This is a genomic window from Methylosoma difficile, from assembly GCF_054657615.1.
In genome coordinates, this window is the sequence record NZ_BAAHYJ010000004.1 from 112,324 (window position 1) to 169,994 (window position 57,671).

Sequence of the window (57,671 nt, forward strand, 5' to 3'; positions counted from 1 at the left end):
GAGATCACCATGTATCAATTCGTTTTTCTACTGGCAATGGCGGCTACGCCCATCTTGGCAAACGCAGCGGACTGCCCTGAGTTGCTGAATTTCAGCATGACACGCCTGCGCTCGACAGAAACCATTAATTTCTGCCAAGCCTATAAAAATAAAGTGGTTTTAGCGGTCAACACCGCCAGCAATTGCGGTTATACACCGCAGTTTGAAGGCTTGGAGAAGTTGTATCAAAAATACAAAGATGCCGGCTTGGTGGTCTTAGGTTTTCCATCTGCCGACTTTAAGCAAGAATTTGCCGATGCCGAAAAGACCGCCACCGTTTGTTTTGTCAATTACGGCGTGACTTTCCCGATGTTCACCACCGGTCCGGTCACCGGCGCTGATGCCAACGCTTTTTTTAAGCAGTTAAGCAAACTGGGCGGCTCTGAACCCAAGTGGAATTTCCATAAGTACTTAATCAACCGCAAAGGCGATAAAGTCAGCGCCTATGGCAGCGCGACGACGCCGGCGCAGTTGGAAGAGGTGATTACGAAGCTGTTGGCGGAATAGCAAAACTGCTAGGCGGCTGCCCGTTTTGGTAGTTTTGCCAAGCCTGTTGATAGGCCGACTCAAGATGGCGGCAAAACAAATCGGTTTTAAACAGCGGGTAAGTGTGTCGGTTTTGCGCCAGTTTTGCGCGGATGTCAGCCAGCAAAAGGGGCGTGGTCGCCAGTTTAATAGCTGTTGCCTGGTAATCGGCAAGATTGTCGGTGACCAGCTCCGGCAATCCTAACGCCCGCAACAGGCTGCCCGCCATGCGTGCCGCAAACGCCTGCCCCGAACAAGTCAGCACGGGTACGCCCATCCACAAGGCATCGCTGACCGTTGTGCCGCCATTAAACGGCAAGGTGTCCAAAAACAAATCCGCTAGCGGATAATTCGCCAAATAATGTTGATAAGGCACTTTTTGGGTAAAGATTAAACGCGCTTCTTCCACACCCTGCCGTTGCGCTTCGCGCACCAAGTTATCCCTCACTTGCGGATTACCCGCAAACAACCACAACACGCTATGGGGTACGGCTTTTAATATAGCCATCCAAACCCGAAAAAATGTCGGCGTGAATTTATAGCTGTTATTAAAACTGCATAAGACCAAAGCCTGTTCCGGTAATCCTAACGCTGCGCGGGTGGGGATTTGTGGGGGAATAAAGCGTTTGCGGTCATTCACCTGAAAACAATCGGGCAGGTAAATGATTTTTTCTTGGTAATACTGTTGGAAATCGTGGGGAATAATATAAGTATCCGCCAAAATATAATCGATATACTCCGCCGACATTGAACCCGGATAACCTAAATAATTAATTTGAATGGGCGCAGGCCGATAACTAAAAATAGCAGTCCGGTTATTGGCGGTAAACCCCATTAAATCTACAGCAATATCAATTTCCAAATCGACCATCAATTGCGCGACTTCACTATCGCTTTTGTCAGCCACTTCGATAAATTGGCTGAATGCATTTTTAACCCGTTGCCCCAAATCGGTTTTCGAAGCAGGCCGTAAGGCAATGGCAATCACTTCAAAGCGATTCTTGTCGTGCAGTTCAAACAATTCCACCATTAAAATCGACAAGGCGTGTTCGCGAAAATCGGCGGACACATAGGCAATGCGGATTTTATTTGATGGTCGCGGCGATGCTTTCCGCACCAAGGGAATTTGAGCGGGATAATATTTTTGGGAAAACGTTAACGCGCATTGTTGTTGCGCTTGCGCAGAGTCGGTCACTGCCAGAAAAGACAAAGGCTTATATCCATCAACCCCTTGCATGACCGCGTTGACCATTTGCTGCTGGGTGATGGGGTAGTCGGTCCAATCGCAACAATATTGCCGTGAATAAAACAAATTGCCCAGCGCGTCACTTAAATTTGGCTTTATTTCCAGCGCCTTTTGATAACAATCGATAGCGCCCAACAGATTTTTTTGCAGCCTTAAGACATGCCCTAAATTGCAGTAGGCATCGGCAGAATGGGGGTTTAAGGCAATGGCTTTTTGATAATTGAAAATGGCTTCGGGAAACTGGTTCAGTTTATTCAAAGCCGAAGCCAAGCCATTATAAGCATCGGCATAATCGGGCTGAAGGGAGATCGCCTTTTGATAATGGGCGACAGCCGCTTCCAATTGGTTGCTGTCTTTTAAAGCGGTAGCCAAATTACAATAAGCCACGGCATACTGGGGATTAAAAGTAATGGCTTTTTGATAATGGGCAATAGCAACCAGTAAATTATTTTGTTCTTTATAAACCACACCCAAATTATTATAAGCATCGGCAAAATCAGGTTTTAAGGCGATGGCTTTTTGGTAATGTCCGATAGCTGCGGCAGTATTGCGCTCGGCATTATAAATATTGGCAAGATTATTATGGCTGGCAAAGTTGCCGTTAATGGCTATCGATTGGGTGATTAAACGGATGGCTTCGGCATTATCACCGGTTTGATGCAGAATTAAACCCAAATAATGTAAGGCATCAAAATGCTTGGGTTGGGCTTGCAGCACTTGTTCATAAAGTGGCTTGGCCTGTAGCAGGCTGCCCATTTTATGGTGCTGCAACGCTTGCTGAAAAAGCGGATGCACATCAACGGCGGAAACAGGTTTACCGGTTTGTTTTTGACAGCAAACTTTGTGTTTTTTACCGCTGCCGCAAGGACAAGGATCGTTGCGACCAATTTTATGGGCTGCCATGGCCTGTCTTAACGGGTCGCTTTATAGAACCTGAGCCAAATCGGCTAGACTGGCAAAACTGCTGGCTTGTGGGTGGTCGGCAGTTTCCAGCAAGCCGTCACGGTTCAAGCCGATGGTTTTTAGCCCTGCCAATTTTGCCGCATCCAGTTCTTCTTTAATATCTGACAAAAACAGCAATTGTTCGGCAGGCAAGCCAATGGTGCTGGCGATGGCTTGGTAAGAAGCCGGTTCGCGTTTGCCGCCTATGTGGGTGTCGAAATACCCCGACAGCAAGGGTGTCAAATCGCCGTATTCGGTATGGGCGAACAGCAATTTTTGTGCTTGCACCGAACCCGAAGAATAAATATACAAAGCCAAGCCTTCTGCAACCCAAGCCCTTAACACCAAGGGTACATCAGCATAAAGATGACCGGTAAACGCACCTTGCTGATAGCCGTATTCCCAAACCAAACCTTGCAAAGATTTTAACGGGGTGATTTTTTGGTCGCTGTCTATCCAAGCGGTCAATTGTTCGAGGATTTGCGCCTGCGTCAGCTCCGTTCCCACCACTTGGCAAACATCGTCCAACAAGGCTTTGACCGCCGGATCATCGGCATGGTTTTGTACATAATCGGCTAGATGGGCGCGGGCATAGGGAAACAATACATCCTTAACAAACGACAGCGACGTGGTGGTGCCTTCAATATCGGTGATGACGGCTTTTATCATACGCGCTCAGCCACCGTCTGGTCGTAGGTTGGGAAATGTTGGGCAATATCGTTGCCGGTAAAATCCGCCACCCAGCCGTCAGGAGTGGTGAACAAACGAATGGCAACAAAATGTGGATGGCTACCCATATCAAACCAATGCGTGGTGTTTGCCGGCACGCTGATTAAATCGCCCTTTTCGCACAAAACAGCATAGACTTTGCCGTCAACATGCAGGTAAAACAAACCGCTGCCTTCGACGAAAAAACGCACTTCAAAATCGCTATGCGTGTGTTCGGAAAGAAATTTCTGCCGTAACTCGGCTTTGTTGGGATGATCCGGATTTAAGCTGATCACATCAACCGATTGGAAACCGTATTGCTGCATCAAGCGATCAATTGGCTCGGCGTAGGCTGCCAAAACAGCGGCTTCGTCGGCATCGGCAGCCAGCGGGCTGTTGGCGGTCCAGCGTTCGAACTGCACACCAATGCGATCCAACCAGCGCACAATGGCGTTAACATCGGTGACGCGCTCACCTTGTTCGGGATGCTGGTCGGGGTAAATCGTTAGCAAACTCATGGTTTGACTCCTTGTAAACGTAATTCGTAAGCGAACAAATGGTCGAGGGCTTCCAAGTAGCGCAAGGTTTCCGCCACCGACGCTGCCCAAGTGTACAAACCATGTCCGGCGATGATGTAAGCCAAAATCGGTGGATGTGAATCCATATAGGCTTCAACCTGTTGGGCAAGGCGCGGGATGTCTTGGTCATTGGCGAAAATCGGCACAGTCATGGAGGTTTCGTGCGTGCTGATGCCATGAAAAGCTTTCAGCAATTCGTAGCCAGCCAGAACAATTTCCTTTTCAAACAGTTTGGAGACCAAAATGGCATTGGGTGAATGCGGATGCAGCACCGCCTGTGCATTCGGGAAACGCCGGTAAATTGACGTATGCAGATGGGTTTCGGCAGACGGTTTTTTACCGTCCAAAGACTGGGCATCGGCATCAATCAGCATGATGTCGTCAAGCTGCAAATGGCCTTTGTGTTTGCCGGAAACGGTAATGGCAATCGTGCCATCGGGTAGGCGCGCGGAAAAATTGCCGCTGGTGGCGGGAACCCAGCCTTGGCGGTCGATAAAGCGCCCGGCATCAATCAATTGTTGGGCGAGGTTTTGGAAATTGTCGTTGTCGGTCATGTCACGGAATGGGCTGCTGCTGGGCGCGTAATAGTAACTGAAGTTTGGCTTGCCGCTAAGTTTTTAACGGGATAGCGGTAAACTATTCCGCAAACACATCCGCCAGATCAATCTGCAAATCGGGGAACAAAAACGGCGTTGCCAATCCGTCTTGCGCGTACATGCCGTGCAGTTGGTATTTTTGGCGGTCTTCGTTTAAGACAAATTGGTAAATGGAAGCTTCGTAGGGGTAGACCAGCCAATACTCCAGTACGCCATTTTCTTCGTATAAAGCAAACTTAGTGTGGGCATCGTGCTTGGAGTTGTTGGGCGAGACGATTTCTATCACCCAATCTGGCGCACCGCTACAACCTTGGATAGTGAGCTTGTCAGGATCGCAAATGACGCATAAGTCAGGCTGCACCACAGTGATGATGTCACGGTTGGCAAGTTGGGATTTGCGATGGTTGTAGAGGCTGACATCAAAGGGGGCGTTGAAGACCTCGCAGCGTTTACCATCCAAGTAATGATCTACGCAGCGTAATAATTTACGCGAAATCCGCTGATGCTTTAAATTCGGCGCAGGTGCCATCAAGCGAATCTTACCGCGTATCAGTTCGACGGTTTCTTCCAGTTGCCACGTCAAATAATCGGCGTAACTGTAGGTGGCGTCCAAATCTAATTGCGAAAGTTGGGTGATGGCGGTCATGGCGGCTTACTCGAAGTTTTTGGGGATTAACGTGTGCCAATCAGTTGCTTGTTGGTAACAATGAGCAATGTTTAACAATTTGGCTTCTTGAAAATAATTGCCGATAATTTGCAAGCCCGCTGGCAAGCCATTGATGAATCCCGCCGGCACCGACATGGCAGGCAAACCTGCCAAATTGATGGCGATGGTGTAAATGTCTGCCAAATACATTTCTATCGGGTCAGCCATTTTTTCACCGATTCCGAAAGCGGTGCTGGGTGTCACCGGACTCATAATGACATCCACTTCCGACAAGGCTTTTTTGAAATCTTCACTGATTAAGCGGCGGACTTTTTGCGCTTTCAAATAATAAGCATCGTAATAACCAGCTGACAGCGCGTAAGTTCCCATTAAAATCCGGCGTTTGACTTCTTTGCCAAAGGCTTCGCCACGAGAACGGACATACAAATCGGTCAAGTCGGCGGGATTTTCGCAGCGATAGCCAAAACGCACGCCATCAAAACGCGATAAGTTTGCCGAACATTCGGCAGGTGCAATCACGTAGTAAGCCGGAATCGCCAAGTTAAGGTTCGGCATGGAGATTTCTTTAACGCTAGCGCCCAGCTTTTGGTATTCAGCAATCGCCGTTTCCAATACGGCAGCCATATCGGCATTTAAGCCTTCGGCGAAAAACTCTTTCGGTAGACCAATGGTCAATCCCGCCAGCGGTTGGTTGATGTCCGCCAGATAATCCGGCACAGGCTGGTTGGCACTGGTGGAATCTTTCGGATCGAAGCCTGCCATAGCCTGCAATAAAATGGCGGCATCTTCGGCGCTGCGGGTCATCGGGCCGCCTTGATCCAAACTGGAAGCATAGGCGATCATGCCGAAACGCGAGACACGTCCGTAAGTAGGCTTCAAGCCGGTAATGCCGCATAAGGCTGCCGGTTGGCGGATAGAACCGCCGGTATCGGTGCCGGTCGCGCAGACCGCCAATTGCGCCGCGACGGCTGCTGCCGAACCACCCGAAGAACCACCCGGCACTTTGCCGGTATCCCAAGGATTTTTCACTGCGCCGTAAAAACTGGTTTCGTTGGATGATCCCATCGCAAACTCATCCATGTTGAGTTTGCCAAGCATGACCGCGCCGGCTTGGTTGAGCTTTTCCACCACGGTGGCGTTATAAGGCGCAATAAAGTTGTCGAGCATTTTCGAGCCACAACTGGTTTTAACGCCTAGCGTACAAAAAATATCTTTGTGCGCCATTGGAATGCCGGTCAACAATTCGGCATCGCCTTGCGCCAAACGGGCATCGGCGGCTTGCGCAGCCTGTAAGGCCTGCTCTTCGGTGACAGTGATGTAAGCGTTCAGGTCTTGATGTTGCTTAATGCGCGTCAAAAAGGCCTGCGTCAGTTCAACGCTGGAAAATTCGCGGTTGCGCAGGCCTTGGGCCAATTGGCTTATGGTTTTGTTATGCATACTTAGAGAATTCCTTTACTCGATGACTTTAGGGACAAGATACAGCCCGTCTGCAACTTGCGGGGCAATGGTTTGGAAATGGTCGCGTTGGTTATTTTCACTCACCACGTCGGCACGTAGCCGTTGGCTTTGGTCTAACGGATGCGCCATCGGTTGTACGCCGTCGGTGTCCACTTCGCCCATTTGCGCCATTAACGCCAACAGGCCGGAGAGGTCTTCCGCATAGGCAAGCACATCGCCTTCATCAATACCCAAACGCGCCAAGTGCGCGATTTTATTTACATCTTCTGCCGTCAACGACATTTTTTACTCCCTGAAAAATAAAGCAATTTGATTATAATACTTTATATCTTGCCCAAATACCCGCTTGATTGATAAAGTAGCAGCATTTTACTCGCCATAGGCACAGGTACTAATGTTCAAACGAATTCGCGGCCTTTTTTCCAATGATCTGTCGATAGATTTAGGGACCGCCAATACCTTGATATACATTCCAGGACAAGGCATTGTCCTTAACGAACCCTCCGTGGTCGCCATTAAAGAAGACAAAGTGCGCGGTCAAAAAACCATCGCGGCGGTCGGTATGGACGCCAAACGTATGTTAGGCCGCACACCAGGCAACATCACCGCCATCCGTCCATTAAAAGACGGCGTGATTGCCGACTTTGCTGTCACCGAACGCATGTTGCGTTTCTTTATTGAAAAAGTCCACAAAAGCAAATTGTTGCGCCCAAGCCCACGCATTTTAATTTGCGTACCGTGCGGCTCTACGCAAGTGGAGCGCCGCGCCATCCGCGAATCGGCAGCGATGGCGGGTGCGCGCGAAGTGTACCTGATTGAGGAACCGATGTCCGCTGCGATTGGCGCTGGTTTGCCAGTGGATGAAGCGTGCGGTTCGATGGTCTTGGACATTGGCGGTGGCACCTCAGAAGTGGCGGTTATCTCCATCAACGGCATTGTTTATTCCAATTCCGTACGCATTGGCGGCGACCGTTTTGATGAAGCCATCATCAATTATGTACGCCGCAACTACGGCACTTTAATTGGTGAAGCCACTGCCGAGCGCATCAAACTGGAAATTGGCACCGCTTACCCGGGCAGCCAAGTCAAAGAAATCGAGGTCAAAGGCCGTAACCTTGCCGAAGGCGTGCCACGCAGCTTTGCCCTGAACAGCAATGAAATTCTTGAAGCCTTGCAAGAACCTTTGTCGGGCATTGTTGGCGCAGTCAAAGTGGCCTTGGAACAAACCCCACCCGAATTAGGTTCGGATGTCGCCAATCGCGGCATTTATCTGACTGGCGGCGGCGCGTTGCTTAAAGACATTGACCGCCTGATTGCCGAAGAAACCGGCTTGCCGGTGCATATCGCCGACGACCCGCTCACCTGTGTGGCACGCGGCGGCGGTATGGTGTTGGAGTTATTGGATAAGAAGGGTGTTTCGACGTTTTCGTTGGAATAACAGAGCAAGGATTTCGAATTTATCTTGTGAAGCTTTCTATGATTTAGGCTTAGGAGATTAAGAAAGTGAATAAAATTGATGAACTTAGAAATGCCCACGCACAAGGCTTTTTGTCAGACGAAGATTTTGCAAACAGGCTGTCGTTTTTAACATCTGCGGATAACAGAAACCAGCAGCCAGAAAACACCTCAAGTCTCTCTTCTGAAGCCACTGATCTTGCCAAACGCTTGATGAAATCAGATATGGCTACCGATATGGCGGCAGGCGCGGTTGGTGGGGCGGTTATCGCTTCAGTTATCCCAATTCTAGGCACGGGTACTGGCGCTATCGTTGGAGCTGCGGTGGGTGCTTTTAAAAACTTTACAAAATCACGTTAGTTAAGTGCTGAATAGGCTTGTTCTCTATACTTTATACAGCACGAACGTAACCACTTTTATGCTTATCGAAAAAGTCAATTCAGTAACTAGACTCCCGCACATTAAGAGTTAAGCCGCCGCTTTCAAGCGGAATACTGAACTTTTCAGAACGCCCCGCCCCTTCTACCGGCAATATTTCAGGCATAAGGAGCCACACCATCAAACTGCTATTCGCCACCGGCCCTTCCCTTAACACCCGTTTGCTTGTTGCGGTTATCGCTTCGATTGCCTTATTGGTCATCGAACACCGCAGCCAGCAGCTGAGCGTGTTCCGTTCGGCCTTATCGTTTGTTGTCGACCCGCTAAAATATTTAGTCAGCCTACCCGTCTCCCTGATTGACAACGCCAGTAATACACTCAGTACCTATGCATCGTTACAAGACGAAAACCAACGCCTACGTGAAAGCCAGCTTATCCACCAAACCCGTTTGCTGAAGCTGGAAGCATTGGAAAAAGAAAATATCCGCCTGCGTGCCTTGCTGGACAATTCATTCAAACTGGGCGAACAAGTCTTGGTGGCGGAAATTTTGTCCGTGAAAACCGCACCTTATGAACACATCGTCACCGTCAACAAAGGCACACGCTTTGGTGTACATCCACACCAACCGGTGCTGGATGCCAATGGTGTGGTTGGACAAGTGTTCCGCTCGCAACCGCTGACTTCTGACATCATGCTGATTACCGACCTTAACCATGCCATTCCGGTTGAGGTGAACCGCAACGGCTTATTGACTATCGCCGTCGGCAGCGGTCAGCTTAACAAGCTGATTTTGCCGTATTTGCCCAATAATGCCGATATTCATCCTGGCGACCTGTTGATTACCTCCGGCCTTGGCGGCACGTTTCCGCAAGGCTATCCGGTGGCGGTGGTCGACCAGTTCACCTCGCAACCCAACAAGCCGTTTGCCACCATTACCGCCACACCTAAAGCCCAGCTGGACCGCAACCGTGAGCTGATGATTGTGTGGGGCAACGCCGCCTCCATCCCGCTGATTGGCAAACCCGCAAATCCGCAGCCCGAACCCGAAAACCATGACCAACCCTGATTTTTACGGCGCAGGCCGCATCGTTACCACGCTCTTGCTCGCCATGTGCCTAAGAATTGCACCGTGGCCTGAGCCGCTTATCGTCTTCAACCCCGATTGGGTGCTGCTGGTGCTGATTTACTGGGCGTTGGCCTTGCCCGAACGGGTCGGCATTTTCCACGCCTGGTTTTTCGGCCTGCTCACCGATGTGCTGACGGGCAGATTGCTAGGCCAATACGCCCTCGCCTATTCGCTGGTGATTTACATTTGCCTAAAATTGCATAAACGGTTGCGGCAATTCCCTTTGCTGCAGCAAGAACTGTATATTTTCTTTTGCTTGCTGCTCTCGCAACTCTTATTGTTCTTAATCAAAAATCTGCAAAACCCCGCACAACTCCATGCCAGCTTTTGGATACCGGTGTTCACCGGTACGCTGTTTTGGCCTGTGGTCTATTTCAGCCTGCGCTTTGTCAGGCTGGTGCGCGGCATCCGTTGACGTCCCGATTGCACTGCCATGTCCAATAGCTTTTACGTCAAAGACAACAGCGTTGAAACCCGCCTGTTCTTCAACCGCATCGTCGCCGCGTTTATTGTCATCATATTGCTGACCTCAGGCCTGATTGTACGGCTTATTTATTTACAAATTGTCGGACACGAACACTACGCCTCCCTCGCCAAAGACAACAGCATCAAAATCATGCCGATTGTGCCCAGCCGAGGCATGATCTACGACCGCAACGGCAAAATCTTGGCGGAAAACCGCTCGTCTTACAGCTTGGAAATCATTCCCGAACAAACCCCCAATATCGACGACACTTTGAAGCGCCTGCAAGTGTTGTTGGATATTCCCGACGAAAAAATCGACGCTTACCAAAAGCAGCGTAAACGCCAAAAGCCGTTTACCAGTACGCCGTTGCTGATTGGCCTGAACGACCAGGAATTGGCGAAATTTGCCGTGGTCAGGCCGTATTTTCCGGGGGTTGACATCCGCACCCGCTTGGTCAGGTATTACCCCTATGGCGAACTGACATCGCATGTGGTCGGCTATGTGGGGCGTATCAACGAAACCGAGCTGAAAGAACTGCCGGTTGCTGAATACCGGGGTTCCAGCCATATCGGCAAACTGGGTATTGAAAGCGCCTATGAAGTGGAGCTGCATGGCAAAACCGGCTATGCGGAAATAGAAACGAACGTGCAGGCACGGCCTTTAAACACGCTGAGCGAGAACAACGCCTATGCCGGGTCCGATTTGTACCTGACTTTGGACATCGACCTGCAAAAAACCGCTTACGAAGCACTGGGCAACTACAACGGCGCGGTGGTGGCTTTGGACATCAAAACTGGCGGTGTCTTGGCCTTTGCCAGCCGCCCAGGTTTTGACCCCAACCCGTTTGTAGTCGGCATCGACAACGCGTCTTACCAAGCCCTGCAAGGTTCAGAAAACCAACCGCTCTACAACCGCGCCTTAAGGGGTCTGTATCCGCCCGGCTCGACCATGAAGCCGTTTATCGCCTTAGCTGGTTTGGAATACGACACCATCAACGCCCAGCAGAAACTGTTCTGCCCGGGTTATTACCAATTGCCCGGCGTTAGCCATAAATACCGCGACTGGAAACGCGGCGGGCACGGCTCCGTCAACTTAAACCAAGCGATCACCGAATCGTGCGACGTGTATTTTTATCGGTTGGCGTCCATGCTGGGCATCGACAATTTACATGCCTTCTTGCAAAAATTCGGCTTTGGCGAAAAATCTGGCATTGATTTATTAGGCGAAAAGCCCGGCATTTTGCCGTCAAGGGAATGGAAGCTGGCGCAAAAAAACCGTGTTTGGTATCCGGGCGACACGCTTATCACCGGCATTGGTCAGGGCTATCATCAAGTCACGCCCCTACAACTGGCACGAGCCACCGCCACGCTGGCCAACCGTGGCAATATCGTCACGCCGTTTTTGGTTGACCGGCTTGTCACCGCCAAAGAAACCCGTCCTGGCCCTGAAGCCCATAAAGGCTCAATCCCGTTAAAATCCGCCAACATCAATAGCGTTATTGAAGGTATGGTCAACGTCGTACACAGCCAGCACGGCACAGCCAAGGGCATCAACAAAAACATCGCTTATCAAATTGCCGGCAAAACCGGTACAGCCCAGGTGATGGGCATCAAACAAAACGCCCGCTACAACGAAAATGAAATTGACTTTAAATACCGTGACCACGCGTTGTTTATCGCCTTTGCACCGGTGGACAACCCTAAAATCGCGGTGGCGGTGATTGCCGAAAACGGTGGGCATGGCGGCTCGGTAGCCGCGCCTATTGCGGGTGCGGTCATTAAGCAATACCTTAAAGAACAGCCTTGATTGTTTTCCCTACCTGTCGGAAAACAACAGCCCATTTTCCCTACGCATAACGCTATGTCAAAACAACCTCAATCTTTTAAGCCCGCCACGCTGATAAATAATCAAATATTGGCGTATCTGCACGCCCAAGTTGCCGACCACGAGCGGCTTAAATTAAGGGTTTGTTCGCTATTGCCCGATACGCTTGGCAAACAAATTTTGCATTGTGCCATCCGCAATAAGAAGTTGTTAATCTTTACCAATTCAAGCTTATGGGCTTCGCAACTGCGTTTTTACCGCACTAATCTGATGGCGAACGCCGGTGACAACCACGCTATCGAGGATGTGCAAATCAAAGTGTTGGTGAAGCAGACGGGGGTGTCGGTCAGCGCATTACCCAAGCCGGCAGTGCCGTCGCTTGAAACGCTGGCGGTTATCCAACAACAAAGCGTTTATGTGTCGGATAACGAATTGCAGCAGGCTTTGCAAAGGCTCAGCACGACACTTAAAAAATTGTCGGCAGAGCCTTAAAGCGTTTAGTTGGTAGGGCGTGGTGATTGTGCTGAACGCATAAAGGAAATGGGCGCTTCTTCTTCTTCGTCAAAAGTGACCATTTCCCAAGCGTCGGCATCATCCAATAAGGTGCGCAGTAGTTTGTTGTTTAACGCATGGCCTGATTTATAACCCGTAAAACCGCCAATCAGGCTATGGCCTAACAAGTACAAATCGCCAATCGCGTCGAGGATTTTGTGCTTTACAAACTCATCGGCGTAGCGCAAACCGTCTTCATTGATAATTTTGGTATCGTCAACAACAATGGCGTTATCCAAGCTGCCGCCTAATGCCAAGTTGTTTTTTCTTAGCATTTCAATGTCTTTCATAAAACCGAAAGTTCTGGCACGGCTGACTTCTTTCACGAACGTGGTTGAAGAGAAATCCATGGTCGCAGTTTTGACATGGTCTTCAAAAGCAGGATGTTCAAAGTCGATGGTGAAAGTGACTTTAAAACCGTCGAACGGCTCAAAAGCGGCCCATTTGTCGCCATCTTCAACGCGGATGCTGCGTTTGATGCGGATGTATTGTTTGGGGCTGTCTTGCTCTTCGACACCCGCCGATTGCAGTAAAAACACAAAAGGCCCGGCACTGCCGTCCATAATGGGCACTTCGGCGGCGCTGACATCAATAATGGCGTTGTCGATGCCCAAGCCGGCAAACGCTGACAACAAATGTTCGATAGTAGAAACTTTTACGCTGCCGGATACCAAGGTGGTGGATAGGTTGGTTTCACCGACATTACGGGGGGTCGCTTGAATGGTGACAGGTTCGTCCAGGTCTACTCGACGGAAACGGATGCCCGTATTGGCTTCAGCGGGGCGTAAGGTTAAATACACTTTATCGCCAGTGTGCAAGCCGACACCTGTGGCTCTAATGGTGTTTTTTAAAGTTCGCTGTTTAATCATGTTGTCAGTAACCCAAAGAGGAGCAAATATGAAGCAAAGTTGGCAATATTATCACAATGATTGGCAAATTAAGAGCTTGAATGCGAGTTTACGGGAGGATGGAAGAAGAATGGCTGATTGAAGCCCAAGCATTTTGGGCTTCAATAGGCTTGGCAATATCACATTTAGGCCAAGGCATTAAGGGGATCGGTATAAGGCAGGCCAAACGCTTCGGCAACAGCACGATAAGTCACCCCGCCTTGATGGGTGTTTAAGCCCAGTTGCAAAGCAGGGTTGGCCTTGACCGCCGCCAACCCCTGCTCCGCCAATTGCAAAATATAAAGGGCCGTTTGGTTGTTCAGCGCAAAAGTGCTGGTCCGTGGCACGGCACCCGGCATGTTGGCGACGCAATAATGGACAACGCCATCAATTTCATAAGTAGGGTTGCTGTGCGTGGTCGGGCGCGTCGTTTCCACACAACCGCCCTGATCGACCGCCACATCGACAATCACTGCGCCTTTGCGCATGTTGGGCAGCATCTCACGGCTAATTAACCACGGCGCGCGGCCGCCTGGGATCAACACAGCACCAATCACCAAATCGGCTTGGTACACCGTTTCTTCAAGGCTATATTCATTACTGATGCGGGTTTGCAATTGCCCACGGTAGAGGTCGTCCAAATATTTTAGGCGTTCATGGCTGATGTCCAGCACCGTTACCTGCGCGCCCATACCAACCGCCACACGGGCGGCATTCAAACCGACCACGCCCGCACCTAACACCGCCACTTGTGCCGGTGCAACACCCGGTACACCGCCCATCAAAACGCCGCGACCACCATGCGATTTTTGCAAGTAGACCGCTCCTACCTGAGTCGCCATCCGACCAGCCACTTCGCTCATCGGTGTCAGTAAGGGCAAACGCCCGTCAATTTGGACAGTTTCATAAGCGATGCTAGTGCAACCGCTTGCCAATAAAGCCTCGGTTAAGGGCTGATTGGATGCCAAATGCAGATAGGTGAACAACAACAAATCTTTCCGCAAAAAACCGTATTCCGAAGCAATCGGCTCCTTAACTTTAACCACCAATTCTGCGGCCCAAGCATCAGCGGCATCGGCGACCATTTCTGCGCCGGCGGCTAGATATTCGCCATCAGACAAGGCACTGCCCTCGCCTGCGCCGCGTTGCACCAACACCCGATGCCCACGTTTCGTTAAAGCTTTCACGGTTGCGGGCGTCATCCCAACCCGATTTTCGTTATCCTTAATTTCTTTAGGTAATCCGATCAGCATAAAAGCCCCTCAGTTTTGAAAATAAAGATGGTTTTAGAAAGGCCAGTTTACTGGCTGTTTGGCTAAGGATGAAAATTTTGTTGGGGCAAATAGGAGGAATGGATTAACAACATCGGGGCAACGATCCCGACAAGATAACCTCTGTTAAACGACGCGGTCATCCGGCTCGCTACCCGCAAAATAAGCGGCGATATTGTGCAGCACCCGATTGCCCATCGCCGTGCGGGTCTCTTCGCTAGCACTGCCTAAGTGCGGCAACAAAGTAACGTTGCTAAGGTTTAAAAAACCGGGGTTCAAATGCGGCTCACCTTCGTACACATCCAAACCTGCGCCAGCAATCCAACCTTCTTGCAAGGCTTTAATCAAGGCATTGCTGTCCACCACATCGCCACGGGCCGTGTTGATTAAATGTGCCGTTGGACGCATCAGCTTTAGGCGCTGTTCGTTGATTAAATGCTTGGTTGCGGCACCGCCTGGGCAATGTAAAGAGACAAAATGCGCTTCGGTGAGCAGCTCGTCAACACTTTCGCAGCGAACGGCCTGCAACTCGTCAACAATGGCTTGATCGGGCGCGGATGGCACGTAGAAAATGATTTTCATGCCGAAGCCATGATGCGCTTTACGGGCCATCGCTTGGGCAATGCGACCAAAACCAATCAGACCCAAGGTTTTGCCGGTGACTTTTTGCCCCAGCAATTGCGTCGGCCCCCAGCCTTGCCATTGGTTTTGTAAAATCATGCGCTCACCTTCAGCAGCGCGGCGGGCGGACATCAACAACAGCAACATGCCGATGTCGGCGGTGCAATCGGTCAGCACATGCGGGGTGTTGGTAACCAGCACACCTTGTTCTTTAGCGGCATTGATATCGATATTGTTGTAACCCACACCAAAATTGCCAATGATTTTAACGCGGCGGTTTTCGACGTTGATAATATCGGCAGTGATCGGATCGGTTACGGTCGGCAATAAAGCATCGGCGGATTGCATGGCAAGCTTGAGTTCGTCGGCACTCATGGGCGTGTCAGACGCATTCAGCTGCACGTCGTACAAGGCTTTCAGCTGGGTTTCCACTTCGACAGGCCAGCGGCGGGTGACAATAACTTTGGGTTTGCTCATAGAGAACTCCGTACAAGAGAGGGGATGTGTGGAGTATAGCGTAACTCGGCGATGCCGGTTAATAGAGCTGGGCTAAGAATTTAGCCCAGCAACAAGACAGGATTTGCCAGTAGCAATTACTTGACAGTTGAACGGTAATATTCAATGGCTGCCGCGACGCCGCTGCCTGGGACAATATCAAAACCGCTGTCCAATAAGGCCATTTCCACGCCTGCGATAGCGCCCAACATAGAAACGTCGTTCATATCGCCAACGTGACCAATACGGAACACTTTGCCTGCCACTTCTGACAAACCAGCGCCTAAAGAAATGTTGTATTTGCTAAATGCAGTGCTGATAACAGTACGTGCATCTTTGTCTTCAGAGACAACCACGGCAGTCACAGTGTCCGAGGCAAAACCCGGTTGGGCGCATTCTTTCATGCCCCAAGCAGCAACTGCCCGACGCGTACCTTCCGCCAAACGGTGGTGACGTGCGTAAACGTTTTCCAAGCCTTCTTCCAACAACATATCCAAGGCTTTACGCAAACCGTACAGCAATGGCAAGTTGGGGGTGTAAGGTGTATAGCCGTTAGCGTTGTTGGTCATTTGGTCTTTCAAATCCAAGAAACAACGCGGATAAGTTGAAGTTTCCACGGCTGCCAAAGCTTTTTGGCTGAAGGCAACAAACGCGCCGCCTGCTGGCAACATAAAGCCTTTTTGTGAACCGCTGATTGCACCGTCTACACCCCATTCGTCCATGCGGAACTCCAAGCTGGCAATCGAGCTAACGCCGTCAACAAACAAGAATGCAGGGTGGCTGGCGGCATCCATCGCTTTGCGTACGCCCGCGATGTCGCTGGTAACGCCTGTGGCAGTTTCGTTGTGGGTTGCCAAAACCGCTTTAATGGTGTGGTCGCTGTCTTCTTTCAGACGCGCTTCCAATTGGTCTAAAGGAATGCCCATGCCCCAAGGCACTTGATGAATTTCAACTTCAAAACCTAAGCGTTTCGCCATTTCCGCCCACAAGTGGCTGAATTGGCCAAAACGGTAAATCAACACTTTATCGCCAGGGTTTAAGGTGTTGGTCAGGGCAATTTCCCAGCCTGCTGTACCAGTGGCGGGATAAATAAAGGCTTGTCCGGTTTCGGTGCGGAAGATTTTTTTCAGGTCTTCCAGCAAAGGTGTCAGCAATTTTGGGAATACCGGCGAACGGTGGTCTTCCATCGCCACATGCATTGCGTTCAAAATTTCATTAGGCACGTTAGTTGGGCCTGGGATATAGAGATGGTTACGACCAGCCATGGATTGCCTCTTAAAAAAAATTAGCGTTGGTTAAGGTTGGATAGCGTATTTGTTCGCTAAAACAAATGCCAAAAAACCGAGAATAATGACATAGCAACCACTATTCAGCAACATTTGATTAGAAATATTACAAAAAAATGCACGTTAAAAATTGACATTGTTAAGCCTGAAAGTAGAATGGGCGATTTATTTGTTTCCAGCCCAGGCTAAGGTTAACCGTTAAGCACTGCGCTCCCGATATTTAAGTCATTTGTTAGGTAGGTAATATGAGTCACACCTTATACACAGCGTCTGTACAACGCGTCCAACGTTGTGAATTAGCCGTTCCAGGTTCCAATCCCGGGATGTTTGAAAAGGCCATGAAAAGCGGCGCCGATTTCATCTTTTTGGACTTGGAAGATGCCGTGGCTCCCGATGACAAATTGCAGGCCCGCAAAAACATCATCGAAGCCATCAACGACTTGGATTGGAAAGGCCACGGTGTGACCGTTTCCGTCCGCATCAACGGCTTGGACACCCAATACATGGTGCGTGATGTCGTTGACTTGGTCGAACAAGCGGGCAGCAAAATCGACACCCTATTAATCCCCAAAGTCGGTGTTTATGGCGACGTCTATATGGTTGAAGCCATGCTCAACCAATTGGAAATGCAAGAAGGCCTGAAAAACAAAATCGGCATTGAAGCCCTAATTGAAACCGCTTTAGGCATGGCAAACGTTGAAGACATCGCCCGCCAAGGCGCTCACGGCCGTTTGGAAGCCCTGCATTTTGGCGTTGCCGACTATGCCGCCAGCAACCGCGCCCGTACCACCAATATCGGTGGCCTTAACCCAGACTATCCAGGCGACCAATGGCATGCCGCCATCAGCCGCATGACTGTTGCCTGCCGCGCCTACGGCTTACGTCCAATCGACGGTCCGTTCGGCGACTTTAAAGACCCTGAAGGCTATAAAATGGCTGCCAGACGCGCTGCTGCCTTAGGTTGTGAAGGCAAATGGGCCATCCACCCTTCCCAAGTTGAGCTTGCCAACGACGTATTCACGCCGCCAGCTGCCGAAGTGGACAAAGCCAAACGTATCTTGGTTGCCCTACAAGAAGCTGCCGCTCAAGGTAAAGGTGCAGCCGCACTGGACGGACGTTTGATTGATGCCGCTTCTGAAAGGATGGCAAACAACATCGTCAAGGCTGCTGAAGCAATTGCCGCAAAAAACCAATAACAACCACTGCAACCTATGCAGAGCGTAGCGTTAGCTACAGAACAATAACAACAGAAATCAAAGAGGATATGCTGTGGATATTCATGAGTATCAAGCAAAAGAATTATTAAGCGGTTACGGTGTAAAAACCGCTGAAGGCGGCTTGGCTTACAGCCCAGAAGATGCAGTCCAACGCGCCCGTGAAATCGGCGGACATATTTGGGCGGTTAAAGCACAAATCCATTCCGGCGCACGCGGCAAAGCGGGCGGCATTAAAATCTGCAAAACCCACGACGAAGTAGAAGCCGCAGCAGGGCAATTGTTAGGCAAACGCCTGGTGACCCATCAAACCGGCCCAGCGGGTAAAGTCTGCTCAAGACTGTATGTAGAGGCTGGCACCGACATCGCCAAAGAATTGTATTTCTGCTTTTTGGTTGACCGTAGCTCCGAACGCATCGTCATGGTCGGCTCGGCACAAGGCGGCATGGACATCGAAGAACTGGCGGTTACCCAACCTGATGCCATCAAAAAAATCTACATTGAACCCGCTGTTGGCCTGCAAGACTTCCAAGCCCGCGAAATGGCCTTCGCCTTAGGTTTAGATGCCGAAATTTTAAGCCACGCCGTCAAAACCATTAAAGGTTGCTACCGCGCCTTGCGTGACCTTGACGTCAGCATGTTGGAAATCAACCCTTTAGTGGTCACCAAAGGCGGCGAATTGATCGCCCTAGATGCCAAAATGGGCATTGACGACAACGCCCTGTTCCGTCAACCCAAAGTTGCCGAACTGCGCGACAAAACCCAAGAAGACCCCCGCGAAACCGCTGCCGCTGACCGTGGACTGAGCTATGTCGGCCTCGACGGCGACATCGGCTGTATGATTAACGGTGCCGGTTTGGCGATGGCGACCATGGACATGATTAAACTGGCTGGCGGCGAACCTGCCAATTTCTTGGACGTTGGCGGCGGCGCATCGGCAGAACGTACCGAAAAAGCCTTCCGTTTGGTGTTGGCTGACCAAAACGTCAAAGCCATGCTGGTCAACATTTTTGCCGGTATCAACCGTTGTGATTGGATTGCCGAAGGCGTGGTGCAAGCGGTCAGAAAAATCGACATGAAAGTGCCGCTCATCGTGCGCTTATCCGGTACTAACGTTGCCGAAGGCAAACGCATCATCGCCGACAGCGGCCTACCCATCATCACTGCCGACACCTTGGCAGAAGCCGCCGAGAAAGCGGTGCAAGCGCGTAATGCCGTCGTTGCCGCCGCGGCTCAGGAGAAATAACATGGCTATTTTTATTAACGAAAACACCCGCATCATCGTTCAAGGCATCACCGGCAAAATTGGCAGTTTCCACGCCGAAGACATGCTCAAATACGGCAGCAAAGTCGTTGGCGGTGTTACTCCAGGTAAAGGTGGACAACAACATTTAGGCTTGCCGGTTTTCAACACCGTTAAAGAAGCCGTCGAAGCCACGGGCGCGGAAGCCAGCATCGTCTTTGTACCCCCCGCATTTGCTGCCGACTCCATCATGGAAGCCGCTGATGCCGGTATTAAATACTGTGTCTCCATCACTGACGGTATCCCTACCCAAGACATGATGACCGTCAAAAACTTCCTGCGCCGTTTCCCCATTGAAAGCCGCATGGTGTTAACCGGCCCCAACTGCGCCGGTACTATCAGCCCAGGCCGCTCCATGTTGGGCATTATGCCAGGCCACATCTACATGCAAGGCAACGTCGGCATCGTCGGTCGTTCTGGCACCTTAGGTTACGAAGCGGCAGACCAGCTGAAACGTTTGGGTATCGGCGTATCAACTTCTGTCGGTATTGGTGGCGACCCGATTAACGGCAGCTCGCACCGCGATGTTTTGGAAAAGTTTGAGCAAGACCCCGACACCAAAGTGGTGCTGATGATTGGTGAAATCGGCGGCCCACAAGAAGTGGAAGCGGGCTTGTACGCCAAAGAACACATGAGCAAACCCGTCATTGCTTATATTGCCGGTTTGACTGCGCCAGAAGGCCGCCGCATGGGTCATGCCGGTGCCATCATTTCTTCAGCTGGCGAAAGCGCAGCAGAAAAAGTGGCATTGCTGAAAGACTTGGGCGTCACCATCTGCCCAACGCCTGCGGCAATGGGCGAAACCGTTGCAGCAGTTTTAGCCAAACTGTAATTGCTGGCCTACGGAGTCCAAAAACAAGTTTTTTGGACTCCAAACAGCGGCAAACAACACGCTGCTAATCGCCATCACCCCGCAAAAAAATCCAACTATTCCTCAGATGCTGGCGCAAATTCAGCGACGAATATTTCTGAAACGCCCGCAGTTGCAGTGCATTTCTGACAATACGCTGGAACAAACTCCCCGCCCCAAACAGCAAATCGATAAACGCCCGCATTTCTTGATAACGCGTTTCGGAATACGGAAACCAATTCGGTTCGTCATCCAAACCGGTTCGGCTGGTCACGCCTGCAACCGTGTAAGTGAATTGCCGTAAACCTTCCGCGCCGTGATAGCGCCCAAAGCCACTGTTTTTGACACCGCCGAACGGCAAACCGGCATGACCGATGTTTTTAATGACATCATTCACCGCCCAATTTCCCACTTGCAATTGCTTAGCAACATGCTCGGCTTTGGGAATATCTTTGCTCCATACGCTAGCGTTCAAACCAAAATCGCTGTCATTTGCCAAATCAATGGCATGGTTTTCTGATTCAAACGCCATCACCGGCAACAAAGGCCCAAACGTCTCTTCACGCATGATAAGCATATCGTGAGTTACATCCCATAATACGACCGGATACACATAGCGCCCATCCAAGCGTAAAGGTGATGACGCTTTTGCACCTTTGGCAATGGCATCGTTGTAATGGGCTTCAATAACGGCGAATTGTTTTAGGCTGGTCAAGCCACCCAAATCACCGAACTCCCCATGCCCGACGGTGATTGTCGCCACCGCTTCCCGCAGTTGCCCGACAAAATCTGCATAACAACTGGCTTCAACATAACAGCGCTCAATTGATACACACACTTGCCCACTGTTGCTGAACGCCCCGTACATGGCGGCTTTCACCGCACGCTGCAAATGCGCATCGGCAAACACGATCATGGCATCTTTGCCACCTAATTCCAGCATGACCGGAATCGGATGCTGCGCCGCCCGCGCCATCACCGCCCTGCCCGCTGCTACGCTACCTGTAAAAAAGACTAAATCCGGCCTTGCGTTGATAAGCTGCGCACCGGTTTCCGCTTCGCCGATGACTTGTTGCACCAAACCTTTAGGCAAATCCAGCTTCGCCAACAAAGCTTCTATCAATTCGCCAACGGGCAAACTCAGTTCGGACATTTTGAAAATCACCGCATTACCGCCGAATAAAGCGGTCAACAACGGGCTTAAGGTCAGTTGGAACGGGAAATTCCACGGCGAAATAACCGCCACCACACCATAAGGTTTCCGTTCGTAAGCTGCGCTGGCTTGTGGAAACGCCAGCGGCGCAGTGTGGACTGGTCTCGGCGCGAGGATGTCGGTTGCGTGTTGTTGATAATAACGCAGCAATTCCAGCACGAAATAAATCTCGCCCAACAACACTTCCGTTTTCACTTTGCCGGTGGCGGATTGGATGACCTCGACGATGTGGTCAAAATCAGCCAAAATAATGGCTTGCAGTTTCGCCAAAACAGCAACGCGTTGCTTAATATCTGTTTGCACCCAAACCCCTGCCGCTTGCCGCGCAGACGCCATGCATCCATCTATCTCAGCAACATCACTGATAACATAAGACTTTAACGGCTGGTCGGTTAAAACCGAGGTGGTGGTAATCAATTTGCTCATATCGAATCTTTAATTATTTAACAGTACCCTGAACGCAAGAAAACATTTTCGTTTATTGACCTTTGCGCCAAAAGTACTTTATTACCTGAAGGACAATATCGAAAAAACTAACGACCTTCCCCGCCCTTAATTCAGATCCACAACCCCGAAAATTTGGTGCTTTCGGTTCTCGCTTTCCATGCCAACATACATAAACCCTGCCGGTAAAGCGACTGTTTTCGTGTGCATTTCAACGATATGGATCACATCGTCGGCAGAAAAATCACCATCGTCCTGTAATTGAAATAAATCTTGCCGATACGCATCATCCAGAAAATCTAAAGTCGCTGTTGCGGTAAAAGCCGTATAGGTTTCGGCAACGCCTAATTGTTTGGCGGCGGATTGGTTTTGTGAGGGGCTTAGTTTAGTCATGTATTATTTTGTTTTGATTAGATGATTGGCTTCAAAAATTCAGAGGAGGCAATTATACATCCCCCGAATCCGACTCTTACTTGTTCTCAATCCGGTTCAAATCAAATAACCCGGCTTCAACCGGAAACGTCTTACGATAAGCAGCCAATAAGGTGTCGTAATGTTCCCAAAATTTTGGATTTGTCCGCCGAACTGCAAACAGCGCCGTCAAATCGGTATAAGCGGCTGTGGAGTTTAGCTTTTTCACCGTTGCAATAAATTGAGGTAATTGGTGGATGCTCAAGCGATAAAACGCATTCGGATAAGCCCCTAAAAAACCAGGAACCAGCGTTAACGTATCCTCGTCCAACAAGCGGCGGTCTTCTTCTTTGAACAATTCGGAGACATTACTGTGCGCGCTATTGCGTAACAAGGTGAAATGATGGGGCTGCTGATAGACGTCGTTAATGGTGATAAACGCAGTTTCGGGCAGGTAAGAAACTGCTTTGCCTTTGAGGCTGGCGAGCTGCTGCAACAACGCAAAGGCCTCTGGGAAATCGGATTGCGCCAAATCGTAACGTTGATCCAACACCGGCTCGAGGTGCTGTTTCCACAAGCTGGTAAACTCAGGCCAAGGCTCTTGGGTTTTATACAGAATCCCAGTGTTTTGGAAATACAATCGCTGGCTGGCATGCAAATGCTCAAACACGGCATCAGGCGCGTTGCGGTACCATTTTTGTTGCACGGTTTCGCGCATCGACATCGGCAAAAAAGCCAGGACATTTTGCTCGCCTTCCATACGCAAAAAATCCATGTACAAGCGGGCTTGTAATTGGTGGGCGGTGGTGCCGAAGACATCAAAGCCTGCCACCAGCAAATAATGGATGCGCTCCAGCAAGGGGTAGCCGAGAATCATTGCAGTCTGCGGTTGCTCGCCCACTAAACCTTGGACGATGCTGGCATTGTCAAAATTTCTAAACACAGTCAGCGCGGCATTTTGGTTGTTACCGTCACCATCCCATAACAGCGATAAATTAGGCTGGTTTTGTCCGACCAGCATTTTGTTCAGCAACACACTTTTGGCGCGTAAATAATCGGCTTCCTTATCCGCATAAGATTGCCATTTCAATAAACTGGTCAAGCTTTGGTCGCTAATCGGCAAATTCGCCTGTTTGAGTGCAGTCGCCAAAAAGGCTTGGCTTTCTTGAACCGGATTATCGGGATGGACAAAACCAATCCAAAAATAATCGTTGATGACGTTGATCGCGACTTGCCCACGACAAACTGGGCCTTTGATGAAGCCCATCACAGTGAATTGCGCCTCATCGAGCATCAAGCGATAACGCGAACGCACCGGGATTTGTTCGAAGGCGATAAACGGATTGGAGGCGACTTCGGGTTGATACGATGGCAAATACGTGACGTCATAAGGTGCGTCAAGAAACCACGTTTTGACACGCTGCATCTTGGCATCATTCAGCGCGTAAGGCATGTGAGTTTTAGCCAACAATGTCCCCTGCACCGGACGTAGACGGTAGTAAACCCGCGCCACTTGCGGATCGGCAAAGGGCCGTCGTGAGTTTATCAATTGGATAGCCTGGCCGGGCGGGGTTTTCGAGCGTACCAATTCAAAGAAATCGTGTTCAGGTAGATCGTCAAAATACAAATGTGCAAGAAACCAATGTTCGTAAATGTAACGGCTCATCAACTGGGCTTTCAGGCTGTCGCCATTTAAAAACGTTTCCCATTGCCTAGCCTTATCGAGTTGGCTTTTTGCCAAGGCGGGCGAGGCTTCTACAGGCGCCCCCGCTTCCAGCCAACGCAGCAAAGTTTGTTGTTCCTTATTGGTCAACGCTGGCAAACCGTAGGGCATTCCCCATTCGGGATGCTCTTTGGCAAAATCGGCAAATTCTTCCAAGGCGGGGCAGGACTGTTCCCGGTACAAATCAAAATCATAAAGTTCGGCAGGCAATAAACCTGTTTTGGGGAACAGATGCTGCTTTTTTAACTGTAGCATGTTCGCCATAACACTCGCCTCGCGGTTCGTGACCGGATCAGCATAGCGCTCATTAAGCATCGGAACAAAACCTTTTAGCCGCCACTGCTGATTGGTCTGGGCATCGGTAAACAAGCGCGTGGGCGTCATCATCGACAAGCGTAATTCGTCATAGATTTTTTCTTTGCTCGCACCACGGGTAATGCCTTCATAACTGCCCATTTGCAATTGGCAAGGCGCGTCAAAACAGCCGTGACATACCGTGCAACGGCTGTCGGTAATGGGTTTGACATCGCGGCGATAGCTGACGTTGGCAGCGGTGGAGATAGGGTGGTCGAAACGGGCGGGGTTGGCATCGCCGTATTGTTGGTCGAGTTGGTAGCGTGTATAAGCTGCGCAATTTGCCAGCAACAACAGGAGAAAAAATAGCAGTAGGTTGCGCATTTGAAGCCTTGGTTTAATGGCTGATGCTAGACATTGTCCGCTATCTGTAGATAAAAATAAGAAAAAGCTTTGTTTATCATAATATCAGGCAAGCATAGCCATTGAACGAATGTGCGGGTTTATCGAAAGTAGCGTGAAAAGTCATGACCTGTGATGTTTTTGCCGCAACAACTGCCTCGCCAAATTATTGACAAAGGATTGACTGTGCCAGCATTTAATTATGCGTTGTTAATGCCTCGCGCCTCTGCGTCTTGGGCGTTGATTAAGACAAATTGCTCGCCTTGGCCTTTGATTTTTTGTTCCATTCGCGTAACAGGCATTCAAAAAGCCGAGGCTTTTGGGAGAGACGATGCTAAGCGGAAATTTTTCTGCCAATTCGGGATTGGAGGTGGCGGTTTCTCTGGGTGACACGTTTTCGGGCAAAACTTAACCCGCCTCTATATTTTCAAAAAACCAGTCTATTTATTGTCATTTTGAAAGCTAAATTGTGGTTAAAGATGCAGTTACTAAAACAAATTTTGAATTAAGCTTTTAAGATGCGGGACTAGAAGGTTATTTGCACGTTTTCACACCTACACTGTGCGGATCAAAACCGATAGGCCAAGTAGTTGCAAACATTCCACAAGTATTGGCGTTAGTGAACTTAGTGTTTTTTATCTTTGCCTTCGCCAACGAGCTACCATTTAAAGCCGCCTTGGTGAAATCAGCACCTTGTAAATCGGCATGACTAAAATCAACCTTTTCTAGCTTAGCTTCGGTAAAGTCTGCATGTTGAAGTTTCGCGCCAACAAACTTTGTCCCGCCAGTATATTGAACGTTGCGAAATGTCGCGTTAGTAAGTATTGCTCCGGTGAAATCACAATCCAATAAAGTTGCTCCGGTAAAGTCTGTATGACGTAAATCTGCATTTGAAAAATTGAAATTCCACAGATTGGCATTGCGAAAATTCGCTCCGATAAGATTCTTACCCGCAAAAAAATCGTTAGCATTCTCTTCATATTCGATATTTCCGAATTGAGTATAACCACTAAAATCTTTGATATAACCACTAAAATCACGGGCGTTTTTATCCACTTCTGATCCTCTTTCCAGATAAAGCAAAGACAAGGTTTCACCGTGGCGGGCTGCGTGATTATTCGGGTCAATTTTCAGAATGTTTCGGTAGTCAGATAAGGTTTGTGCGTAGAGTATTTTTTTGTCTTTATCGTTTTCATCATATGCACGCTGAAATTTCACATCAGTAAGTCCTACCCATCCAGCCACATTTTTGGGATGGTGCAAGCGCAATTCCTGATAAGCCCATTCCGCTGAATCAAAATCATGGTATTGCAAATACAATGCGCCTTGTTCTGTTAGCAAGGCTGGGTTGCGTGGTGATAACTGAAGTGCCGTTGTCAATTGTTCCTGTTTTTGCCGATAGGCGTCTAAAGCTTTTTTGTAACTCAAATCACCGTCTTTAATGGCTAAATAATAAGTGGAACCTCCACATCGAGAAGTGCGATAGCCTTTTAGAAGATCGCCATCCGCAAACACCATTTCTTCTTCTCCGATGGTAACAATACCTACAGAAGGTCTTTTAACTACGATATTTTCAAGGACAGGCCCTTTATAGGACGCCAGCATTTTATATTTGATCTGATATTTGACGAAATCATGTAATGCACTTGGCGCTTGGTAAAAAAGCTTGTAACGATCGGGATCATTCTGTGGATTTATTGCTTTTAACGTGACGTTTAGTTTGTCAAAGTATTTAACATCACTACGAAACCATATTTTCTCTATCGCTTCATTAACGATAACTTTATCAAAAAGCAAAATCTTGACCTCAATAACTTTGCCTTTAAAAATCAGATCACTTTTTTGTATAAGCTCATCTGGTGTAAAAGGGATGCACATACTTGCCAAACCTAAAGCTGGTTTGCCTAACAAAACCAAAAGACTCAATACATGAAATAGTGTAGAGCTTCGTTTTGCTGTGCGGTAGTTTTTGTCTCGCGATTGATTTTTTAGGGAAATAACGAATAAGCATGAAATAAATTTAACAAGCCCTGTATATTTTCTTAAAACCAGTAAGTTAATCATCATTTTGAAAGCTAAATTGTGGCAAGGGAGGCCGTATGAACCCTAAAAATATTGAAACAGGCTTTTTAAAAGGTTATTTGCAGTTCTTCACACCTGCAAGCAGTGGATTAAAACCGATAGGCCAATAGATACTATCGATACAAACATGTGCATTATTAAATTTGACATTATTTAATTTGGCTGAATTTAATGGACTCCGATATAAACCCGCTTTACTAAAATTTCCTCCCCGTAAGTCGGCATTACGAAAATCCACAACTTCTAAATATGCTTCGGTAAAATCAGCACCTTTTAGATCCGCTTTATGAAAATCCATATCTTCTAACTTTGCTCCGGTAAAGTCTGCATGCTGCAGATTAGCACTAATGAACTTTGTCCGATGAGCTTTTTGAAGATTGCGAAATGACGCGTTAGCAAGCATTGCTCCGGTGAAATCACAATTCCATAAACTTGCCCCGGAAAAATCGGCATGGCGTAAATCTGCTTTTGAAAAATTAAAATCCGACAGTTGGGCATTGCGGAAATTAGCCCCTACAAGATTTCTACCGGCAAAAAAATCGTTGGTTTTCTCACTGTAGTTAACATAACCACTAAAATCACGGACGTTTTTATCCACTTCCGACCCTCTTTCCAGATAAAGCAAAGACAAGGTTTCGCCGTGGCGGGCTGCGTGATTATTCCGGTCAATTTTCAGAATGTTTTGGTAATCAGTTAAAACTTGTTCGAATTCGGTTTTGGCTTTGTTATCAAAATAAGCTTTACGAAATGTTCGATGAAATTTGACCTCAGCAAGCCCGACTAATCCAGCCACCTCTTTAGGATGATGCAGCCGAAGTTCCTGATACACCCATTGTGCTGAATTTAAATCATGGTATTGCAAATAAAATGCACCTTGTTCCCTTAGTAGGGCCAGATTGTGCGGTGATAACTGGAGTGCCGTTGTCAGTTGTTCCCTTTTTTCTCGGTAAACATCTAAGGCATTTTGATAACGTAAGCGATTGGCTTCGTTAGATGGATAAAAATAAGAAAAACCCTGGCGTCGCCCTCCTTTAAAGCCCTCCCTGAGGTTGCCATAAGCAAAGACCATGTTTTCTTCCCCTATTTTTCCTGAAGCACTTTCCACCTCTATCTCATCAACAATAGGGCCTTTGTAAAGCACCAACATTTTAAATTTTGTTCTGGAGCTAATGAGTTCTTTCAAAATAAAATGCGGATTCTCAGTCAGTTTTTGGAAATCTTTGGCATTAACATAGGGTTTTATAAGTTTTATCAATTCTTGATAATTAAAGCTTTTGTCAATTTCACTCTGGGTCGAGATTTTTTCAAAGCCATCAGTTATGTCATATTTGTCTAAAAATAGTATTTTTGTACCAATGACTTTCCCTTTAAAAATTAAGTCTGTTTCTCTTATTAGTTCCTCTGGCGTTGAATCTCCGCAAGTAGTTGCTAAACACAGAACCGAATTGCCTAACAAAGCTAAAAAACCTAATAAAAGAAATAGCGGAAAGCTCCATTTTGCTAGGCGGTAGTTTATCTCTGGCGATTGATTGAAGAAGAGTGCGGTAGGCAAACACAAGATATGTGCGATTTTGCTCAAGAAAAATATTTGGGGAATTGGCTGCTTTGCACATGTTAATTCACCTTTGTAGAACCCAATTAAATGCCGTTATCGACAGGGCGGCGTTTTTCTTCTATAGGTTTGAATTGAGGGGCTGGTTTAGCCGATTCGACGATGTCGATTTGGTATTCGATGTCTTGGATCATCAATCCGTAGGAGTGGTCTGGATTATGGTATTCAGCCCGAAACTTTATAGTATGTTTTCCTAGCGGCAGTGGTTTTAGCATGACCCAATAGCCGTCAGTTGCGGAGGGGTATACGGTGGGCAATTGTGGGTTTTTAGGTGACTTGCCTAACAAATCAAAGCAATCGGGTGAGCTGTATCTATGGAATACGGGATTGACGATTTTGTGCTGGTCGATGTTGACGACAAAGGAGCGGAGGTAATCGTTATTCATCGCCGCTTTTGACTTGACGCTTTCACAACTTATGTGCGCATCATCATTTGAGTAGTACAGCATGTTGATGACAGGAAAAAACAGAAAATTGCCTTTGGGTATACTGCATTTTCGGGTGATTTTTGAAGAACCATAACCGCCCGCCAAAAACCAAACCTGTCCAGTCTGGTTAACATCGCATTTCAGTCCAGTCATTTCCCTGACGGGGCTTTCAATAGCTGGCATTGAGCTAGCCCATTGCCACCATAAATTGCTGTATTCACCTAATGATTTGCCAAAGACTTTTTCATTCATGCTAACTACTGGATTTGATTCGGCAAAGGCGTTGTTCGTGAATAGGCAAAGTAGTGCGGTAATGTTGATGCGGTGTTTATTCATGGTTGTCACTTCGGATTTGATTACTATAAGACGGTAAAGCTGCATTATGCCAGATGTTAGGTATTAAACATCCGGCGCATGTCGCTAATCGCTAATGCGCCTTATCTAGCTACAATTAAGCCGCCACCACCTGCACCAAATTATCCGAGAACGATGGCGCGTGGCCCATGTTGGCGAATTCTGCCGAGCTGATACTGTTAACTGTGCCTGCATTCAATTGCCGCCAGTATCCTAGCGTGGCGACGATCAAGCCAGCGTTAACATCATCGGTGATGCGGGCTTCGCCTTCAAAACCGCCACGGTCGTTGAACACCAGTACTTTATCGCCGTTGTTAATGCCACGCGCTTGGGCATCTTGGGCGTTGATTAAGACAAATTGCTCGCCTTGGCCTTTGATTTTTTGTTCCATATTGGCGTAGCAAGAATTCAAAAAGCCGTGGCTTTTGGGCGAGACGATGCTGAGCGGGAATTTCTCTGCCAGTCCGGGATTGGTGGCGGCGGTTTCCCGTGATGGCACGTAATCGGGCAAGGGGTCTAGGGTTTCGCCGGATTGGAAGCCGTCGTACATTTGCCGGAACGGGCCGGCGACGAAGTTGGTTGCGCCTTCAGCTTTGAGCTGGCAACGACCGGATGGCGTTGGGAAATTGCCGTTTTTATGCGGTGCGCGGTCGTCTTTGGTGCCGACTTTCAGCCTTGCAAAACCGTGTTCGCGCAAATACGCCAAGTCGATGCCGTCACAGGCAGGGGCGTTCCAATCGACGAAATGCTCTAAACATTCGCCATCAGACCATTGGAAATTTTCCTCGGTAAAGCCAAAACGCGCCGCCAAACGGCGGAAGATTTCGTTATTGGGGATGGCTTCGCCCGGTGCTTCCACGCATTTGGCGTTGTATGTCAGATACAAATGCCCCCACGATAAAATCATGTCTTCCATTTCCGCGCCCATCGCGGCGGGTAGCAGGATGTCGGCGTACAAGGCGGTATCGGAGATGAAATGTTCTGCTGAAACCATGAACAAGTCTTCGTTCATTAAGCCTTGGACGATTTTGTCTGTTTCCGGTGCTTGCGTAACGGGGTTGGCGTTCCAGCACATCAACGATTTGATCGGCGCACCCGCGGGCGGTTGGTCGGTTAAGGCGCGACCGATTTGCAAGGCGTTGATGACGCGTGTGCCTTCGGGGATTAAATCGGGGCGGCAGATTACATCGAATTTGTATGGATGTTCCCACACTGGAAATTGCAACGCACCGCCGCCGACATGCCGCCACGCGCCCGTTAAAGCAGGCAAGCAACTGACGGCGCGGACGCTTTGCCCGCCGCCGTGATGGCGTTCCAAAGCCACGCCCATGCGGATGGCGGCGGGTTGGGTGGTGGCATATTCACGCGCTAAAGTGCGGATGGTGTCGGCGGGAATGCCGGTAATCGCTTCTGCCCATTCCGGTGTGCGGGTAAGAGCGCGGTTTTTGAGTTCGTCGAAACCGACGGTGTAATTATCGACATAATCCTGATCGAGCAAGTCTTCTTCGATAATGGTGTGGATCATCGCCATGGCCAATGCGCCGTCGGTACCGGGTTTGGGGGCGATATGCCAATCGGCTTCTTTGGCGGTTTTGGAGGCGTAGGAGTCAATCACCACCACTTTCGCGCCTTTTTTCTGGGCTTCTTTGACGATATGCCAATGATGTAAATTGGTGCTGACTGAGTTGCAAGCCCAGATGATGATGTATTTTGAGTGGATGAAGCTTTCAGGATCAACGCCAGCGGTGGGGCCGACCGTCAACAGCCACGCGGTGCTGGAGCCTTCGCCGCAAAACGTGCGTTCGGTGACGGTTGCGCCCAAACGGTTGAAAAAGGCATCGCCGCCATTCAGACCATGCACCAAACCTTGGTTGCCCAAATAGCTGTACGGCACAATCGCTTGCGGGCCGTGTTCGGCAATGATCGCTTGCCAGCGGCTGACGATTTCATCTAACGCCTCATCCCAGCTAATGCGTTCAAACTGCTTACTGCCTTTTGGGCCGCTGCGGCGCATCGGATAGAGCAAGCGGTCGGGGTGATAATGGCGTTTTTCGTAATCTTTGAGTTTTACGCACAATCCGCCGCGCGTCATTGGGTGGTCGGGGTTGCCTTTTACGCCCGTTAATTTGCCGTCTTCGACTTCAAACACCATGGAACAAGTATCTGGACAATCGTGCGGGCAGCCGCCGTGATGCGTGGTTTTCATGTTGCACTCCTCATTTATTTTTGTAGTTAAAAATGGGCTGATAATAGCTTAATCGTTTGGGATGCACCATTCGATGTTTGCCAAAACCGCCTTTTGTCAATTTTTGGGAAAAGTGGCCTGAAAAACAATCAGCGCCCCTCGACCAAAACCATAGGTCGTCACAGAAATACTGAGCATGGTAAAAGCCCGAAACAGCAACGAAAAAGCATCATCGCCAGGCGGGTTCAGGCTAGGAAAGATGGATTGCATCAAGAATAAACTGGCATTGGTGAACGCGCCGACCGCCATTGCCCAGCTTACGTGCCAGGGCAAGGGCACATGGGCGGCATAAAAGCCAAACAGCAAGGCACTCATCAGCAGATAGTCCAGATGCGCTTGCAACAAGCGGTCGAAATCTTTAAAAATTAACGGAAACAGGGGTAATTGCAGCTTCACAGCCACCAGACACCACGCCAAACCTAAAGCCATCAATAGCCACAAAGCCGCCGCCCTTAACAAAACAACATTACCCGCCTGATTATAATTTTGATACATTGCCAACTCCGCGTGATTGATAAAAGCATGAGTATGGCAGTTTGGCGGTTGTTCCGTTGGCACAGGACGGCACGAAAACTTGCCTACAACGGCACTGGCATCCTAATTTTTAAAGGCAGGTGTTTCCATGACAACCCACATCTCCAGCACCAAGCTCAGCACTCAGGACATCCCTCGCCATGAACGGCTGGATTGGCTGCGGGAGGTGATTTGCCGGGAATACACCCATGTTGACATCAGCTCGCCCAACCGGCAGATGCGCCAAAACTTGGCGATTTATAGCGGGCAAAACTTACAGCTATCCGTCGTCGAATCCAGTGCGATTACCATTCAGCATCCGTCCGAAGAGCCTTGGCAATACGCCCAAGATGCTTATTTTGCGGTGGTTTTGGTTTCAGGGCGCTATGGATTGACGCAAAATGGACGTGATGTGATCTTACAGCCGGGAGATATGACGATTTACGATGCCACGCTGGCGCACCACATCCGCTGTCCCGATGATTTCAGCAAGCTGATCGTGGCGATACCGCGCAGCGTGTTCAGGGAGCAACTTGCCGAAATCGACCACTGCACGGCTTTGCGGATTCCTAACACGGCAGGCTGTGGCCTGATCGCTTCGCAGTTTATCCAAACCTTGAGCGCGCAGATGGACAATATCAAGCCACAAGAATTTACGGCACTGTCTGAACAGGCCATGGATTTGCTGGCCTTGGCGGTCAATGCCGTGCGTCCTGCCAAAATCAGTTTGTCCAGAAGCCGTGTGCTGACCCTAAACCGCATCAAAGCGTTTATTGACAAAAACCTCCACCATTCTGGGCTGGATACGGCAAGGGTCTGCCAATTTTCAGGCTTGTCGGCACGCGCCATCAATGCCTTGTTTGCCGAAGAAAACACCTCATTAATGCGTTACATCTGGCAACGCCGATTGCTGCAATGCGCCAAGGACTTATCCAACCCATCGGCGCAAAGCCGACAAATCACTGAAATTGCCCTGCATTGGGGATTTAATGACCCCGCCCATTTTAGTCGGGTGTTTAAAAAGAAGTTTGGCTGTTCGCCACGCGAATATCGGGGGGTATCTTGCAGCCCGTAGGTTGCAGTGATGTTAGGAAACCCAACGATTGATGCCTCTGGATTTATTGAGGTTTGTTCCTTAGCCGAACCTACGGATTCGTTTGACCAATTCTATTTATTGGATGGTTATTTTTTTTGCCCGACGTTAAGTAAACACCTATTCAGGCGCAATTAAAAAATCAAAAAAACAGGTGACATAAAGGGTGGGCAGAAAAGCTTGCCCACCCTACTAGACTATTTGAAGAGAGGATACTTGGTCGTTAATTTAAACACCGCTTACACAAAATTCAGGACACCCCCAGTTATTGCGGGATTGTTAAACTCAAACTAGCACAACGCCACATATCTAATGATGCAGAAGATGCAGGAGAGTTTCTAAATCCGTATACAATTTGGCTGTTATCACAATCTCTTTCTCCTGTAAGAGTGGCAATATCATAAACATTGGGATTCCTTACAATATTCAGCGAAATTCCATTTATTCTTGTATTTACCTTATCAATAGAGTTTTTTAATTCTGTTTTAGTTGCGTTAATTGAATCGTTTGTTGCTTTAATTAAATTTTGAGTTTCATTTGCCAAAAATGTTTGTGTATCGTTATTCACGGCAACTCTAATTTCAGCTTTAACTTGATCGAGTGTTGATCGCGCCAAAGATCCAATGCCTGATAACGGTACTTGATAAGCCCCTGTAGTCGTATTAAAAATTAAAGATTGGGCATCGGAAAACAAGTTACCGTTACCGTCATTTTTCATTTTTCTTTTACAAACCACAGTTAACTTCTTAGCAGAGCTTAATGTGAATAACGTATTTTCTGCTAATGTCACAAGCTCCCCAGTAGTTGTTGTTGTTTTACAAACGGAAGTGCCTAGTCCTGTTTGGCTTAAACCAAGGAACTTGCTGGTTGTGCCTGTTGAGGCTGTTGAAAGTGAAACGGTTACACCCTGCATAGTATTGTCAGTTTGAATCTCAAAATTTAGACCTTTACTTGCTAAAGTATTGCACTGGTTCCAAGCATCTAATGCTCCTTGGTAAATGTTCCGTGAATAACTGCTTGCTTCGCTGCTATAAGCACTGCTATTAAAACCATATGTACACACGTTTCTTTGGGTTTCGATAATTTGACTATCCGTTACCGCCCCGGAAGCTCCACCAGAAAAAAGTCCGTAAGCACCTTTTATACTTGCCTGTACAGAACTTGTTGTAGAGTTAAGGCTGTAATCAGCAGAGCAAAAAGTAGATTTCGCTAAAGACTCCCCTTCATTAGCGTTACTACTTTGAGCAACGTTGTAAATGCCTACTGTTAAAAGGGCATTACAAGAATCAGCTGTAAAACCAACGCTAGGATCTACGAAGGCCAAAATACTAAAGCATATTGCTAAGTTATTTTTTTTCATGATTTTATCCTCGTTGTAAATAGGTCTTGTAAAGGAAAGTAACTTATGTAATTTTCGGTATAGCTAATTTTTGATCTATTTATAGCCTCCTATATTTACAAAAATATTAATTAGTTCACATTTTTAAATTTTGCATGTCGAACATAGTACAAAAGAGTTAGGTTTATTACGCCGTATGGAATTTTAAATTCGGCACAACACCCGCTGGTTAGTGAGCTTTACCGGTCATTTCCGGTAAATACTCCTTGCCATCAAAACGCAGTTTGCCAAGGCTGCTGCTGTATTTTTTTACAACTTCATCATTGTCAGAAGTTGGGGTTATCCGGTCAATTTGATGGTATTCAATCACTTCAAGATCATGCCAGCCGTGGCTTGTGGTGTCCGCAACCGACAATACCCGCGTGACGGTATCGGTGGTATAGTTGGCTTCGCCATATCCGCAATTGTTGCTGCCTTCCACCACTTGCCAGCTAGACATACCGTAATCTTTCAACACCGGCTTTAAGGTGTTTTTTTCTTCAACAAATAAGGTCAAATAATCGCTTTCGCCACCTTCGGCACAACTCGGGCTATGGCCAATATCCATCCGCACGGCAAATGCGCGGACATTGTCAGCCAGTTTGTAGCGGGCGGTGTCTATCTTCAGGCTGCCAGCATCAATACGCATAGCGGCATCTTCTTCGATGATGTCACGATAAAAGCGGATGATTTTGTTTTGCTGGAGATTGATAACTGCCACCGCAAAGCCTTTTTTATAGTCCTCTGCTTCGTTAGCGGCTTCGTTAAGCAGATAAAACCACGCGACGATGGCTTGTTCAGCATGGACAGGATGCTGCTTGCAGACCATATCAATCACGTCGTTGCGATCATCATTATTACCGCCGTAATTGATCGGTAATTGGCTGCTCAACAAATTGCTTAGCAAACGGATGTTGCAGGGTTGTTCCCTGCCTGTGTAAGGTTGTTGGTCGGCAGGCAATGCCAAGGCTTGCCAAGCGGGCGGGTTGCTTGCGGTTTGGCGGGGTTGGGTTTTGAGGCTGTTGCTAAAATACGTCAACGCATTACCCCAAATTTCGCCCATCTCGACCGTTTTGGCTGAACAATCCCATTCGCGTTGTAAATCGCTGTCGTCACCGTGGCATTTGCGGAAATCATTCACCAACCACACTTCCAGATGGCCGTCTGCGTCGCTGTCCGTAATCTGTACCACGCTTTCGTACGACAAGCGCATCGGTACGCCGACGACCATAAACGATGCCCCATCAAACACTAACAACAGCCGCGAGCTTTGGTATGGCAGGGTTTGCCAGCCCTCAAAAGGCCAAGCAACCGTTTCATCAGGCTTGTTAATGGTAAGCTGTAACTCCACCACCGATACCCCCAGCTTAGGCAGTTGCCAGCCATAAGCATTACCGATAAGGCCTTGGCGGCGGCTTAATTCCTCACTAAAAGCCCGCATTTTTTGCTGTGTGTTGGCATCCATACCCGCCACCAGTTGCATTAGCCAAGCATCATACCAATGGGCTTGGTTGGCGTTCATGGGCGGTACGCTGAGTGGCACTGCCCGAATGGGCTGGGCTTGCGTCGAGTTCAACGGCACATTTTGCGGTTCGGAAATCCACGTTTTACAAAGCGATGCCAGCCAAGCCGGTTGTGGATGGGTGGTTTTGTCAAAACAGGCTTTGCCGTCATCGGTAAAATTGGCTAAGAGCAATTCATGCAATGCGCCAGTCTCTTGATGACCCAGCAGATTGAGGTACTCGGTACGCAAATCGTTAGCCGCCGTTGATCCGCCTTTTTTTAGCCAATCCCAAGGCGGGATTATCCGGCAATGGGGATTCGCATCAGACAAGTGTTTAAGCGCGAAGCGGGCATATACGGGGTCTAGGTTGAATTTAATCCAACGATCAACATTGGAACAATCAGATTGTTGATAGAGGCGTTCCAATTCCGCTAGCATCGCCGATTGTTCTGCTGGAGTCTCGCCGATATAAAAACCTATATCGTCATCGTATTGGAAAAGCTTACCCATTTGCGGCAACAAATCCTGCAAAGATTGCGGCGACCACGCTGGCGGCGCGTTGGCTATCGAGGCTTGTTTAAGCATCAAAAACGCCGCTTGCCGAGTGACATTTTCAAGCAGTGGCTGATGGCGCGGATAAATGTTGGGCGAAACAGGCGGCAGCGGCGCACTGCTGGCGACATCTTGCTCTAAAGTTTGCAACATTTTCGCCAAATCAGGATCAGCAGGCGACAAGCTGCCCCATAATTTCATCAATAACACACAGTCATTGGGCCCCGTGCCTTGGCAGCGATGCTCACTCAGATAGTCGATGAATTTGCGCTGCAACACGGGCGCGGCTTTGTTGCCCATTGCCAAAGCTGCTTGTTTGTAGGATTCAACCGTCGCTTGCGTCCACGAAGACAAGAGACCGCTGCGTTCATGTACGCAGGTGCTGAATTCATATTGACCGGAGCTGGTGTCGGCAATCGCCATAAAACTACCCTGCCCTGGCGGCAGCAAAAACGGGTTTTGTTGCGGATGCCGCCAGACGTTTTCCGGCATACATTCCCACAACATTAAAAAGGCGGTTTGCTCGGCAGGCCAGCTGGGATAAGGGCCGAACAAATAAATGTGTTGACGGATAGAATCATACGAACGCCGCGCATCGGCAGTTCTGGCGTCGGCGAGTTCTTTGGGAAACCAAGCCGCCATTTTGTCGATGACATCAGAGGGTTGGTTGAAAGTAAGCAACGGACTGTGTGCGGCGAAAATCAGCCCGTTTTCGCGGATGATTTTCTGTTGTTGCAACAGTTCTGGCATCTGGTACAAGCGTTCAATCCGTTCGGGCGTGGCTTCGCGGACAGAAAATTCATCGGCGTGATCTTCTTTGGTTTTAACCATCGCCTCAATTTCTTGGATGACAGCATTGAATTCTTGCGGGTTAAGTGGTGGCAATGCGGGCTGTGCCTGTGCGCAATTTGCCGACACGAACAACAACAAAAAGATAACGTTTAGCATGGTATGAATGAAAGGATGGGGCATTGGTTTGTGATGGTAGGTTGGTAACAATGCGGTAGCGTGTGCATTGATAAGAAAGTTTGTATGAAATGTATGAAAATGCAAACCGCGCCCATAAAAAAACCCCGGCATCGCTAGTCGTTGCCGGGGGTTTATTGGGGTTGGTTGAATTGCTTAGCAATCAATCCCTAAAGTTTTCATATTGCAACGGCATTTCCAAGTTTTCTGCACGTAGCATTTTGATGGTTTCTTGCAAGTCATCGCGGTTTTTGCCGGTGACGCGCACTTTGTCGCCGTTAATGGCGGCCTGCACTTTCAATTTTTTATCTTTTATCAGTTTGACGATCTTTTTCGCCAAATCTTTATCAACGCCTTGTTTAAGCGTGACTTCTTGGCGCATCAATTTGCCGCTGCCTTTCGCGTCACCCAATTCCAGGCAGGCAATGTCGATGCCACGGCGGCTGAGTTTTGAGCAAACAATGCTAAACATTTGCTGTAGCTGAAAAGTCGATTCGGAAATCATCACCAGCTTGTTGTCGTTAAATTCAAAGCTGGATTCGGTACCTTTAAAGTCAAAGCGGGTGCCGACTTCTTTGTTGGCTTGGTCGATGGCGTTGTTGGCCTCGTGCATGTCAAATTCGGAAACAATATCAAAAGAAGGCATGGTGGTCTGTGCAAATACGCTATTAAAAAGTTGGAAAATATTGCGTCTTAAAACGCGAAAAAAACATAATACAAAACAATCAGTGTGCCAATGGCGGCAAATTTAGCCTTTTCTATCAAAGGCAAACCTTGCCAATAGATGATGGTGCGGATTTTACGCATTTCCAAGCCTGTCAATATCCGTTTTTTTAGGCGTCTGTAGATACCCGGTATAAACAATGACAGGCGATAAAAAACATACAGGACTACTGCTAAAATTATATAGAAAACAATGATCTGAGTATCGTGCAAATCAGTTTCAAACAAGCTTTCGACCACATGGTCGAGACCCGATTCGACACCTTCAAAAACAATATCGGCAAACTCTACGATCAGTTCCCAAACGATATGGAAGAACTCGAATAAAAGCTCAAAGACCACATCAGGCAAGAGCATGATGACTAAAATGGCTATCACCAGCAAAGCTTTGCTTATTTTTGAGTAATATTCAGAAATCATGGGTAATCCAGCAAATATGATTGGTGTTTCAGTTTTTATGTACGGTATAACGCCCTTTACTGACTGGCAAGCATTTTAAAAGCCGCGCTAACCGACCCACGCCCTAGCATTTCTAAACATCCGCATCCACGCACCGTAGGCCAGCCAATCATCGGGATGCCAAGAGTTTTGCACGGTCCTGAAACAACGTTCCGGATGCGGCATCATAATGGTAAAGCGACCGTCAGTGGTGGTCAGACCTGTTATACCGGCTGGCGAACCATTCGGGTTGGCAGGGAATGCGGTGCTGATTTGCCCGTAATTGTCGACATAACACAAAGCCACGCTATTCGCCGCAAACGCCAAGGCCGGATCACCGGCAAATTCGGCGCGGCCTTCGCCGTGGGCAATGGTGACCGGCATTTTGGAACCTGCCATCCCCGCAAAGAATAATGACGGCGACGGCTGAACCTCCACCATCACCACCCGCGCTTCAAACTGCTCGGACAAGTTGCGCATAAAGCGGGGCCAGTGTTCGCTGCCAGGAATCAATTCTTTTAGGCCGGACATCATCTGGCAACCATTGCAAACGCCGAGGCCAAACGTATCGGGGCGTTGGAAAAACGCCGCGAATTCATCACGCGCCCTAGCATTGAACAAAATGGATTTTGCCCAACCGCCGCCTGCGCCCAAGACATCGCCATAAGAAAAACCGCCGCAGGCTGCCAAGCCTTTAAAGTCCTGCAAACTGACGCGGCCTTCGATGATGTCACTGACGTGGACGTCGACGCTGGCAAAGCCGGCGCGGTCAAACGCCGCCGCCATTTCCACATGCCCGTTGACACCTTGTTCGCGCAAAATGGCAATTTTCGGACGGCTGCTGTTTATGAACGGCGCGCTAATATCGTCATTGACATCAAAACTTAACGCCACATGCAGGCCTAGGTCGTTGTCATCGGCGATGCGTTCGTATTGTTCCAAGGCGCATTCGGGATTGTCGCGCAACGCTTGCATCCGGTAGCTGACCGCCGACCAAGCGTTTTGCAAGTAGGAGCGGCTGGCGTTGTAAATCACTTCGCCGTTGTGCTTGATGGTCAATTGCTGTGCTTTTTCCACTGTGCCGATTTTGTAAGTGCAATCAATCAATCCGGCGTGGTGGAACACATTAATGACTTCTTGGCTATGGCTTGCAGCCACTTGCAACACCACGCCCAGCTCTTCGCTAAACAAGGCCGGCAAACAATCATCGCCCAAGCAATTCAAATTTAAGGTAACACCCAAGCGGCCTGCAAATAGCATTTCCGCAACAGTCGCTAATAAACCACCGTCGGAGCGGTCATGGTAAGCCAAGATTTTGCCACGGCTGTTCAGCAATTGGATGGCATCGAAAAAGCCTTTGATGTATTCGGGGTGGTCCAAATCGGGACAATCATTGCCCAATTGGTTATACACTTGTGCCAACACCGAACCGCCCAAACGGTTTTTGCCAGCCCCCAAATCAATCAAAATCAGCTCACTGCCTTCCACATCGCGCAGTTGCGGCGTTAGAGTTTTGCTGACATCCAAAACCGGCGCAAAACCGGTAACGATAAGCGATAACGGCGAGGTCATGGTTTTTTCGCCCGCGTCATCTTGCCAAACCGTTTTCATCGACAAGGAATCTTTGCCGACCGGAATGGCAATGCCCAATTGCGGGCAAAGTTCCATGCCGACCGCTTTTACCGTGTCGTACAAGGCCGCATCTTCACCGGCGCTGCCCGCTGCCGCCATCCAGTTCGCAGACAGTTTGATTTGTTTCAGCGAATCAATGCGCGCCGCCGCCAAATTGGTGATAGCTTCGCCAATCGCCAAGCGTGCCGACGCCGGACCGTTTATGACCGCCACAGGCGTACGTTCGCCCATCGCCATCGCTTCGCCCGTCAAGGCATAAAAGCCGGATGCGGTGACGGCGACGTCAGCCACCGGCACTTGCCAAGGGCCGACCATTTGGTCGCGTGCCACTAAGCCCGTCACAGAACGGTCACCAATGTGGATCAAAAAGCTTTTATCGGCAACAACCGGGAAAGACAACACCCGTTGGACGGCTTCCGCCAAACTTACGCCCGCCAAATCCAAGGCACGCAAAGCCGGTTTGACGTGTACGACTTGGCGGTGCATTTTCGGTGGCTTGCCAAACAAAACGGACATCGGCAAATCGACCGGCTTGTCTGCCAATAGATTGTCTTCCAAACTGAGATGCTCTTCTTCGGTCACTTCGCCGATCACCGCATACAAGCAACGCTCGCGTTCGCAGAAGGCGGTAAACAGGGGTAACGATTCGGGTTTGATGGCAATGACATAACGCTCTTGCGCTTCATTGCACCAGATTTGCATCGGCGACATGCCGATGTCGGCATTTTGCACATCCCGTAATTGGAAGCGTCCGCCCCGACCACAATCGTGGATGATTTCCGGCACGGCATTCGACAAACCGCCTGCGCCTATGTCGTGGATGGAGATAATGGGCGTGTCTTCGCCCAAGGCATTGCAATGGTTGATGACTTCTTGGCAACGGCGTTGCATTTCGGGGTTTTCGCGCTGCACCGAAGCAAAGTCGAGTGTCTCGCTGCCCGCGCCCGACGCTTGCGAAGAAGCCGCGCCGCCGCCCAAACCAATCAACATGGCGGGGCCGCCTAAAATGATGATGAGCGATCCGGCAGGAATGCTATGTTTATCGACCAGCATGGGGCGGATATTGCCCATGCCACCCGCCAGCATAATGGGTTTGTGGTAGCCTCTGAAGGCATTGTCGGTATCGGGTACGGCTTGCTCGAAACTCCGGAAATAGCCCGCCAGATTCGGACGACCGAATTCGTTGTTGAACGCAGCACCGCCCAACGGGCCTTCGAGCATAATGTCCAAAGCCGAGGCGATGCGTCCGGGCTTGCCGTTGTCGTGTTCCCAAGCTTGCGGAAAACCAGGGATTTTAAGATGCGATACCGTAAAACCCGTCAAACCTGCTTTAGTTGCCGAACCGCGCCCGGTTGCGCCTTCATCACGGATTTCGCCGCCCGAACCGGTCGCCGCACCAGGGAAGGGTGAAATGGCGGTCGGGTGGTTGTGGGTTTCCACTTTCATGAGCAAATGTGCCGCTTCGCTGACATAGCCATATTCGCCGGTGTGCGGGTTGCGGATAAACACGTCGGCGGTCGCGCCTTTAATCACCGAGGCGTTGTCGCTGTAAGCCGACAGGATACCGTCGGGGGCTTGGTCTTTGGTGTTGCGGATCATGCTGAACAGGGATTTACCTTGCTCAACGCCATCTATCGTCCAATCCGCATTGAAGATTTTGTGGCGGCAATGTTCGGAATTGGCTTGCGCGAACATCATCAGTTCGACATCGGTCGGGTTTCTGCCCAAGGTTTGGAAGCTATCGGTCAGGTAGTCGATTTCATCCGCCGATAAGGCCAATCCCAATTCGGTATTGGCTTGCACCAACGCATCCCTACCCTGTTCGATGATGGCAACCGTTTGCAAACGTTGTGGTTGATGTTGCGCAAATAAATCCGGCACTTCAGTACCCAATACCACGGTTTGGGTCATGCGGTCATGCAAGATGGCGCACAACTCTTCCGGCAAAGGCTGGTCGTTAACAATGGTGTAGCGGATGCCGCGTTCGATGCGTTTGACGGCTGCCAGTCCGCACCGCTGGGCAATATCCGTAGCCTTACTGGACCACGGCGATAACGTACCGGCGCGCGGGATGACCAGCAAGCTTTGTCCGGCAAGTTCAGGCTGGGTATAGGCTGTGCCGTAATCAAGCAGGCGCTGCAAAATACTTTGCTGTTCTGCACCCAGTTCGGCGCTGGCATCAACAAAATGCTCATAACGCGCGGTCATCGCTTGGATGCTTGGGGCAATGGCTTGCAGTTTGGTTAACAGGATTTTGATGCGGAATTCGGAAAGGGCGGAACACCCAGGGATTGTAAGCATGTGGCGTTTGGTTACGTTGAAAATGTCTGAGATCAATTTCCGGTTGGGAAATCCTAAGTGTGTTTGAAGGCGGCAAATTAGTTGCCGCCGTGCATTATTTGGCGAAGTCGGCCCTGATCGTGTCCTGCAATAAGTTCAGTAGCTTTAAGCTATCTTCATCAGTCACCGCTTCTTGGTCTTCATCCAAAACCACCATATCGGTTTGTGTGCCGGTTTCGGTAAACTTCAACGTGTAAGCATTTTCGCTATTGGGCAAACCGCTAAAGATAAATAAGGCTTCGTCCCAGAAAGAGTTGCTGGGCGTGGGTGCTGCTTGTTTGCTGGCATCGAAGCGCAGGCTGATGCTTTTTTCGGCTTGATTACGGGCCGTCACTTCGATGGATTTACGGCTTAAGGCTTTGTTGATGCTGCGCCATGCGGCGTCAAAATTAGCATCCATACGCAAAAGGCTGTTATCCCCGTTTGCCACCACATTGACGTTAAGCGGGCTGCGCTTAACGGCGGGTTTGCTGGCGGTTGCCGGTACGGATTCTGGCAGTGGTTCGGACAAAACCGGTTCGGCAGGCGTAGCTTCTGCAACAGGGGCTGGGGCTGCAACAACCGGTTCCGGCTGTTGGGGTGCAGCATTGATACGGGCAGGCAATCTGTCATTTTTTGCCAAATCTTTCGGATAAACCAACGGCGGAATCTCTACCGTGTATTGGTAATCTTTTTCTTTATTGGGAAATAAGCTTCGGATATAGCCGCAAGCAGACAAATTGCCGATTAATGCGGCAACCAACAATAATCGGAATGGTTTGGCGTTTAGCATCTGTTAAATAATCTCGGCTTGGTGCATGGCGGCACGGACGGCGGCAAAACAATCTTCGCTTAGCCAAGTCAACGGCAAGCGGATGCCTTTACCCATCAAGCCCATTTCGGCGACGGCCCACTTGACAGGAATTGGGTTTGACTGGATAAACAAATCTTTGTGTAAAGCGGCCAAGCGTTGGTCGATGGCAAGCGCGGTTTCGGCATCGCCGTTGATAGCCGCCATCAGCATGTCATGAACTTGTTTGGGTGCCACGTTGCCAGTCACGGTGATGCTGCCATTACCACCTAACAGGCAGAATTCGCGGCTGCTGGCGTCGTCGCCGGAATAGATGGCAAAATCATCACCGGTCAAGGCACGGATAGCGTGGTAGCGCGACAAATCGCCGGTGGCTTCTTTGACACCCACAATATTGTCAACTTTTGCCAAGCGCCCGATGGTTTCCGGCAACATATCGCAAGCAGTGCGGCCTGGGACATTGTATAAAATTTGCGGAATCGCCACGGCTTCGGCGATGGCTTTGTAATGTTGGTACAAACCTTCTTGGGTCGGTTTGTTGTAGTAAGGCGTAACGATCAAACAAGCGTCGGCGTTCGCTTCTTTGGCGCGACGCGTCAAGTTGATGGCTTCTTTGGTCGAATTGGCCCCTGTACCGGCAATGACCGGAATTCTGCCGGCGGCAAATTCCACCACCCGCTTGATAACTTCACAATGCTCGTTCTCATCTAAGGTTGCCGACTCCCCTGTGGTACCCACTGCCACCAGCGCATCAGAGCCTTGGGCAATATGAAAATCGACCAGCCTTTTTAGGCTCTCAACATCGACTGCACCGCTGGCATCCATTGGTGTCACTAACGCGACGATACTACCTCGAATCATGAAATCTCTCGAACAAATTATGAAGGTTATAAACTTAACAAACGCAACATTATAACAAGCAACACAGTAAAACCCAGCTTGATAAGCGTGAATAATCGGATATATTACCGTAAAGCCACGACTTTGCCTTACAAATCAGCCTTACCTGCCTGCAACACGAAGCGATTTTCAGCAAATCCCGATAGTTTGCGATATAATCCCATATTAAACAAACATTTCCCCGCGCATTTCGCGCAATCTAATATTTCTACAGGTAAATACATGTCCAATGATGTTTCAACATTACCCTCTTTCCGTGATTTAGCACTGATCGAACCGGTGTTAAAAGCACTGCAAGATGTCGGTTATGAAACACCGTCGCCTATCCAGGCACAAGTTATCCCGTTTATGCTTGATGGCAGAGACGTTTTAGGGCAAGCACAAACCGGAACTGGAAAAACCGCCGCTTTTGCCTTGCCTATTTTGTCCAAACTGGATATTAAACAAAAAGACCCCCAAGCCTTGGTATTGGCGCCCACCCGCGAGCTAGCCATCCAAGTTGCCGAAGCCTTCCAACATTATGCCCAGCATATGAAAGGCTTCCACGTACTGCCTATCTACGGCGGACAAGATTACAGCACCCAATTGCGCCAATTGAAACGCGGCGCCCATGTCGTGGTCGGTACACCAGGCCGCGTGATGGATCATATGCGCAAAGGCACCTTAAACCTAGACGGACTGAGCATTTTGGTGCTTGACGAAGCCGACGAAATGCTGCGCATGGGCTTTATCGACGATGTCGAATGGATTCTTGAACAAACGCCGGAAGACATCCAAATCGCCTTGTTCTCCGCCACCATGCCGTCAGTGATCCGCAAAATCGCCAACGAATACCTGAACGAACCCGAACAAGTCACCATTAAAGTCACCACCGCCACCGCGGAAAATATCCGCCAGCGTTATTGGGTGGTCAGCGGCGTCCACAAACTCGACGCATTAACCCGCATCCTCGAAGTGGAAACCTTCGATGGCATGATAATTTTCGTTAGAACCAAAACCGCAACCGTGGAATTGGCAGAAAAACTGGAAGCCCGTGGCTATTCAGCCGCCGCCATTAACGGCGACATGTCGCAAGCACTTCGGGAACGCGCCATCGCCAACCTGAAAAGCGGCAAGCTCGACATCCTCATCGCCACTGACGTTGCTGCACGCGGCCTTGACGTTGACCGTATCACCCACGTCGTCAACTACGACATCCCTTACGATACCGAATCTTACGTGCATCGTATTGGCCGTACCGGTCGTGCAGGCCGTACCGGTGACGCGATTTTGTTCATTGCCCCGAGAGAACGCAAATTGCTGGGCAATATCGAAAAAGCCACCAAGCAAAAAGTGGAAGAAATGGGCTTGCCGTCCACCGAAGTCATTAACAACAAACGTATCGCCCGTTTTAAACAAAACATCACCGATACTTTAGCCGCCGAAGAACTCAGCTTTTTCAACCAACTGATCGAACAATACCAGCAAGAACATAACGTATCGGCTTTGGAAATCGCCGCTGCGTTGGCAAAACTGGTGCAAGGTGAAACACCTTTATTGATGCAACCGCCGAAGAAAACCAAAGAGCCGCGCGAAGAACGACCTGAGCGCTTTTCGAGGGAAGACCGCGCACCGAGGGATCGTGGCGAGCGTGGCGAAAGAAGCCGCAGCGGCAGCAAACGCTTTGGTAGCGCCGATATTGAAATGGAGTTGTTCCGCATCGAAGTCGGTCATAGCCACGGCGTAAAACCCGGCAACATCGTCGGTGCCATTGCCAACGAAACGGGCATTAACGGCGACCATATCGCCCGCATCAAAATCGAAGACGATTACAGCACAGTAGAATTGCCAGCCGGCATGCCCAAAGAACTGTTGCAAGAATTACGCAAAGTACGCGTGGTAGGCCACCAACTGAATATCTCCAAATGGGATGGCAGCGCAGCTACTACCAGCAGCGCACCTAAAGCAGACAAAGGCAAAAAACGCCTAAGTTTAGCGCCTAGACGCTCCAAACCAAAAGCAGAATAATTGCCGCCATTCCGGCGTAAACCGCCGGAATGGGTCAGCTTATGAAGCAACAAAAAAGGCGTACAAATTAATTTGTACGCCTTTTTTATCGGCTAAACGCCAAGTTTATCGCCAAAAAATCTTAAGCTTAACGGCCAATATTCTTCAAAATCGCCAAGCTGGATGCTGATTGGTTCATCGTGTAAAAATGCAGGCCCGGTGCGCCGCCATCCAATAATTGCTGGCATAAACGTGACACCACATCCAAACCAAACGCTTGTATGGATTCGCGGTCATCACCAAAACCTTCCAAACGCTTCCTCAACCAACGTGGAATATCAGCACCGCACATTTCCGAAAACCGGAACAGCTGCGTGTATTGGGTAATCGGCATAATGCCTGGCACGATGGGAATGGTGATGCCCAACTTTTCGCAGGCATCGACAAAATAAAAATAGCTTTCGGCATTGTAAAAATACTGGGTGACAGCAGCATTCGCGCCTGCTTGTACTTTACGCTGGAAGTTTTTTAAATCGGTGCTTGCATTGGGCGCTTGCGGATGCACCTCAGGATAAGCCGCGACATGGATTTGAAAATGATCGCCTGTCTCTTCACGGATAAAACCAACCAGTTCATTGGCGTAGCGGAATTCACCTGCCGACATCATGCCCGATGGCAAATCTCCGCGCAGCGCGACAATTTTGCTGATGCCGTGGTCTTGGTAATCTTTAAGGATAGCGCGGATATTGGCTTTGGTAGACGCCACGCAAGACAAATGCGGCGCAGCAGCAATACCTTTGGCTTGGATGCCAACAACGGTATCGAAGGTTTTATCGCGTGTTGAGCCGCCTGCCCCGAAAGTGACCGAGAAAAAATCCGGATTGAGTTTGGCAAGTTCGGCATGGACGATTTGCAGGTTCGCCGCGCCTTCTTCGGTTTTGGGCGGGTAGAATTCGAAGCTGAAGGGTTGGGTAGATTGCATGGCTAATCAGAAAATGTAAGTTGGGCTAGCGTAGCGTAACCCAACAACTTAACTATTTAAGAAAACGTTGGGTTACGCTACGCCAACCCAACCTACACAAACCTTACTGATCAATAACGGTAATGATCCGCCTTATAAGGCCCTTCAACTGGCACATTGATGTATTTGGCTTGTTCTTCGGTCAATACCGTCAAATTGACGCCAATTTGCGCCAAATGTGAACGCGCTACTTTTTCATCTAAAATTTTCGGCAAAATATACACTTGGTTAGCGTATTTTTCGGCATTTTGCCATAACTCTAGCTGTGCCAACACTTGGTTACAGAACGAGTTGGACATCACGAAGCTAGGATGGCCTGTCGCGCAGCCCAAATTCACCAAACGGCCTTCTGCCAAAATAATCAAGCGTTTGCCGTCTGGGAAAATGACGTGATCAACTTGTGGTTTGATGTTTTCCCAAGGGTATTGACGCAAAGCGGAGATTTCGATTTCTGAATCGAAGTGACCGATGTTACAAACAATGGCTTGGTCGCGCATCGCCAGCATGTGTTCATGACGGATGATGTGGTAGTTGCCTGTTGCCGTTACAAAAATATTGGCAATCGGTGCGGCTTCTTCCATCGTCACGACGCGGTACCCTTCCATTGCCGCTTGCAATGCACAAATCGGGTCAATTTCAGTGATCCAAACCGTTGCACCTAAGCCGCGTAGGGATTGCGCGCAACCTTTGCCAACATCACCGTAGCCACAAACTACGGCGATTTTACCCGCGATCATCACGTCGGTGGCGCGTTTAATGCCATCAACTAAGGATTCGCGGCAGCCGTAGAGGTTGTCGAATTTAGATTTGGTCACAGAGTCATTAACGTTGAACGCAGGGACTTTTAACGTGCCTTTGGCAACGCGTTCGTACAAACGCAATACGCCTGTGGTGGTTTCTTCCGACAAGCCTTTGACATCCGCCATCAATTCAGGGAATTTGTCGTGCATCATGTTGGTGAGGTCGCCACCATCATCCAAAATCATGTTGGGACGCCAGCCGTTCGGGCCAACTATGGTTTGTTCGATACACCAGTCGGCTTCGGCTTCGGTCTCACCTTTCCACGCAAACACGGGAACGCCAGCAGCAGCAATAGCAGCGGCGGCGTGATCTTGGGTGGAGAAAATATTGCAAGACGACCAGCGCACTTCTGCGCCTAAAGCTGTCAGCGTTTCAATCAACACGGCGGTTTGAATGGTCATGTGCAGACAACCCGCAATCCGCGCGCCTTTTAAAGGTTGCGCTGCGCCGAATTCTTCACGCAAAGCCATCAAGCCAGGCATTTCCGTTTCCGCGATGTTAATTTCTTTACGTCCCCAATCAGCCAATGCCATATCGGCTACTTTGTAATCTTGCTCGCTCATGTGTGTCCTTTTTCGTAGGATGTACCCTAAGGGCATAAATACCCGAAGGCATAAAGGCTGACCGTAAGGAAGCCCATCGTTTATTTAAATACGGTTTCGATGGGCTTCCTATCGTCAGCCCATCCTACATTTATAACTTATAAACCAGCCGCGTCTTTCAGCGCTTCAACTTTATCGGTTTTTTCCCAGCTAAAGCTGTCTTCGGTACGACCAAAATGCCCGTAGGCAGCAGTTGGCAGGTAAATCGGTTTCAACAAATCCAATTGTGCGATCAAACCTTTAGGTCTTAAGTCGAAATGGTCGCGAACAATTTGTTCCAAACGGTCTGCGCTGAGTTTGCTGGTGCCGAAAGTTTCCACGCTGATGGAAGTCGGTTCAGCAACGCCAATCGCGTAAGAGACTTGGATTTCGCAACGTTCCGCCAATCCCGCAGCAACGATGTTTTTAGCAACGTAACGCGCCATGTAAGCAGCAGAACGGTCAACTTTGGAGGGATCTTTGCCAGAAAACGCGCCGCCGCCATGTCTTGCCATACCGCCGTAGGTATCAACAATAATTTTACGTCCGGTGACGCCGCAATCGCCCACTGGGCCGCCGATAACGAAATTGCCCGTTGGGTTAATAAAGTATTTGGTGTCTTTATGCAGCCATTCTTTTGGCAAAACGTGCAGGATGATGTCATCCATAACCGCTTCGTATAAAGCTTTTTGGCTAATTTCTGGCGAATGCTGGGTTGACAGAACCACGGCATCAATCGCTACCGGTTTGCTGTTTTCGTAGCGGAAAGTGATTTGGCTTTTCGCATCAGGACGCAACCAAGGCAAGGTTTTGTTTTTACGCACTTCTGCTTGGCGTTGTACCAGCAAATGCGAGTAAGTGATCGGCGCTGGCATGAACACGTCGGTTTCGTTGCTGGCGTAGCCGAACATCAGGCCTTGGTCACCCGCGCCTTGTTCGTGGTTTTCGCCTTCATCAACACCCATGGCGATGTCTGCCGATTGTTTGCCGATGGCATTCAATACCGCGCAGCTGTTGCCGTCGAAACCGATTTCGCCGTTATCGTAACCGATGTCGCAAACCACTTTACGCACTAGGGCTTCCACATCCACCCAAGCATTGGTGGTGACTTCACCCGCCAAAACTACCATGCCGGTTTTCACTAAAGTTTCACACGCCACCCGTGATTTTGGGTCTTGTGCCAATAGGGCATCCAATACCGCGTCAGAAATCTGATCGGCAACTTTATCAGGATGGCCTTCGGAAACCGATTCTGATGTGAAAATGAAGTTATTGCTCATGTACTATCGCCTCGTAAATAAATAAAACCCAGATAGACAAAAGGCTGCAATAAGCAGCCTTCGTGATGTATGTGGTGGGCCATGTAGGACTTGAACCTACGACCTGCCGATTATGAGTCGGACGCTCTAACCAACTGAGCTAATGGCCCTTCGTACGTTTTTTATTCGCCGTCCAAGAAACAACGCAATTGTTCCGAACGTGACGGATGCCGTAATTTCCGCAACGCTTTGGCTTCGATTTGCCGGATACGTTCACGGGTCACGTCAAATTGTTTGCCCACTTCTTCTAAGGTGTGGTCGGTATTCATGTTGATACCAAAACGCATACGCAAAACTTTCGCTTCGCGGGCGGTCAAGCCAGCCAGTACGTTTTGTGTTGATTCACGAAGACCAGCAATGGTTGCCGCTTCAACAGGCGACATGACTTTGGCGTCTTCAATAAAGTCGCCCAAATGAGAATCTTCGTCATCACCAATCGGCGTTTCCATAGAAATCGGTTCTTTGGCAATTTTCAAGACTTTGCGAACCTTATCTTCCGGCATTTCCATGCGCTCCGCCAATTCTTCCGGCGTCGCTTCACGGCCTAGCTCTTGCAAAATTTGCCGCGAGATACGGTTGAGCTTATTGATGGTCTCAATCATATGCACTGGAATACGTATGGTGCGGGCTTGATCGGCAATCGAACGGGTAATGGCCTGCCTGATCCACCAAGTCGCATAAGTCGAAAACTTATAACCACGACGGTATTCAAATTTATCAACCGCTTTCATCAAACCGATATTACCCTCTTGGATCAAGTCCAAGAACTGCAAACCACGGTTGGTGTATTTTTTCGCAATTGAAATAACCAACCTTAAATTGGCTTCAATCATTTCTTTTTTAGCGCGTCTGGCTTTCGCTTCACCAATTGACATCCGCCGGTTGATGTCTTTCAAGCCACTGATAGTCAAACCGTATTCCGCTTCCAATTCGGACAAGGTTTTTTGCGCTTTTCTAAGTTCTTTTTCATAAGGCTTTAATGCCTCAGCATAAGCTTGGCCTGGCTCTAGGTATTTATCTAGCCAAGCAGCATTGGATTCATTGCCGGTAAAAGACTCAATAAACTCTTTGCGTGGCATTTTGCCGTGTTTTAAGAAAGCTTCAATAATGATACGTTCTTGCTCACGGACATTAGCAACACCTTTAGGGATAATACCAGTCAATTTTTTTAAATACTGCGGTGTCCATTTAAATTCCATGAACAAATCAGCCAATTCCTCAAAAGCTTTTTCAGCTTTTTCGCTGGTGTAGTGGCTTTTTTTAATGGCAGCCGAAGCGACTTTTAACTGCTTCCTTAAAGCTTCCACCTTTTCTTGCACTTCTTCGACATTAAGGCCTTTCAGCTCATCTTCGACGGCAGGGGCATCTTCCGCAATATCTGCAACCGCTTGGCTGCTCATCAAATCTTCAGGTTCGGAAAGGTCAACAAAGCCGGAGATCAGATCCGTCAAACGTGTAGCACCTTCTTCACCGGAAATGCTGTCAAAAGATTGTAAAAAATCTTCCACAACCACGCAGGATCGGGAAATGGCCTTAACCAATTGCTGCTGCCCTTCTTCAATGCGTTTGGCTATTTTTAATTCGTCGGCGCGGGTCAGCAACTCAACAGAACCCATTTCACGCATGTACATGCGTACAGGGTCGGTGGTGCGGCCAAATTCGCTGTCAACCGAAGCCAAAGCCGCTACTTCTTCGGCATCTTCGTCATCGGTGGTGACTGTCGCAGAGTCGGTAATTAACGAGTCTTCATCAGGTGCCACTTCGTACACCTGGATGCCCATATCATTGATCCAACCGATAATTTCTTCGATTTGTTCAGGATCGGCAATATCGCTGGGCAAATGGTCGTTAACTTCGGCATAAGTCAGGTATCCCTGAACTTTACCTTTGGCAATCAACTGTTTAAGCTGGGACTGTTGTTGTTCTTGATTCATCATTTACTCACTGTAGTCGCTACGCAGCTCGGTCACACTGAACCGAAAATTATACTACAAATTTTTATTGCATTGTACCGGTTTATTTGCTCAACAACTCACGTAGTAGGATTTTTTCACTTTCATCCAAACCGACATCTTTTTCTTTTAACAAGAGCTTATCCAAGCGCATTTCTTTAGCTTGATTTAACAATTTGTCCAAAGCATCATTAAATACCGCCGTCACCCGCTCGTCAGCAATAGACAAATCCAAGAAAACCAAAGCTTTAATGGTTTTTTCTTCGGGCTTGTCACGGTAGTATTCCAATAGCACCGCAGTATTGGCAGGCTTTTCATCCATCAGCACCTGCACAATGCCCTTAAACAGCTCACCGCCTGAAAACTCTAACTTATCCCAAGCAATTTTTTTAGCTTCAACCACGGCAATTAAAAGCGGATTCTGCAACAATAAAGCCAATGCAACTCTTGCAGATGACAACCGGGCCTTATCTTGCGGCTGACGTAATTTACTGGTTTCTAATTTTTGATTAATTTGGGTTTCCAAAAAACCACGCCTAGGCGAGCCTGACAAATTTTTCAGCCTCGCAAACATCAATTCCTTAAATACACCCTCAGGCAACTTATCCAAATAGGGCTTTGCCTTGGCAACAAATTGTGCGCGACCTTCGGTTTCTTTCAGATTAAACTCAGCGGCAATGTGTTCAAAAAAATAATCGGATAAAGTTTGTGCACCCTGCACACGCCCAACAAAAGCTTCCAAACCTTCATGCCGGACAAGCGAATCTGGATCGAAACTTTGCGGCAGCAACATAATACGGACTTGCTTGCCTTCTTTTAGGCTAGGGAACACCGATTCCATCACCCGCCAAGCCGCCTCGCGCCCAGCGCGATCACCATCAAAACAGAATACCAGCTCGGACGAAAAACGGAACAGCAAATCCAAATGCGCTGCCGTTGCCGCCGTACCCAATACCGCAACCGCATAATCAATGCCAAATTGCGCCAATGAAATAACATCCATGTAGCCTTCCACAATCAAAATCCGTGGCGGCTTGGCATGTTTTTGCAGCAATTCAAACAAACCATAAACGAGTTTGCCCTTATGAAATAGCGACGTTTCCGGAGAATTCAAGTATTTGGGCAAAGAATCATCCAAAACCCTGCCACCAAAGCCCACGACCCTGCCGCGCTTATCGCGGATCGGAAACATAATGCGCTGACGGAAGCGGTCATAAACACGACCATTTTCCTTAGCGACCAACAAACCGGCTTCCAATAACAAGCGCTCATCGAACAGATTTGGCAACGATTGCCATTCATCGGGCGCATAACCCAGCATAAACTCACGGGCGCAATCACTGCTTAAGCCACGCGCCTTAAGATAATCGACTGCTTTCTTACCACCCTCACTGCTACGCAACTGCTCGACATAAAAAGCAGCGACCTTTTCGGTAAGCGCATACAGATCAGTTAAATTGTCTTTGCTGGGCGATGCTTGATAAGCAGCAGCTTCTCTTGGCACTTCCACGCCGACAAAGTCAGCCAAATCTTCAACCGCCTCAACAAACTCCAAATGCCGGTAATCCATGAGGAAACCAATGGCATTACCACTGGCTCCACAACCAAAACAATGGAAAAATTGCTTCTGCCGATTGACGGAAAAGCTGGGAGTTTTTTCGGTATGGAAGGGACAACGGGCGACGTAATTGGCCCCCGTTTTTTTCAACGGGACTTGCGAGTCGATCAAATCAACAATATCGACCCGCACCAGCAAATCATCAATGAATTCACGAGGGATTCTACCGCCGGACATGGGCTTTTCCGGTGGCCAAATTATTCAGCTAAGGCAGCCTTGATTTTGGCACTGACAATTGACATATCAGCCCGACCTTGCGCTTTGGCTTTTACCAAGCCCATCACTTTGCCCATATCTTTTGCAGATTGCGCGCCGGACTCGGCTATGGCTGCGCTGACTAAAGCATCAATTTCCGATTCGCTTAGCGATTGCGGCAAGAAATCCTGGATAACCAAAACCTCTGCTTCCTCAATATCGACCAAATCGGTACGGCCCGCATCGGCAAACTGTCGAATGGATTCGCGCCGCTGCTTGAGCATCCGGCTAAGGACAGCAAGCACCCGCTCGTCATCCAACTCAATGCGCTCATCCACCTCAACCTGCTTAATGGCTGACAAAATCAGGCGGATTACACCTAACCTTGCCTTGTCGCCAGCCTTCATGGCTGACTTCATTTCATCCTTGATGCGATCCGTTAATAAACTCATGGCTTATTGTGCTGGACGGCCACGACGCAAGTTTTTCAATGCATAACGCTCGCGCGCCAATTTTTTCAAATGACGTTTAACAGCCGCAGCACCTTTACGTTTACGTTCCGCAGTTGGTTTTTCGTAAAACTCGCGGCGACGGACTTCAGCCAAAACACCGGCTTTTTCACAAGCGCGTTTAAAACGGCGAATAGCAATATCGAAAGGTTCGTTTTCTTTAATTTTTACTGACGGCATTATAATGATCCAACCATGTTAATATCTGAAAAAAGGGTTACAACAAAAAAAAATTATACTTTTGCGAACTGAACAAAAATAACCCACAATTATACGCCTTTTTTCTCGAATTTCAAAAACTCAATGTACGTTCTAGGCATAGAAACCTCTTGTGACGAAACCGGTGTGGGCATTTACCACGCCCAAAAAGGTCTGATCCACCATCTTCTGCATAGCCAAATTGACATGCACAGCGAGTACGGCGGCGTCGTGCCGGAGCTGGCATCACGCGACCATATCCGTAAACTTGTCCCGCTGATTAGGCAAGCCTTACAAGAAAGCCAGCTGACCCACCAAGATTTGGGCGGCATTGCCTACACGGCAGGACCTGGCTTAATGGGGGCGTTATTGGTCGGCGCAGCCACGGCACAGAGCTTGGCGTGGACGTGGCAAATCCCCGCACTTGCCGTACACCATATGGAAGGCCACCTGCTTGCGCCCATGCTGGAAGAAAACCCGCCCGCCTTCCCTTTTGTTGCCCTGCTCATTTCCGGCGGACACACCTTATTGGTCAAGGTAGACGGCATAGGCCAATACAGCCTGCTCGGTGAATCATTGGACGACGCCGCTGGCGAGGCTTTTGACAAAACCGCAAAACTGCTGGGCTTAGGCTATCCGGGCGGCCCCAAATTGTCGGCCTTAGCTGAACAAGGCCAGCCTGTATTTAAATTCCCGCGCCCGATGACCGACCGCCCAGGCTTGGACTTTAGCTTTAGCGGCTTAAAAACCTTTGCCCTGAACACCATCAACGCTTCCGATGGCAGCCTTCAAAGCAAGGCCGATATTGCTTGCGCCTTCCAAGACGCCGTTGCCGACACCTTAACCATCAAATGCAAACGGGCATTGGAACAAACGGGCCTGAAACGCTTGGTAGTGGCTGGCGGCGTCAGCGCAAACCGGCAAATCCGCGCCTCATTGACGGCAATGGCAAACAAAGCCAATGCCGACATTTACTTCCCCCGACCTGAATTTTGCACCGACAACGGCGCCATGATTGCCTACGCCGGTTGCCAGCGGCTGATGGCAGGCCAACACGAAAGCTTGGCAGTTTCTGCGTATCCGCGCTGGCCGATTGATAGCCTGCCCCGCTGTTGACAGGCTATTTTTCTTCGCCCGCCAGCAAGCGTTGGATATTGCTGCGATGCCGCCAGAGCAACACCAAAGTCATGGCGACCGTTGCCACCACCACCGGCAGCTTGCCCAGAATAAACCACGCATAAACTGGCGACAGAACCGACGCGCACAAGGCTGACAAAGACGAGATTTTGCCGATCTTATACATCGACAACCAAGTGGCAACAAACGCCAAGCCCAACAACCAGTTAAAGCCCAGCAACACGCCGATGGTGGTCGCAACGCCCTTACCGCCTTTAAAGCCAAAAAATACCGGATAAAGATGTCCGGTAAAAGCCGCCAAACCGGTCAACACCAGCAACTCGTCCGACACGCCATATAAGCTTGCCGCCAGCACCGGCAGCAAGCCTTTCAACAAATCGCCCGCCAACGTAATCGCCGCTGCTTTTTTGCCACCGATACGCATCACATTCGTCGCACCGGGATTCCCCGAACCTTGCTCGCGCGGATCAGGAAGCCCCATCATCCGGCAAGTGAGGATGGCACAAGAAATGGAACCTACCAAATAGGCGACGGGAACGAATAACCATTCAATCATGGGATACCTTTTTTATTGATAAATTAACTGATGTTATAAGGAAGGATTTTTTACGGATTAACAATGGATGCCTGCAATTATAAAGATGATTCAGTAAAACAAAGTCCTACCGCCATCAACCGTCAAAATCTGACCGGTCATAAAATCGGCATCTTTAATCAGGAACAACACCGCTTTGGCAATATCCAGCGGCCCGCCGGTGCGGTTTAAAGCAATGCGGGGCAACAGCTCGGCCTTTTGTTGCAAAGACAATTCCTGCTCGGAACACACAATCGTACCCGGCGCAACACCGTTTACCCTGACATTCGGTGCCAACTCTTTAGCCAACACCTTGGTCATGGCGACCAATCCCGCTTTGGCAATGCTGTACACCGGATAATCTTTCAAACCCCGTTCGGCGTGAATATCAACCATATTGACGATACAGCCCTGCTGGGCAGACAAACTGGCTGCCAAGTGTTTTGCCAAAAAAAACGGTGCTTTTAAATTGCTGCCCAACAGCTCGTCCCATTGCTGCTCTGTCACCGCATCCATCGGTGTGGGATAAAAAGCCGAAGCATTGTTGACCAGCACATCCAAATGCCCCCACGGGCAACTAGCCGCCGCAGCCAAAGCCGCTAAATTCTCCATATCAAGCAAATCGGCCTGCATGGCTTGGGCGGAATCTGGGCGCAAGCTATTCAGTTCATCGCAAAGCCTTAATGCTTCGGCTTGGGATGCGTTGTAGCTCATAAAAATATTGCAGCCGTGGCTATGCAGCAAGCGGGCGCAATCCGCGCCAATGCGTTTGGCAGCGCCTGTAATCAGTACATTTTTTTGCATACAGGGCTTCCTGATAGGGTACGCGGTTATTTTTGCAGGCTGATCTTATCAACATCCGATTTTTCAGCTTCGTCACCCGCATCGGCTTTCGGCACAAAAAAACGGGAAAACAACAAGCCCACCTCGAACAACAACCACATCGGCACTGCCAATAAGGTTTGCGAAATGGCATCGGGCGGGGTCAGCACCATGCCGACGATAAACGCACCGACCACCACATAAGATCGTTGCGCGGCAAGCTGGGCGGGCGTGACCAAACCCGTCCAAACCAAGACGATGGTAAAAATCGGCACTTCAAAACACACGCCAAAGGCAAAAAACAGCGTCAGCACAAAATCCAGATATTTGCTGATGTCGGTCATCACCGCTACGCCTTCCGGTGCCGCCGCGGTCAAAAAGCCGAACACCAACGGAAACACCACAAAATAGGCAAAAGCCACGCCCAAATAGA

General features: G+C 49.1%; 49 protein-coding genes and 1 tRNA gene (1 of these 50 running past the window's edge). 13 read left to right on the forward strand and 37 right to left on the reverse strand.

All coding sequences use genetic code 11. The annotated features are described in order from the left end of the window. Nucleotides 1-9: 9 nt before the first annotated feature. The gene (locus tag ACYQ1O_RS12185) at nt 10-546 is read left to right on the forward strand and encodes a glutathione peroxidase (protein WP_459992022.1); all 537 of its coding nucleotides are present in this window, start codon (nt 10-12) and stop codon (nt 544-546) included. On the opposite strand, the gene ACYQ1O_RS12190 is transcribed toward ACYQ1O_RS12185, so the two are convergent. The 7 genes from ACYQ1O_RS12190 to gatC form a co-directional block, all read right to left on the reverse strand. Further along, on the reverse strand, nt 524-2,713 hold the full coding sequence (locus tag ACYQ1O_RS12190) for an O-linked N-acetylglucosamine transferase family protein (RefSeq protein WP_459992024.1): 2,190 nt from the start codon (nt 2,711-2,713) through the stop codon (nt 524-526). The genes ACYQ1O_RS12185 and ACYQ1O_RS12190 overlap by 23 nt on opposite strands. Before the next feature lie 21 nt (nt 2,714-2,734). Beyond that, complete coding sequence (mtnC, locus tag ACYQ1O_RS12195) at nt 2,735-3,421, reverse strand: acireductone synthase (protein WP_459992026.1); 687 nt, start codon at nt 3,419-3,421, stop codon at nt 2,735-2,737. Then, nucleotides 3,418-3,978 (reverse strand): 1,2-dihydroxy-3-keto-5-methylthiopentene dioxygenase, encoded by a 561-nt coding sequence (locus tag ACYQ1O_RS12200; RefSeq protein WP_459992028.1) that lies wholly within the window; start codon nt 3,976-3,978, stop codon nt 3,418-3,420. The genes mtnC and ACYQ1O_RS12200 overlap by 4 nt, the downstream gene beginning before the upstream one ends. Next, a complete protein-coding gene (locus ACYQ1O_RS12205) occupies nt 3,975-4,592 on the reverse strand; it encodes a methylthioribulose 1-phosphate dehydratase (protein ID WP_459992030.1) in 618 nt (205 codons plus the stop codon). The genes ACYQ1O_RS12200 and ACYQ1O_RS12205 overlap by 4 nt, the downstream gene beginning before the upstream one ends. Nucleotides 4,593-4,674: 82 nt before the next feature. After that, nucleotides 4,675-5,280 carry a Uma2 family endonuclease gene (locus ACYQ1O_RS12210; RefSeq protein WP_459992032.1) on the reverse strand — a complete coding sequence of 202 codons (606 nt, stop codon included), beginning with the start codon at nt 5,278-5,280 and terminating at the stop codon, nt 4,675-4,677. A gap of 6 nt (nt 5,281-5,286) precedes the next feature. After that, nucleotides 5,287-6,738, reverse strand: a complete 1,452-nt coding sequence (gene gatA / locus ACYQ1O_RS12215; protein WP_459992033.1) for an Asp-tRNA(Asn)/Glu-tRNA(Gln) amidotransferase subunit GatA — start codon at nt 6,736-6,738, stop codon at nt 5,287-5,289. 15 nt (nt 6,739-6,753) lie between these two features. Further along, nucleotides 6,754-7,041 (reverse strand): Asp-tRNA(Asn)/Glu-tRNA(Gln) amidotransferase subunit GatC, encoded by a 288-nt coding sequence (gatC, locus tag ACYQ1O_RS12220; RefSeq protein WP_459992034.1) that lies wholly within the window; start codon nt 7,039-7,041, stop codon nt 6,754-6,756. Nucleotides 7,042-7,153: 112 nt separating this feature from the next. On the opposite strand from gatC, the gene ACYQ1O_RS12225 reads away from it, so the two are divergent. From ACYQ1O_RS12225 to ACYQ1O_RS12250, 6 genes are all read left to right on the forward strand, one after another. Continuing rightward, entirely contained in the window at nt 7,154-8,197 is a 1,044-nt protein-coding gene (locus tag ACYQ1O_RS12225) for a rod shape-determining protein (RefSeq protein ID WP_459992035.1), read from the forward strand. 65 nt (nt 8,198-8,262) lie between these two features. After that, entirely contained in the window at nt 8,263-8,574 is a 312-nt protein-coding gene (locus ACYQ1O_RS12230) for a hypothetical protein (protein ID WP_459992036.1), read from the forward strand. A gap of 197 nt (nt 8,575-8,771) precedes the next feature. After that, the gene (mreC, locus tag ACYQ1O_RS12235; protein ID WP_459992369.1) at nt 8,772-9,659 is read left to right on the forward strand and encodes a rod shape-determining protein MreC; all 888 of its coding nucleotides are present in this window, start codon (nt 8,772-8,774) and stop codon (nt 9,657-9,659) included. Then, complete coding sequence (gene mreD, locus ACYQ1O_RS12240) at nt 9,646-10,134, forward strand: rod shape-determining protein MreD (RefSeq protein WP_459992038.1); 489 nt, start codon at nt 9,646-9,648, stop codon at nt 10,132-10,134. The genes mreC and mreD overlap by 14 nt, the downstream gene beginning before the upstream one ends. A gap of 18 nt (nt 10,135-10,152) precedes the next feature. Continuing rightward, nucleotides 10,153-11,991, forward strand: a complete 1,839-nt coding sequence (mrdA, locus tag ACYQ1O_RS12245; protein ID WP_459992040.1) for a penicillin-binding protein 2 — start codon at nt 10,153-10,155, stop codon at nt 11,989-11,991. A gap of 54 nt (nt 11,992-12,045) precedes the next feature. Beyond that, the gene (locus tag ACYQ1O_RS12250) at nt 12,046-12,501 is read left to right on the forward strand and encodes a DciA family protein (RefSeq protein WP_459992041.1); all 456 of its coding nucleotides are present in this window, start codon (nt 12,046-12,048) and stop codon (nt 12,499-12,501) included. A 5-nt stretch (nt 12,502-12,506) separates the two neighbouring features. On the opposite strand, the gene lpxC is transcribed toward ACYQ1O_RS12250, so the two are convergent. From lpxC to ACYQ1O_RS12270, 4 genes are all read right to left on the reverse strand, one after another. After that, nucleotides 12,507-13,430: a UDP-3-O-acyl-N-acetylglucosamine deacetylase gene (lpxC, locus tag ACYQ1O_RS12255; RefSeq protein ID WP_459992042.1), complete on the reverse strand. Its 924-nt coding sequence runs from the start codon at nt 13,428-13,430 to the stop codon at nt 12,507-12,509. Nucleotides 13,431-13,594: 164 nt separating this feature from the next. Next, nucleotides 13,595-14,701: an alanine dehydrogenase gene (gene ald / locus ACYQ1O_RS12260; RefSeq protein ID WP_459992043.1), complete on the reverse strand. Its 1,107-nt coding sequence runs from the start codon at nt 14,699-14,701 to the stop codon at nt 13,595-13,597. A 144-nt stretch (nt 14,702-14,845) separates the two neighbouring features. Continuing rightward, a complete protein-coding gene (locus ACYQ1O_RS12265) occupies nt 14,846-15,817 on the reverse strand; it encodes a 2-hydroxyacid dehydrogenase (protein ID WP_459992045.1) in 972 nt (323 codons plus the stop codon). Nucleotides 15,818-15,933: 116 nt separating this feature from the next. After that, nucleotides 15,934-17,100: an aminotransferase class V-fold PLP-dependent enzyme gene (locus tag ACYQ1O_RS12270; protein ID WP_459992046.1), complete on the reverse strand. Its 1,167-nt coding sequence runs from the start codon at nt 17,098-17,100 to the stop codon at nt 15,934-15,936. A 266-nt stretch (nt 17,101-17,366) separates the two neighbouring features. On the opposite strand from ACYQ1O_RS12270, the gene ACYQ1O_RS12275 reads away from it, so the two are divergent. From ACYQ1O_RS12275 to sucD, 3 genes are all read left to right on the forward strand, one after another. Continuing rightward, complete coding sequence (locus ACYQ1O_RS12275; protein ID WP_459992047.1) at nt 17,367-18,317, forward strand: HpcH/HpaI aldolase/citrate lyase family protein; 951 nt, start codon at nt 17,367-17,369, stop codon at nt 18,315-18,317. A 73-nt stretch (nt 18,318-18,390) separates the two neighbouring features. Continuing rightward, on the forward strand, nt 18,391-19,581 hold the full coding sequence (locus ACYQ1O_RS12280; protein WP_459992049.1) for a malate--CoA ligase subunit beta: 1,191 nt from the start codon (nt 18,391-18,393) through the stop codon (nt 19,579-19,581). 1 nt (nt 19,582) lies between these two features. Continuing rightward, nucleotides 19,583-20,470: a succinate--CoA ligase subunit alpha gene (gene sucD, locus ACYQ1O_RS12285; protein WP_459992050.1), complete on the forward strand. Its 888-nt coding sequence runs from the start codon at nt 19,583-19,585 to the stop codon at nt 20,468-20,470. Between the two features lie 64 nt (nt 20,471-20,534). Here the strand turns inward: sucD and ACYQ1O_RS12290 are convergent, their stop codons facing one another. The 8 genes from ACYQ1O_RS12290 to ACYQ1O_RS12325 all read right to left on the reverse strand — a co-directional run bounded on the left by ACYQ1O_RS12290 (nt 20,535) and on the right by ACYQ1O_RS12325 (nt 32,191). Then, a complete protein-coding gene (locus tag ACYQ1O_RS12290; protein ID WP_459992051.1) occupies nt 20,535-22,127 on the reverse strand; it encodes an aldehyde dehydrogenase family protein in 1,593 nt (530 codons plus the stop codon). A gap of 126 nt (nt 22,128-22,253) precedes the next feature. Then, nucleotides 22,254-22,538, reverse strand: a complete 285-nt coding sequence (locus ACYQ1O_RS12295; protein ID WP_459992052.1) for a hypothetical protein — start codon at nt 22,536-22,538, stop codon at nt 22,254-22,256. 76 nt (nt 22,539-22,614) lie between these two features. Further along, nucleotides 22,615-24,957, reverse strand: coding sequence for a fatty acid cis/trans isomerase (locus tag ACYQ1O_RS12300; protein WP_459992053.1), 2,343 nt, complete (start codon nt 24,955-24,957; stop codon nt 22,615-22,617). Between the two features lie 552 nt (nt 24,958-25,509). Then, a complete protein-coding gene (locus ACYQ1O_RS12305) occupies nt 25,510-27,042 on the reverse strand; it encodes a pentapeptide repeat-containing protein (protein WP_459992054.1) in 1,533 nt (510 codons plus the stop codon). Between the two features lie 70 nt (nt 27,043-27,112). Continuing rightward, nucleotides 27,113-28,636, reverse strand: a complete 1,524-nt coding sequence (locus ACYQ1O_RS12310; RefSeq protein WP_459992055.1) for a pentapeptide repeat-containing protein — start codon at nt 28,634-28,636, stop codon at nt 27,113-27,115. A gap of 59 nt (nt 28,637-28,695) precedes the next feature. Continuing rightward, a complete protein-coding gene (locus ACYQ1O_RS12315) occupies nt 28,696-29,433 on the reverse strand; it encodes a hypothetical protein (protein WP_459992056.1) in 738 nt (245 codons plus the stop codon). Between the two features lie 115 nt (nt 29,434-29,548). After that, nucleotides 29,549-31,657: a molybdopterin-containing oxidoreductase family protein gene (locus ACYQ1O_RS12320; protein ID WP_459992057.1), complete on the reverse strand. Its 2,109-nt coding sequence runs from the start codon at nt 31,655-31,657 to the stop codon at nt 29,549-29,551. A 96-nt stretch (nt 31,658-31,753) separates the two neighbouring features. Next, on the reverse strand, nt 31,754-32,191 hold the full coding sequence (locus ACYQ1O_RS12325) for a hypothetical protein (RefSeq protein WP_459992058.1): 438 nt from the start codon (nt 32,189-32,191) through the stop codon (nt 31,754-31,756). A gap of 127 nt (nt 32,192-32,318) precedes the next feature. Between ACYQ1O_RS12325 and ACYQ1O_RS12330 the strand changes: the two genes are divergently transcribed. Continuing rightward, nucleotides 32,319-33,284, forward strand: coding sequence for an AraC-like ligand-binding domain-containing protein (locus ACYQ1O_RS12330; protein WP_459992059.1), 966 nt, complete (start codon nt 32,319-32,321; stop codon nt 33,282-33,284). Nucleotides 33,285-33,567: 283 nt separating this feature from the next. Here ACYQ1O_RS12330 and ACYQ1O_RS12335 read toward each other — a convergent pair whose 3' ends face one another. The 7 genes from ACYQ1O_RS12335 to dapA all read right to left on the reverse strand — a co-directional run bounded on the left by ACYQ1O_RS12335 (nt 33,568) and on the right by dapA (nt 44,486). After that, a complete protein-coding gene (locus ACYQ1O_RS12335; protein ID WP_459992061.1) occupies nt 33,568-34,662 on the reverse strand; it encodes a hypothetical protein in 1,095 nt (364 codons plus the stop codon). Between the two features lie 208 nt (nt 34,663-34,870). Further along, the gene (locus ACYQ1O_RS12340) at nt 34,871-37,684 is read right to left on the reverse strand and encodes a PA3715 family protein (protein ID WP_459992062.1); all 2,814 of its coding nucleotides are present in this window, start codon (nt 37,682-37,684) and stop codon (nt 34,871-34,873) included. Between the two features lie 181 nt (nt 37,685-37,865). Beyond that, complete coding sequence (locus ACYQ1O_RS12345) at nt 37,866-38,348, reverse strand: YajQ family cyclic di-GMP-binding protein (protein ID WP_459992063.1); 483 nt, start codon at nt 38,346-38,348, stop codon at nt 37,866-37,868. Between the two features lie 47 nt (nt 38,349-38,395). After that, nucleotides 38,396-38,845 (reverse strand): hypothetical protein, encoded by a 450-nt coding sequence (locus ACYQ1O_RS12350; RefSeq protein ID WP_459992064.1) that lies wholly within the window; start codon nt 38,843-38,845, stop codon nt 38,396-38,398. Between the two features lie 87 nt (nt 38,846-38,932). After that, nucleotides 38,933-42,796, reverse strand: a complete 3,864-nt coding sequence (gene purL / locus ACYQ1O_RS12355; RefSeq protein WP_459992065.1) for a phosphoribosylformylglycinamidine synthase — start codon at nt 42,794-42,796, stop codon at nt 38,933-38,935. Between the two features lie 94 nt (nt 42,797-42,890). After that, nucleotides 42,891-43,607 (reverse strand): NlpB/DapX family lipoprotein, encoded by a 717-nt coding sequence (gene bamC, locus ACYQ1O_RS12360; protein WP_459992066.1) that lies wholly within the window; start codon nt 43,605-43,607, stop codon nt 42,891-42,893. A gap of 3 nt (nt 43,608-43,610) precedes the next feature. Beyond that, nucleotides 43,611-44,486 (reverse strand): 4-hydroxy-tetrahydrodipicolinate synthase, encoded by an 876-nt coding sequence (gene dapA / locus ACYQ1O_RS12365; RefSeq protein ID WP_459992069.1) that lies wholly within the window; start codon nt 44,484-44,486, stop codon nt 43,611-43,613. Between the two features lie 261 nt (nt 44,487-44,747). On the opposite strand from dapA, the gene ACYQ1O_RS12370 reads away from it, so the two are divergent. Continuing rightward, nucleotides 44,748-46,532 carry a DEAD/DEAH box helicase gene (locus ACYQ1O_RS12370; protein WP_459992071.1) on the forward strand — a complete coding sequence of 595 codons (1,785 nt, stop codon included), beginning with the start codon at nt 44,748-44,750 and terminating at the stop codon, nt 46,530-46,532. A gap of 127 nt (nt 46,533-46,659) precedes the next feature. On the opposite strand, the gene metF is transcribed toward ACYQ1O_RS12370, so the two are convergent. The 8 genes from metF to rpsU form a co-directional block, all read right to left on the reverse strand. Next, nucleotides 46,660-47,493, reverse strand: coding sequence for a methylenetetrahydrofolate reductase [NAD(P)H] (gene metF / locus ACYQ1O_RS12375; RefSeq protein ID WP_459992072.1), 834 nt, complete (start codon nt 47,491-47,493; stop codon nt 46,660-46,662). Between the two features lie 110 nt (nt 47,494-47,603). Continuing rightward, nucleotides 47,604-48,896 carry an adenosylhomocysteinase gene (gene ahcY, locus ACYQ1O_RS12380; RefSeq protein WP_459992073.1) on the reverse strand — a complete coding sequence of 431 codons (1,293 nt, stop codon included), beginning with the start codon at nt 48,894-48,896 and terminating at the stop codon, nt 47,604-47,606. Between the two features lie 137 nt (nt 48,897-49,033). Next, nucleotides 49,034-50,194 (reverse strand): methionine adenosyltransferase, encoded by a 1,161-nt coding sequence (gene metK, locus ACYQ1O_RS12385; protein WP_459992075.1) that lies wholly within the window; start codon nt 50,192-50,194, stop codon nt 49,034-49,036. Nucleotides 50,195-50,266: 72 nt separating this feature from the next. Next, nucleotides 50,267-50,343: transfer RNA gene (locus ACYQ1O_RS12390), tRNA-Ile, on the reverse strand. Nucleotides 50,344-50,355: 12 nt separating this feature from the next. Next, on the reverse strand, nt 50,356-52,167 hold the full coding sequence (rpoD, locus tag ACYQ1O_RS12395; protein ID WP_459992370.1) for an RNA polymerase sigma factor RpoD: 1,812 nt from the start codon (nt 52,165-52,167) through the stop codon (nt 50,356-50,358). A gap of 82 nt (nt 52,168-52,249) precedes the next feature. Further along, complete coding sequence (gene dnaG / locus ACYQ1O_RS12400) at nt 52,250-53,980, reverse strand: DNA primase (protein WP_459992076.1); 1,731 nt, start codon at nt 53,978-53,980, stop codon at nt 52,250-52,252. A 20-nt stretch (nt 53,981-54,000) separates the two neighbouring features. Next, on the reverse strand, nt 54,001-54,450 hold the full coding sequence (locus tag ACYQ1O_RS12405; RefSeq protein ID WP_459992078.1) for a GatB/YqeY domain-containing protein: 450 nt from the start codon (nt 54,448-54,450) through the stop codon (nt 54,001-54,003). Between the two features lie 3 nt (nt 54,451-54,453). Continuing rightward, nucleotides 54,454-54,687 carry a 30S ribosomal protein S21 gene (gene rpsU, locus ACYQ1O_RS12410; protein WP_459992079.1) on the reverse strand — a complete coding sequence of 78 codons (234 nt, stop codon included), beginning with the start codon at nt 54,685-54,687 and terminating at the stop codon, nt 54,454-54,456. Nucleotides 54,688-54,810: 123 nt separating this feature from the next. Here rpsU and tsaD point away from each other — a divergent pair, with 123 nt between their 5' ends. Then, nucleotides 54,811-55,821 carry a tRNA (adenosine(37)-N6)-threonylcarbamoyltransferase complex transferase subunit TsaD gene (gene tsaD, locus ACYQ1O_RS12415; protein ID WP_459992081.1) on the forward strand — a complete coding sequence of 337 codons (1,011 nt, stop codon included), beginning with the start codon at nt 54,811-54,813 and terminating at the stop codon, nt 55,819-55,821. Between the two features lie 4 nt (nt 55,822-55,825). Here tsaD and plsY read toward each other — a convergent pair whose 3' ends face one another. From plsY to tatC, 3 genes are all read right to left on the reverse strand, one after another. Further along, nucleotides 55,826-56,398, reverse strand: coding sequence for a glycerol-3-phosphate 1-O-acyltransferase PlsY (gene plsY, locus ACYQ1O_RS12420; RefSeq protein WP_459992082.1), 573 nt, complete (start codon nt 56,396-56,398; stop codon nt 55,826-55,828). 90 nt (nt 56,399-56,488) lie between these two features. Continuing rightward, entirely contained in the window at nt 56,489-57,220 is a 732-nt protein-coding gene (locus ACYQ1O_RS12425) for a pteridine reductase (RefSeq protein WP_459992084.1), read from the reverse strand. A 26-nt stretch (nt 57,221-57,246) separates the two neighbouring features. Next, nucleotides 57,247-57,671 carry the 3' portion of a twin-arginine translocase subunit TatC gene (tatC, locus tag ACYQ1O_RS12430; protein WP_459992086.1) on the reverse strand. 367 nt of this gene lie beyond the right edge of the window, so the window shows 425 of its 792 coding nt (coding positions 368-792); its start codon lies off the right edge, out of view; it ends in the stop codon at nt 57,247-57,249.

Bases quoted from the DNA above. Each gene is read 5' to 3' on its own strand.
- ACYQ1O_RS12325 (WP_459992058.1), bottom strand. From the start codon at position 32,191: ATGTATCAAAATTATAATCAGGCGGGTAATGTTGTTTTGTTAAGGGCG.
- ACYQ1O_RS12225 (WP_459992035.1), top strand. From the start codon at position 7,154: ATGTTCAAACGAATTCGCGGCCTTTTTTCCAATGATCTGTCGATAGAT.
- mreD (WP_459992038.1), top strand. From the start codon at position 9,646: ATGACCAACCCTGATTTTTACGGCGCAGGCCGCATCGTTACCACGCTC.
- ACYQ1O_RS12425 (WP_459992084.1), bottom strand. From the start codon at position 57,220: ATGCAAAAAAATGTACTGATTACAGGCGCTGCCAAACGCATTGGCGCG.
- dnaG (WP_459992076.1), bottom strand. From the start codon at position 53,980: ATGTCCGGCGGTAGAATCCCTCGTGAATTCATTGATGATTTGCTGGTG.
- mtnC (WP_459992026.1), bottom strand. From the start codon at position 3,421: ATGATAAAAGCCGTCATCACCGATATTGAAGGCACCACCACGTCGCTG.
- ACYQ1O_RS12200 (WP_459992028.1), bottom strand. From the start codon at position 3,978: ATGAGTTTGCTAACGATTTACCCCGACCAGCATCCCGAACAAGGTGAG.
- sucD (WP_459992050.1), top strand. From the start codon at position 19,583: ATGGCTATTTTTATTAACGAAAACACCCGCATCATCGTTCAAGGCATC.
- mrdA (WP_459992040.1), top strand. From the start codon at position 10,153: ATGTCCAATAGCTTTTACGTCAAAGACAACAGCGTTGAAACCCGCCTG.
- ACYQ1O_RS12350 (WP_459992064.1), bottom strand. From the start codon at position 38,845: ATGATTTCTGAATATTACTCAAAAATAAGCAAAGCTTTGCTGGTGATA.
- ACYQ1O_RS12340 (WP_459992062.1), bottom strand. From the start codon at position 37,684: ATGCTAAACGTTATCTTTTTGTTGTTGTTCGTGTCGGCAAATTGCGCA.
- rpsU (WP_459992079.1), bottom strand. From the start codon at position 54,687: ATGCCGTCAGTAAAAATTAAAGAAAACGAACCTTTCGATATTGCTATT.
- ahcY (WP_459992073.1), bottom strand. From the start codon at position 48,896: ATGAGCGAGCAAGATTACAAAGTAGCCGATATGGCATTGGCTGATTGG.
- ACYQ1O_RS12370 (WP_459992071.1), top strand. From the start codon at position 44,748: ATGTCCAATGATGTTTCAACATTACCCTCTTTCCGTGATTTAGCACTG.
- ACYQ1O_RS12305 (WP_459992054.1), bottom strand. From the start codon at position 27,042: ATGATGATTAACTTACTGGTTTTAAGAAAATATACAGGGCTTGTTAAA.
- rpoD (WP_459992370.1), bottom strand. From the start codon at position 52,167: ATGAATCAAGAACAACAACAGTCCCAGCTTAAACAGTTGATTGCCAAA.
- bamC (WP_459992066.1), bottom strand. From the start codon at position 43,607: ATGCTAAACGCCAAACCATTCCGATTATTGTTGGTTGCCGCATTAATC.
- ACYQ1O_RS12290 (WP_459992051.1), bottom strand. From the start codon at position 22,127: ATGAGCAAATTGATTACCACCACCTCGGTTTTAACCGACCAGCCGTTA.
- metF (WP_459992072.1), bottom strand. From the start codon at position 47,493: ATGCAATCTACCCAACCCTTCAGCTTCGAATTCTACCCGCCCAAAACC.
- metK (WP_459992075.1), bottom strand. From the start codon at position 50,194: ATGAGCAATAACTTCATTTTCACATCAGAATCGGTTTCCGAAGGCCAT.
- ACYQ1O_RS12315 (WP_459992056.1), bottom strand. From the start codon at position 29,433: ATGAATAAACACCGCATCAACATTACCGCACTACTTTGCCTATTCACG.
- ACYQ1O_RS12300 (WP_459992053.1), bottom strand. From the start codon at position 24,957: ATGCGCAACCTACTGCTATTTTTTCTCCTGTTGTTGCTGGCAAATTGC.
- ACYQ1O_RS12205 (WP_459992030.1), bottom strand. From the start codon at position 4,592: ATGACCGACAACGACAATTTCCAAAACCTCGCCCAACAATTGATTGAT.
- plsY (WP_459992082.1), bottom strand. From the start codon at position 56,398: ATGATTGAATGGTTATTCGTTCCCGTCGCCTATTTGGTAGGTTCCATT.
- ACYQ1O_RS12335 (WP_459992061.1), bottom strand. From the start codon at position 34,662: ATGAAAAAAAATAACTTAGCAATATGCTTTAGTATTTTGGCCTTCGTA.
- ACYQ1O_RS12265 (WP_459992045.1), bottom strand. From the start codon at position 15,817: ATGAGCAAACCCAAAGTTATTGTCACCCGCCGCTGGCCTGTCGAAGTG.
- ald (WP_459992043.1), bottom strand. From the start codon at position 14,701: ATGCTGATCGGATTACCTAAAGAAATTAAGGATAACGAAAATCGGGTT.
- gatA (WP_459992033.1), bottom strand. From the start codon at position 6,738: ATGCATAACAAAACCATAAGCCAATTGGCCCAAGGCCTGCGCAACCGC.
- ACYQ1O_RS12275 (WP_459992047.1), top strand. From the start codon at position 17,367: ATGAGTCACACCTTATACACAGCGTCTGTACAACGCGTCCAACGTTGT.
- ACYQ1O_RS12250 (WP_459992041.1), top strand. From the start codon at position 12,046: ATGTCAAAACAACCTCAATCTTTTAAGCCCGCCACGCTGATAAATAAT.
- tsaD (WP_459992081.1), top strand. From the start codon at position 54,811: ATGTACGTTCTAGGCATAGAAACCTCTTGTGACGAAACCGGTGTGGGC.
- dapA (WP_459992069.1), bottom strand. From the start codon at position 44,486: ATGATTCGAGGTAGTATCGTCGCGTTAGTGACACCAATGGATGCCAGC.
- ACYQ1O_RS12185 (WP_459992022.1), top strand. From the start codon at position 10: ATGTATCAATTCGTTTTTCTACTGGCAATGGCGGCTACGCCCATCTTG.
- ACYQ1O_RS12190 (WP_459992024.1), bottom strand. From the start codon at position 2,713: ATGGCAGCCCATAAAATTGGTCGCAACGATCCTTGTCCTTGCGGCAGC.
- ACYQ1O_RS12345 (WP_459992063.1), bottom strand. From the start codon at position 38,348: ATGCCTTCTTTTGATATTGTTTCCGAATTTGACATGCACGAGGCCAAC.
- ACYQ1O_RS12405 (WP_459992078.1), bottom strand. From the start codon at position 54,450: ATGAGTTTATTAACGGATCGCATCAAGGATGAAATGAAGTCAGCCATG.
- ACYQ1O_RS12320 (WP_459992057.1), bottom strand. From the start codon at position 31,657: ATGAAAACCACGCATCACGGCGGCTGCCCGCACGATTGTCCAGATACT.
- ACYQ1O_RS12295 (WP_459992052.1), bottom strand. From the start codon at position 22,538: ATGACTAAACTAAGCCCCTCACAAAACCAATCCGCCGCCAAACAATTA.
- ACYQ1O_RS12210 (WP_459992032.1), bottom strand. From the start codon at position 5,280: ATGACCGCCATCACCCAACTTTCGCAATTAGATTTGGACGCCACCTAC.
- ACYQ1O_RS12270 (WP_459992046.1), bottom strand. From the start codon at position 17,100: ATGGCTGGTCGTAACCATCTCTATATCCCAGGCCCAACTAACGTGCCT.
- ACYQ1O_RS12330 (WP_459992059.1), top strand. From the start codon at position 32,319: ATGACAACCCACATCTCCAGCACCAAGCTCAGCACTCAGGACATCCCT.
- gatC (WP_459992034.1), bottom strand. From the start codon at position 7,041: ATGTCGTTGACGGCAGAAGATGTAAATAAAATCGCGCACTTGGCGCGT.
- purL (WP_459992065.1), bottom strand. From the start codon at position 42,796: ATGCTTACAATCCCTGGGTGTTCCGCCCTTTCCGAATTCCGCATCAAA.
- lpxC (WP_459992042.1), bottom strand. From the start codon at position 13,430: ATGATTAAACAGCGAACTTTAAAAAACACCATTAGAGCCACAGGTGTC.